The organism is Tsukamurella pseudospumae, from assembly GCF_001575205.1.
Lineage (GTDB): Bacteria > Actinomycetota > Actinomycetes > Mycobacteriales > Mycobacteriaceae > Tsukamurella > Tsukamurella pseudospumae.
In genome coordinates this window covers 222,709-278,299 of record NZ_LSRE01000044.1, presented here as the reverse complement: position 1 = coordinate 278,299, position 55,591 = coordinate 222,709, and the positions used below count along the sequence as shown (strand labels likewise).

The 55,591-nt window shown below is 70.1% G+C and carries 58 protein-coding genes and 1 riboswitch (1 of these 59 cut by a window edge); of the genes, 24 read left to right on the top strand and 34 right to left on the bottom strand.

The window, feature by feature from the left end:
• Window position 1 precedes the first annotated feature (1 nt).
• Window positions 2-1,435, bottom strand: coding sequence for a mannitol dehydrogenase family protein (locus AXK61_RS19045; protein ID WP_068746666.1), 1,434 nt, complete (start codon window positions 1,433-1,435; stop codon window positions 2-4).
• Entirely contained in the window at window positions 1,435-2,469 is a 1,035-nt protein-coding gene (locus AXK61_RS19040; protein WP_068746665.1) for an NAD(P)-dependent alcohol dehydrogenase, read from the bottom strand. The genes AXK61_RS19045 and AXK61_RS19040 overlap by 1 nt, the downstream gene beginning before the upstream one ends.
• A 107-nt stretch (window positions 2,470-2,576) precedes the next feature.
• On the opposite strand from AXK61_RS19040, the gene AXK61_RS19035 reads away from it, so the two are divergent.
• On the top strand, window positions 2,577-3,569 hold the full coding sequence (locus AXK61_RS19035; protein WP_068746664.1) for a sugar-binding transcriptional regulator: 993 nt from the start codon (window positions 2,577-2,579) through the stop codon (window positions 3,567-3,569).
• 75 nt (window positions 3,570-3,644) lie between these two features.
• Here the strand turns inward: AXK61_RS19035 and rpsA are convergent, their stop codons facing one another.
• Window positions 3,645-5,129, bottom strand: coding sequence for a 30S ribosomal protein S1 (gene rpsA / locus AXK61_RS19030; RefSeq protein ID WP_068568982.1), 1,485 nt, complete (start codon window positions 5,127-5,129; stop codon window positions 3,645-3,647).
• Between the two features lie 174 nt (window positions 5,130-5,303).
• Between rpsA and AXK61_RS19025 the strand changes: the two genes are divergently transcribed.
• The 4 genes from AXK61_RS19025 to AXK61_RS19010 all read left to right on the top strand — a co-directional run bounded on the left by AXK61_RS19025 (window position 5,304) and on the right by AXK61_RS19010 (window position 7,572).
• Window positions 5,304-6,089 (top strand): class I SAM-dependent methyltransferase, encoded by a 786-nt coding sequence (locus AXK61_RS19025; protein ID WP_068746696.1) that lies wholly within the window; start codon window positions 5,304-5,306, stop codon window positions 6,087-6,089.
• Between the two features lie 135 nt (window positions 6,090-6,224).
• A complete protein-coding gene (locus AXK61_RS19020; protein WP_068746663.1) occupies window positions 6,225-6,674 on the top strand; it encodes a hypothetical protein in 450 nt (149 codons plus the stop codon).
• A 117-nt stretch (window positions 6,675-6,791) separates the two neighbouring features.
• Window positions 6,792-7,145 (top strand): hemophore-related protein, encoded by a 354-nt coding sequence (locus AXK61_RS19015; protein ID WP_068568985.1) that lies wholly within the window; start codon window positions 6,792-6,794, stop codon window positions 7,143-7,145.
• A gap of 31 nt (window positions 7,146-7,176) precedes the next feature.
• Entirely contained in the window at window positions 7,177-7,572 is a 396-nt protein-coding gene (locus AXK61_RS19010; protein ID WP_068568986.1) for a hemophore-related protein, read from the top strand.
• 84 nt (window positions 7,573-7,656) lie between these two features.
• Here the strand turns inward: AXK61_RS19010 and AXK61_RS19005 are convergent, their stop codons facing one another.
• The 5 genes from AXK61_RS19005 to AXK61_RS18985 all read right to left on the bottom strand — a co-directional run bounded on the left by AXK61_RS19005 (window position 7,657) and on the right by AXK61_RS18985 (window position 11,603).
• Window positions 7,657-8,004: a helix-turn-helix domain-containing protein gene (locus tag AXK61_RS19005; RefSeq protein ID WP_068568987.1), complete on the bottom strand. Its 348-nt coding sequence runs from the start codon at window positions 8,002-8,004 to the stop codon at window positions 7,657-7,659.
• A 79-nt stretch (window positions 8,005-8,083) separates the two neighbouring features.
• Complete coding sequence (locus AXK61_RS25505) at window positions 8,084-8,695, bottom strand: HAD family hydrolase (protein WP_197466868.1); 612 nt, start codon at window positions 8,693-8,695, stop codon at window positions 8,084-8,086.
• An 11-nt stretch (window positions 8,696-8,706) separates the two neighbouring features.
• On the bottom strand, window positions 8,707-9,111 hold the full coding sequence (locus AXK61_RS25500; protein ID WP_068746661.1) for a hypothetical protein: 405 nt from the start codon (window positions 9,109-9,111) through the stop codon (window positions 8,707-8,709).
• Between the two features lie 42 nt (window positions 9,112-9,153).
• Window positions 9,154-10,431, bottom strand: a complete 1,278-nt coding sequence (locus AXK61_RS18990; protein ID WP_068746660.1) for a reverse transcriptase family protein — start codon at window positions 10,429-10,431, stop codon at window positions 9,154-9,156.
• 227 nt (window positions 10,432-10,658) lie between these two features.
• The gene (locus tag AXK61_RS18985) at window positions 10,659-11,603 is read right to left on the bottom strand and encodes a GlxA family transcriptional regulator (protein WP_068568991.1); all 945 of its coding nucleotides are present in this window, start codon (window positions 11,601-11,603) and stop codon (window positions 10,659-10,661) included.
• Between the two features lie 136 nt (window positions 11,604-11,739).
• On the opposite strand from AXK61_RS18985, the gene AXK61_RS18980 reads away from it, so the two are divergent.
• Window positions 11,740-12,375 carry an isochorismatase family protein gene (locus tag AXK61_RS18980; protein ID WP_068568992.1) on the top strand — a complete coding sequence of 212 codons (636 nt, stop codon included), beginning with the start codon at window positions 11,740-11,742 and terminating at the stop codon, window positions 12,373-12,375.
• A gap of 49 nt (window positions 12,376-12,424) precedes the next feature.
• Here AXK61_RS18980 and polA read toward each other — a convergent pair whose 3' ends face one another.
• Genes polA through AXK61_RS18955 form a run of 5 tightly spaced genes read right to left on the bottom strand, consistent with a single transcriptional unit; the run spans window position 12,425 to window position 20,071 of the window.
• Window positions 12,425-15,199: a DNA polymerase I gene (gene polA, locus AXK61_RS18975; protein ID WP_197466867.1), complete on the bottom strand. Its 2,775-nt coding sequence runs from the start codon at window positions 15,197-15,199 to the stop codon at window positions 12,425-12,427.
• Between the two features lie 9 nt (window positions 15,200-15,208).
• A complete protein-coding gene (locus AXK61_RS18970; RefSeq protein ID WP_068746659.1) occupies window positions 15,209-17,191 on the bottom strand; it encodes an ArnT family glycosyltransferase in 1,983 nt (660 codons plus the stop codon).
• Between the two features lie 40 nt (window positions 17,192-17,231).
• Window positions 17,232-17,660 carry a hypothetical protein gene (locus tag AXK61_RS18965; protein WP_068568994.1) on the bottom strand — a complete coding sequence of 143 codons (429 nt, stop codon included), beginning with the start codon at window positions 17,658-17,660 and terminating at the stop codon, window positions 17,232-17,234.
• Between the two features lie 27 nt (window positions 17,661-17,687).
• Window positions 17,688-18,914: a TFIIB-type zinc ribbon-containing protein gene (locus AXK61_RS18960; RefSeq protein ID WP_068568995.1), complete on the bottom strand. Its 1,227-nt coding sequence runs from the start codon at window positions 18,912-18,914 to the stop codon at window positions 17,688-17,690.
• 2 nt (window positions 18,915-18,916) lie between these two features.
• Entirely contained in the window at window positions 18,917-20,071 is a 1,155-nt protein-coding gene (locus AXK61_RS18955) for an SPFH domain-containing protein (protein WP_068568996.1), read from the bottom strand.
• A 207-nt stretch (window positions 20,072-20,278) separates the two neighbouring features.
• Here AXK61_RS18955 and AXK61_RS18950 point away from each other — a divergent pair, with 207 nt between their 5' ends.
• From AXK61_RS18950 to AXK61_RS18940, 3 genes are all read left to right on the top strand, one after another.
• On the top strand, window positions 20,279-20,464 hold the full coding sequence (locus AXK61_RS18950) for a YegP family protein (RefSeq protein WP_068568997.1): 186 nt from the start codon (window positions 20,279-20,281) through the stop codon (window positions 20,462-20,464).
• Window positions 20,465-20,579: 115 nt separating this feature from the next.
• The gene (locus AXK61_RS18945) at window positions 20,580-21,212 is read left to right on the top strand and encodes a HEAT repeat domain-containing protein (protein WP_068568998.1); all 633 of its coding nucleotides are present in this window, start codon (window positions 20,580-20,582) and stop codon (window positions 21,210-21,212) included.
• Window positions 21,213-21,232: 20 nt separating this feature from the next.
• On the top strand, window positions 21,233-22,234 hold the full coding sequence (locus AXK61_RS18940) for a HEAT repeat domain-containing protein (protein ID WP_068568999.1): 1,002 nt from the start codon (window positions 21,233-21,235) through the stop codon (window positions 22,232-22,234).
• On the opposite strand, the gene AXK61_RS18935 is transcribed toward AXK61_RS18940, so the two are convergent.
• Window positions 22,194-23,999: a phosphocholine-specific phospholipase C gene (locus AXK61_RS18935; protein WP_231855599.1), complete on the bottom strand. Its 1,806-nt coding sequence runs from the start codon at window positions 23,997-23,999 to the stop codon at window positions 22,194-22,196. The genes AXK61_RS18940 and AXK61_RS18935 overlap by 41 nt on opposite strands.
• A gap of 90 nt (window positions 24,000-24,089) precedes the next feature.
• Window positions 24,090-24,752 (bottom strand): TetR/AcrR family transcriptional regulator, encoded by a 663-nt coding sequence (locus tag AXK61_RS18930; RefSeq protein WP_068746695.1) that lies wholly within the window; start codon window positions 24,750-24,752, stop codon window positions 24,090-24,092.
• Window positions 24,753-24,856: 104 nt separating this feature from the next.
• On the opposite strand from AXK61_RS18930, the gene AXK61_RS18925 reads away from it, so the two are divergent.
• On the top strand, window positions 24,857-26,335 hold the full coding sequence (locus AXK61_RS18925; protein WP_068569000.1) for an MFS transporter: 1,479 nt from the start codon (window positions 24,857-24,859) through the stop codon (window positions 26,333-26,335).
• A 21-nt stretch (window positions 26,336-26,356) separates the two neighbouring features.
• Here AXK61_RS18925 and AXK61_RS18920 read toward each other — a convergent pair whose 3' ends face one another.
• Entirely contained in the window at window positions 26,357-26,779 is a 423-nt protein-coding gene (locus tag AXK61_RS18920) for a nitroreductase/quinone reductase family protein (RefSeq protein WP_068569861.1), read from the bottom strand.
• Window positions 26,780-26,876: 97 nt separating this feature from the next.
• On the opposite strand from AXK61_RS18920, the gene AXK61_RS18915 reads away from it, so the two are divergent.
• Window positions 26,877-27,701 (top strand): aminoglycoside phosphotransferase family protein, encoded by an 825-nt coding sequence (locus AXK61_RS18915; RefSeq protein ID WP_082777708.1) that lies wholly within the window; start codon window positions 26,877-26,879, stop codon window positions 27,699-27,701.
• Complete coding sequence (locus AXK61_RS18910) at window positions 27,698-28,480, top strand: alpha/beta fold hydrolase (protein WP_068569002.1); 783 nt, start codon at window positions 27,698-27,700, stop codon at window positions 28,478-28,480. Before AXK61_RS18915 ends, AXK61_RS18910 begins: the two co-directional genes overlap by 4 nt.
• Window positions 28,481-28,486: 6 nt before the next feature.
• Here the strand turns inward: AXK61_RS18910 and AXK61_RS18905 are convergent, their stop codons facing one another.
• Window positions 28,487-28,867: a MerR family transcriptional regulator gene (locus AXK61_RS18905; RefSeq protein ID WP_068569003.1), complete on the bottom strand. Its 381-nt coding sequence runs from the start codon at window positions 28,865-28,867 to the stop codon at window positions 28,487-28,489.
• 41 nt (window positions 28,868-28,908) lie between these two features.
• Here AXK61_RS18905 and AXK61_RS18900 point away from each other — a divergent pair, with 41 nt between their 5' ends.
• Window positions 28,909-29,994 (top strand): alkene reductase, encoded by a 1,086-nt coding sequence (locus AXK61_RS18900; RefSeq protein ID WP_068569004.1) that lies wholly within the window; start codon window positions 28,909-28,911, stop codon window positions 29,992-29,994.
• A gap of 72 nt (window positions 29,995-30,066) precedes the next feature.
• Window positions 30,067-31,299, top strand: a complete 1,233-nt coding sequence (locus AXK61_RS18895; protein WP_082789436.1) for an HNH endonuclease — start codon at window positions 30,067-30,069, stop codon at window positions 31,297-31,299.
• 12 nt (window positions 31,300-31,311) lie between these two features.
• Here AXK61_RS18895 and AXK61_RS18890 read toward each other — a convergent pair whose 3' ends face one another.
• Together AXK61_RS18890 and AXK61_RS18885 are read right to left on the bottom strand one after the other, a co-directional pair.
• Window positions 31,312-32,334: a LolA family protein gene (locus AXK61_RS18890; protein ID WP_068746658.1), complete on the bottom strand. Its 1,023-nt coding sequence runs from the start codon at window positions 32,332-32,334 to the stop codon at window positions 31,312-31,314.
• A gap of 4 nt (window positions 32,335-32,338) precedes the next feature.
• Window positions 32,339-33,334, bottom strand: coding sequence for a glutathione S-transferase family protein (locus AXK61_RS18885; RefSeq protein WP_156485750.1), 996 nt, complete (start codon window positions 33,332-33,334; stop codon window positions 32,339-32,341).
• A 128-nt stretch (window positions 33,335-33,462) separates the two neighbouring features.
• Between AXK61_RS18885 and AXK61_RS18880 the strand changes: the two genes are divergently transcribed.
• A complete protein-coding gene (locus tag AXK61_RS18880) occupies window positions 33,463-33,963 on the top strand; it encodes an LppP/LprE family lipoprotein (RefSeq protein WP_068746657.1) in 501 nt (166 codons plus the stop codon).
• 3 nt (window positions 33,964-33,966) lie between these two features.
• Here AXK61_RS18880 and AXK61_RS18875 read toward each other — a convergent pair whose 3' ends face one another.
• The 5 genes from AXK61_RS18875 to AXK61_RS18855 form a co-directional block, all read right to left on the bottom strand.
• Window positions 33,967-34,743 carry a ferric iron reductase gene (locus AXK61_RS18875; RefSeq protein ID WP_068569009.1) on the bottom strand — a complete coding sequence of 259 codons (777 nt, stop codon included), beginning with the start codon at window positions 34,741-34,743 and terminating at the stop codon, window positions 33,967-33,969.
• Window positions 34,740-35,522 (bottom strand): ABC transporter ATP-binding protein, encoded by a 783-nt coding sequence (locus AXK61_RS18870; protein WP_197466866.1) that lies wholly within the window; start codon window positions 35,520-35,522, stop codon window positions 34,740-34,742. The genes AXK61_RS18875 and AXK61_RS18870 overlap by 4 nt, the downstream gene beginning before the upstream one ends.
• Window positions 35,519-36,586 (bottom strand): FecCD family ABC transporter permease, encoded by a 1,068-nt coding sequence (locus tag AXK61_RS18865; protein ID WP_068746656.1) that lies wholly within the window; start codon window positions 36,584-36,586, stop codon window positions 35,519-35,521. The genes AXK61_RS18870 and AXK61_RS18865 overlap by 4 nt, the downstream gene beginning before the upstream one ends.
• On the bottom strand, window positions 36,583-37,695 hold the full coding sequence (locus tag AXK61_RS18860; RefSeq protein ID WP_068746655.1) for an ABC transporter substrate-binding protein: 1,113 nt from the start codon (window positions 37,693-37,695) through the stop codon (window positions 36,583-36,585). Before AXK61_RS18860 ends, AXK61_RS18865 begins: the two co-directional genes overlap by 4 nt.
• 18 nt (window positions 37,696-37,713) lie before the next feature.
• Window positions 37,714-37,854, bottom strand: a riboswitch (cobalamin riboswitch).
• 32 nt (window positions 37,855-37,886) lie between these two features.
• Window positions 37,887-38,384: a VOC family protein gene (locus tag AXK61_RS18855; protein ID WP_068746654.1), complete on the bottom strand. Its 498-nt coding sequence runs from the start codon at window positions 38,382-38,384 to the stop codon at window positions 37,887-37,889.
• Window positions 38,385-38,461: 77 nt separating this feature from the next.
• Between AXK61_RS18855 and AXK61_RS18850 the strand changes: the two genes are divergently transcribed.
• Window positions 38,462-39,226, top strand: a complete 765-nt coding sequence (locus AXK61_RS18850) for a helix-turn-helix transcriptional regulator (RefSeq protein WP_068746653.1) — start codon at window positions 38,462-38,464, stop codon at window positions 39,224-39,226.
• Here the strand turns inward: AXK61_RS18850 and AXK61_RS18845 are convergent.
• The 6 genes from AXK61_RS18845 to eat all read right to left on the bottom strand — a co-directional run bounded on the left by AXK61_RS18845 (window position 39,223) and on the right by eat (window position 45,328).
• Entirely contained in the window at window positions 39,223-39,489 is a 267-nt protein-coding gene (locus AXK61_RS18845; RefSeq protein ID WP_068569013.1) for an Rv1893 family protein, read from the bottom strand. The genes AXK61_RS18850 and AXK61_RS18845 overlap by 4 nt on opposite strands.
• A gap of 61 nt (window positions 39,490-39,550) precedes the next feature.
• On the bottom strand, window positions 39,551-40,309 hold the full coding sequence (locus AXK61_RS18840) for a hypothetical protein (RefSeq protein ID WP_156485749.1): 759 nt from the start codon (window positions 40,307-40,309) through the stop codon (window positions 39,551-39,553).
• A gap of 62 nt (window positions 40,310-40,371) precedes the next feature.
• Window positions 40,372-41,187 (bottom strand): ethanolamine ammonia-lyase subunit EutC, encoded by an 816-nt coding sequence (eutC, locus tag AXK61_RS18835; protein WP_068746651.1) that lies wholly within the window; start codon window positions 41,185-41,187, stop codon window positions 40,372-40,374.
• On the bottom strand, window positions 41,184-42,599 hold the full coding sequence (locus tag AXK61_RS18830; protein ID WP_068746650.1) for an ethanolamine ammonia-lyase subunit EutB: 1,416 nt from the start codon (window positions 42,597-42,599) through the stop codon (window positions 41,184-41,186). The genes eutC and AXK61_RS18830 overlap by 4 nt, the downstream gene beginning before the upstream one ends.
• A 27-nt stretch (window positions 42,600-42,626) precedes the next feature.
• Entirely contained in the window at window positions 42,627-43,883 is a 1,257-nt protein-coding gene (locus tag AXK61_RS18825) for an HAD family hydrolase (protein WP_068746649.1), read from the bottom strand.
• Window positions 43,883-45,328 (bottom strand): ethanolamine permease, encoded by a 1,446-nt coding sequence (gene eat / locus AXK61_RS18820; RefSeq protein ID WP_068746648.1) that lies wholly within the window; start codon window positions 45,326-45,328, stop codon window positions 43,883-43,885. Before eat ends, AXK61_RS18825 begins: the two co-directional genes overlap by 1 nt.
• Before the next feature lie 186 nt (window positions 45,329-45,514).
• Between eat and AXK61_RS18815 the strand changes: the two genes are divergently transcribed.
• Window positions 45,515-47,002 carry a hypothetical protein gene (locus AXK61_RS18815; RefSeq protein WP_156485748.1) on the top strand — a complete coding sequence of 496 codons (1,488 nt, stop codon included), beginning with the start codon at window positions 45,515-45,517 and terminating at the stop codon, window positions 47,000-47,002.
• On the opposite strand, the gene AXK61_RS18810 is transcribed toward AXK61_RS18815, so the two are convergent.
• Window positions 46,992-47,591, bottom strand: a complete 600-nt coding sequence (locus tag AXK61_RS18810) for a TetR/AcrR family transcriptional regulator (protein ID WP_068746646.1) — start codon at window positions 47,589-47,591, stop codon at window positions 46,992-46,994. The two genes, AXK61_RS18815 and AXK61_RS18810, sit on opposite strands and share 11 nt — an antisense overlap.
• A gap of 65 nt (window positions 47,592-47,656) precedes the next feature.
• Here AXK61_RS18810 and AXK61_RS18805 point away from each other — a divergent pair, with 65 nt between their 5' ends.
• The 4 genes from AXK61_RS18805 to AXK61_RS18790 all read left to right on the top strand — a co-directional run bounded on the left by AXK61_RS18805 (window position 47,657) and on the right by AXK61_RS18790 (window position 51,848).
• Entirely contained in the window at window positions 47,657-48,580 is a 924-nt protein-coding gene (locus AXK61_RS18805; protein ID WP_068569019.1) for a metal-dependent hydrolase, read from the top strand.
• 4 nt (window positions 48,581-48,584) lie between these two features.
• On the top strand, window positions 48,585-49,721 hold the full coding sequence (locus AXK61_RS18800; protein WP_068746645.1) for a hypothetical protein: 1,137 nt from the start codon (window positions 48,585-48,587) through the stop codon (window positions 49,719-49,721).
• Window positions 49,718-50,440: an MgtC/SapB family protein gene (locus AXK61_RS18795; protein WP_068746644.1), complete on the top strand. Its 723-nt coding sequence runs from the start codon at window positions 49,718-49,720 to the stop codon at window positions 50,438-50,440. The genes AXK61_RS18800 and AXK61_RS18795 overlap by 4 nt, the downstream gene beginning before the upstream one ends.
• Window positions 50,441-50,540: 100 nt before the next feature.
• On the top strand, window positions 50,541-51,848 hold the full coding sequence (locus AXK61_RS18790; protein ID WP_068746643.1) for a KasA/KasB family beta-ketoacyl-ACP synthase: 1,308 nt from the start codon (window positions 50,541-50,543) through the stop codon (window positions 51,846-51,848).
• A gap of 36 nt (window positions 51,849-51,884) precedes the next feature.
• Here the strand turns inward: AXK61_RS18790 and AXK61_RS18785 are convergent, their stop codons facing one another.
• Entirely contained in the window at window positions 51,885-52,427 is a 543-nt protein-coding gene (locus AXK61_RS18785; protein ID WP_156485747.1) for a TetR/AcrR family transcriptional regulator, read from the bottom strand.
• Between the two features lie 84 nt (window positions 52,428-52,511).
• Here AXK61_RS18785 and AXK61_RS18780 point away from each other — a divergent pair, with 84 nt between their 5' ends.
• A complete protein-coding gene (locus AXK61_RS18780) occupies window positions 52,512-53,186 on the top strand; it encodes a lysophospholipid acyltransferase family protein (RefSeq protein WP_068746641.1) in 675 nt (224 codons plus the stop codon).
• Here the strand turns inward: AXK61_RS18780 and AXK61_RS18775 are convergent.
• Window positions 53,167-53,700 (bottom strand): TetR/AcrR family transcriptional regulator, encoded by a 534-nt coding sequence (locus AXK61_RS18775; RefSeq protein ID WP_068746640.1) that lies wholly within the window; start codon window positions 53,698-53,700, stop codon window positions 53,167-53,169. The genes AXK61_RS18780 and AXK61_RS18775 overlap by 20 nt on opposite strands.
• Entirely contained in the window at window positions 53,684-54,277 is a 594-nt protein-coding gene (locus AXK61_RS18770; RefSeq protein WP_068746639.1) for a hypothetical protein, read from the bottom strand. Before AXK61_RS18770 ends, AXK61_RS18775 begins: the two co-directional genes overlap by 17 nt.
• A 158-nt stretch (window positions 54,278-54,435) precedes the next feature.
• Here AXK61_RS18770 and AXK61_RS24530 point away from each other — a divergent pair, with 158 nt between their 5' ends.
• Window positions 54,436-54,804: a DUF4189 domain-containing protein gene (locus AXK61_RS24530; protein ID WP_082789433.1), complete on the top strand. Its 369-nt coding sequence runs from the start codon at window positions 54,436-54,438 to the stop codon at window positions 54,802-54,804.
• 495 nt (window positions 54,805-55,299) lie between these two features.
• Window positions 55,300-55,591, top strand: partial view of a hypothetical protein gene (locus AXK61_RS18765; RefSeq protein WP_068746638.1) — the beginning only. 869 nt of this gene lie beyond the right edge of the window; 292 of the gene's 1,161 nt are visible here — the first part of the coding sequence; its start codon is at window positions 55,300-55,302; its stop codon lies off the right edge, out of view.

The following is a 55,591-nucleotide window of genomic DNA, read 5'->3' as shown; positions in this document are numbered from 1 at the left end:
GTCACCGGATCAGTTCGGCCAGAACCGCGCGCGTGCCGCGCTCCCGCAGCCCGTCGAGTGCCGCGAGATAGGGCTCGGTGAACTCCGGATGCTCCGCGAGATCACCGAACAGGTCCGGATCCGCCACGAACGCGAGCCGATCGGCACGCGAACGCCTCGCCCGGTCGATCAACTCGGGTGCCCTGCGGTCGGACAGTTCGAGCGGCACACCGTCGTCGGCGACGCCCTCGGCGCACCGGGTCCAGGCCGCCACCACGGCCGCGGCGAGCGGCGCGGCGGCGCCCTCGTCCGCCCGCGACGCGATCACGGGCAGGAGGAACTTCGGAATCCGATCGGAGGCGTCCAGGCACAGGCGGGCGACGGTGTCGGCGATCGCCGGGTTCGAGAAACGCTCGAGCAGGGTCGCGACGTAGTCGTCCACGTCGACGCCCGGCAGGGAATCCAGAGTGGGCCCGGCCTCGTCGAGCATGTACCGCCGCAGCAGTTCTCGGATGTCCGGGTCGGCCGCGGCATCGTGGACGTAGGTGTAACCGAGCAGTCGCGCGAAGTGCCCCAGCGCCTGGTGCCCGGCGTTGAGCAGCCGCAGCTTCATCAGCTCGTAGGGCCGTACATCGGGAACCACCTGCACACCCACAGTCTCCAACGCCGGGCGACCGTGGGAGAAGGAATCCTCCAGAACCCATTGGGTGAACGGCTCCGCGACCACCGGCCAGCGGTCGTCGATACCGGTCCTCGCGAGAACCTCGCTTCGCAGTTCGGGCGGGGTCGCGGGGGTGATCCGATCGATCATCGAGTTCGGGAACCGCACGTTCGTCTCGATCCAGTCCGCGAGCTCGGGGTCGACGAGGCGGGCGAAGGCGCCGACCGTACGCCGGGCCACGTCGCCGTTGCCCTCGATGTTGTCGCAGGACATCACGGTGAACGCCGGCAGGCCACGGTCGCGGCGTCGGCGCAGGGCCTCCGTCAAGTAGCCGAAGACGGTGCGTGGCACAGCCCCCGGGACCAGGTCGGACACCACGTCCGGGTCCCCGGCGTCGAACTCACCGGTGGCCGCGACGATGTTGTAGCCGCCCTCGGTGATGGTGAGGGAGACGATCCGGGTGCGTGGATCCGCGAGCCGCTCGATCACCGCCTCGGGGTCGTCGGGTGCGTACAGGTATCCGAATATCGCCCCCAGCACACCGGTGGCGACGGCACCGTCGGGATGCTTGAGGGTGAGCGTGTAGAGGCAGTCCTGCGGCAGCAGCGCGTCGCGCATCGCGGCGTCGGCGGGGCGCAGCCCCACGCCGACGATGCCCCAGTCACCCGCCGCCGGATCGACCGAGAGCAACGTGTCGAGGTAGGTCGCCTGGTGCGCACGGTGGAAGCCTCCGACGCCGAAGTGCACGATCGCGGCGGTCGCGGCATCGCGCTGATACGTGGGCCGAGGGATCATCAGTGCCGCCGATCGTGCGTGTCGGACTCGATCCGGGCCACACCCGGATGCACGACGGCCTTGATCGCACCCTGGGCCCCGTCGGCATTGAGCGCATCCTCGGCCTGCTCCAAGCCGAATCGGGATGTCACCATCGCGTCGAGCTCGACCCGGCCCGCGGCCGCCAGCGCGATCGCGTTCGGCCACGTGTTGGCGTACCTGAACACGCCGGTCACCCAGAGCTCGCGATTCTGGATCAGCGAAACGGGCAGTGCGAGTTCGTCGGCACCCATTCCGACCAGCACCACTCGACCGCCGGGGCGCACGGCGCGGAGCCCCGCCCGGACCGCGGACGCGGCACCCGACGCATCGATGTACGCGTCGAAACCCTCACCCGGGTCGGTACCGGCTTCGACGGCCTCCGTCGCGCCGAACCGATCCGCCACAGCGCGCCGACCCGCATCGAGATCGGTCACGACGATGCGCGTGGCACCGGCCGCGTCGGCCACCTGCGCGCACATCAGGCCGATCGGACCGGCGCCGCTGATCAGGACCGAGCCACCCGGCTCGATCCCTGCCTTGCGGACCGCGGCGATTCCCACCGACAGCGGCTCCAGGAGCGCAGCGGCCTCGTCGGACACCTCGTCGGGGATCGGGTGGGCGAACGCCGCACCGATGGTCACGTACTCCGCCAACGCCCCGTCGACGGGCGGCGTGGCGTAGAACTGCATGTGAGGACACAGGTTGTACTCGCCGCGCAGGGTCTCGGCACTCGACGGCGAGGGCCGCTGGGGCTCGATCGACACCCGCTCACCGATCCGTGACGCCGGCACCCCGTCGCCCACGGCGACGATCCGGCCGGCCGCCTCGTGGCCGAGGATCATCGGGGCCTCGACGACGAAGTCGCCGATCCGGCCGTGCCGCAGATAATGCACGTCCGAACCGCAGACCCCGACCGCGGTCACCGCGATCAGGACATCACCCGGGGCCGGATCCGGCACCGGGCGATCCTCCACCGTCAACGTCAGATCGGTATGCAGAACCGCGGCCCGCATCGAATCGGGGCGCTCGAAGACTGTTGCTTGGGTCACATTGCAATAGTATTCTTGGTGATCAGATTCGCAATCAGTGAGCATTTGCTCAACCGTCGCTCAGGAGCCTGATGACCCCCCGCCCGGATTCCGGCGTCGAGAGCCGCCACGATCACCGACTACTCGTCCGCGCAGCCACGATGTACCACCTGGACGGCATGACGCAGGCGCAGGTCGCGGAGCGGCTCGGCGTGTCCCGGCCCACCGCCGGCCGCCTGGTGGCCCGAGCCCGAGCACTCGGGCTCGTCCAGGTCACCGTGACGGTCCCGGAGGACCTCGCCGAGTCCTTCCACCCCGGCGAGGAACGCGCGCTGGAGGAGGCGTTCGGGTTGGTCGAGGTCATGATCATCGACGAGAGCGATACCAGTTCGTCGCCCGGCCACGCCGCAGTCGGCCGGGCCGCGCTCGGCCGCGCCGGCGCCACCCAACTGCGACGCCGGCTCCAGCCGGGCGACACTCTCGGCTTCACCTGGGGGCCGGAGCAACTGGCCGTGGCCGACGCACTGACGGGCGCTGCGCGTTGCAGCCGGGTGGTCCAGATGGACGGCGCGATGTCGACGGTGCCGTACTACTCCGGGGCCGATCACGCCCTGACCCGGTTCGCCGAGCATCTGGACGCCCGGGCCATCCGGCTCACGGCGCCGCTGTACGCCGATCCGGCGACGGTTCGGGCCCTCAAGCGCGACTCGGTCGTCTCCCCCGCACTCACCGCGGGGATCCACGCCGACGTCATGCTGTTCGGGGTGGGTTCGGTCTCCACGTCGACCACGCTGTTCGAGGGTGCCTACATCGACGCCGCCGTACTGGACGAGCTCCGCTCCCTGGCCGCGGTCGGGGAGATCGGCGGCCGCTTCTACGACGCCGACGGTGCCGAGCTCCCGTCCAGCCTGGTCGCCCGGACGCTGTCCGTACCGCTGGAGGCGATCCGCGCCTGCCGCACGTCGATCCTGATCGCGAACGACGCCGACCGCCACGAGTCCGTCCGCGCCGCCCTGCGCGGCGGCTACGCCACGGTCCTGGTGACCGATCTCGCCACCGCTCGCTGGCTGATCGAGCATCGCTGACGCGCCCACTGAACGGGGAACGCCCCGCATCCGTGAAAGGATGCGGGGCGTTCGGTACAGCTGTGAAGCCGTGAATCAGGCGTTGCCGGACAGCTTCTCGCGGAGAGCAGCGAGCTGCGCATCGCTGGCCAGCGAACCGCCGGTGCTCTGCGGGGCCTCGTTGCCACCACGGTCGTTCGAGGACGACTCGCTCGAGTAGTTCGCGCCACCCGCGGCCGGACCACCGGCAGCGGCCTCGGCGGCCTCGTCGGCCGCGAACTTCTCCATCTGCGCGGTGTGCATCTTGTGGCGACGCTCCGCCTCGGCGTAGCGACCCTCCCACTCCTCGCGCTGCTTCTCGAAGCCCTCGAGCCACTCGTTGGTCTCGGGATCGAAGCCCTCGGGGAAGATGTACTCGCCGTTCTCGTCGTAGCTGTCGGCCATGCCGTACTTCGACGGGTCGAACTCCTCGGTGTAGTCCTCGTTGGCCTGCTTGAGGCTCAGCGAGATACGACGACGCTCGAGGTCGATGTCGATGACGCGCACCATGGCGTCGTCGCCGACCGAGACGACCTGGTCCGGGACCTCGACGTGGCGCTCGGCCAGCTCCGAGATGTGGACGAGGCCCTCGATGCCCTCCTCGACGCGGACGAACGCGCCGAACGGGACGAGCTTGGTGACCTTGCCGGGCACGATCTGGCCGATGGCGTGGGTCCGGGCGAACTGACGCCACGGATCCTCCTGGGTCGCCTTGAGCGACAGCGAGACGCGCTCGCGGTCCAGGTCGACGTCGAGGACCTCGACGGTGACCTCGTCGCCCACGGTGACCACCTCGGACGGGTGATCGATGTGCTTCCAGGACAGCTCCGAGACGTGCACGAGGCCGTCGACGCCGCCCAGGTCCACGAAGGCACCGAAGTTGACGATCGAGGACACGACGCCCTTGCGGACCTGGCCCTTCTGCAGCTGGTGCAGGAACTCGCTGCGGACCTCGGACTGGGTCTGCTCGAGCCACGCACGGCGCGACAGGACCACGTTGTTGCGGTTCTTGTCGAGCTCGATGATCTTCGCCTCGATCTCCTTGCCGATGTACGGCTGGAGGTCGCGCACACGACGCATCTCGACCAGCGAGGCCGGGAGGAAGCCGCGGAGGCCGATGTCCAGGATGAGACCACCCTTGACCACCTCGATGACGGTGCCCTTGACGGCCTCGTCCTTCTCCTTGAGCTCCTCGATCGTGCCCCAGGCGCGCTCGTACTGCGCACGCTTCTTGGACAGGATCAGGCGGCCTTCCTTGTCCTCCTTGGTGAGGACGAGAGCCTCGACGGCATCGCCGACGTTGACGACCTCGGACGGGTCGACGTCGTGCTTGATGCTCAGCTCGCGGGAGGGGATGACACCCTCGGTCTTGTAACCGATGTCGAGCAGGACCTCGTCACGGTCGACCTTGACGATGGTGCCCTCGACGATGTCGCCATCGTTGAAGTACTTGATCGTGGCGTCGATCGCTGCGAGGAAATCCTCCGCGGTGCCGATGTCGTTGACGGCGACCTGCGGGGACGTAACGGTGGTGGTGGGCATTGGGTAAGTTGCTCCGGACAGGGTGCTAGTAGTGTGGTCGAGATCGCGCACGCATGGGCACACGCGAGGTCAAGGCTACTCCACCGCGTGCAACCTGGGCAAACCGCCCTCCCCGCGCCCTCTCACCGCCCGCCATCGAGAGGCTTCCCCGTGACCTACCGCCCCAAACCCGACATGCGTCGGGACAGCGCCGGCTCGGAGGCCGCCAACCGGTCCTGGTGGGACGCCGACGCGGACGCCTATCACGCCGAGCACGCCGCCTTCCTCGGCGTCGACAGCGCCGACGGCGACTTCGTCTGGTGCCCCGAGGGGCTGCGCGAGGCCGAGGCCGGGCTGCTCGGCACCGTCGGACCCGGGACCGTGGCGGTGGAGATCGGCTGCGGCAGCGCCCCCTGCTCCCGGTGGCTCGCCGCGCAGGGCGCCGCGGTGGTAGGCATCGACATCTCGGCCGGCATGCTGCGCCGCGGACTCCCCCAGGTGCGGGGCGGCAATCCGCTCCTGGTCCAGGCCGGAGCCGAGAGGCTGCCCGTCGCCGACGGTGCCGCCGACGTCGTCTGCTCGGCCTTCGGCGGCATCCCCTTCGTCGCCGACTCGGCGCAGGTCATGGCCGAGGCCTACCGCGTGCTGCGCCCGGGCGGGCGCTTCGTGTTCTCCGTGAACCACCCGATGCGCTGGACGTTCCTCGACGATCCCGGCCCCGAGGGCCTCGTCGCGACCCTGTCCTACTTCGATCGGTCCCCGTACGTCGAGACGGACGACGACGGGGCCCCCACGTACGTCGAGCACCACCGGACCATGGGCGACCGTATCCGCGAGATCGTGGGCGCGGGCCTGCGCGTGGTCGACGTCCTCGAGCCCGAGTGGCCCGAGGGATTCACCCAGGAGTGGGGCCAGTGGAGTCCGTTGCGCGGCGCGATCTTCCCCGGCACGGCGATCTTCTGCTGCGAAAAGCCCGGATAGCCGGGTCCCTGTCGCGATGTCCGGTCTCCAGCTGATTCACAGCTGATCGTGGCCCCGCGTTCATGGAAATCGGGTCCACTCGGGTGCGGGCGGTCCGAATCGCGATCGCACAGCTGCACGAGGAGAACCATTTCTATGAGCCGATTCACCCGCACCCGGCTGGCGGCCGCGACCGCGGCCGTCGCTGCCCTGTCCGGCGCGGCGCTGCTCGCCCCCGCCGCCGCGAACGCCGCGCCCGTCTCCCCGACGGCGCCCGTTCCCGGCACCCAGTGCAACGTCGGCCAGGTCGAGCGCGCCACCGCGAAGGTGGCGCCGGAGTTCTGGCAGCACATCAGCACCAACGCGAAGGCGAAGGACCGGTTCGAGCAGATGCTCGTCAAGACCCAGGCGCAACGCACGGCGGATCGCGCAGCCGCCAAGAAGGCCCGCGAGGCGCGCAAGGCCGAATGGCAGAAGGCACATCCCGGACAGACCCCGCCCGCGCACCCGCACGGCAAGGACCACGACAAGGGCAAGCCGAAGCTGACGAAGGCCCAGGTCGAGCAGAAGATCGCGACGATCAAGGCGACCTGCACCACGAGCTAGTACACGGGTATCGATCGGACGGCACCGGGTTGTTCTTGCCCGGCGCCGTCCTTTCGCCGTTCATGCCGAACCGGTAGTCTCGCTGAGCAGTCGTCACCGCCCCGAACAGGAGAAGTCATGAATCGGATCCGCTTCGCCGCCGCGGTCGCCGCCCTCGCGGGCGCTCTCGCCCTCGTCCCCGCCGTCGCCTCGGCCGCGCCGAACGACAAGGTCCCCGGCACCAAGTGCACCGTCGCGCAGGTCGAGCGCGCGACCCAGGTGATCGCGCCCGAGGCCATCGCCGTCATGGACGCCACGCCCGGCGGCCGCGACCAGGCCACGGAGCTGCTCACCGCCAAGCCCGAGGACCGTCAGGCGATCATCGACCGACTGACGAAGAACAACCCGGCGGCCGCTTCGTACTACAAGGCGAACCGCGCCGACATCGACGCGAAGATCGCCAAGGTCATCGCCACCTGCGATCAGTACTGACCCACACACCATTCGCCACGAAAGGCCCTGCATGACCTACCGTCGTACCGCTGCCACCGCCGCCCTTCTCGGCGCGATCGCCCTGGCCGGCGCACCTCTCGCGACCGCCGCGCCCACCCCGGCGCCGAAGCCCGGAGACCCGAACCTGTCGCGCTCCATCCCGGGCACCTCGTGCACCGTCGGACAGCTGAAGGTGGCCCTCGACAAGCAGTCGCCCGGCCTCAGCGCGAAGCTCGAGCAGGCGGCCGGTGGCCCGAAGCAGTTCGCCGACATCGCCACGTCCGACCCGGCGACCCGCCAGTTCAAGCTGGCCAGCGCCGCATTCGTTGGTTCGGCGGCCGGTTTCGGCATCTTCTCGGAGCAGCAGAACATCCAGAACGCGCTCTCGAGCGCCTACAAGTCCTGCTCGGCTCCGGCCAAGAAGTAGCGACGAACGCAGACGGCGCCGGTCCCCGAGGGGAACGGCGCCGTCTGCGTGTTCATCGGCCCCCGGCCACGTGAAGGATGGGGTTCAGGAGGCGTTCTCGATCGCCGCGAGCAGCGCAGTCTCGACCGCTGACACCGCGTCGGCGTTCGCCTGCTCCGCGGAACGGGGCAGCACGCGGACGCCGAGGTCGGGCAGCAGCCAGCCCGGCGGCACGTCCAGGGCCGCCGCGAGCCGGTAGACAGTGGACATGTGCGGATCCGAGAACCGCTCGTTGGAGCTGACGTTCCGCTCGATGTTGGAGATCTGGTTGCGATGCAGCCCCGCGAGCTCTCCGAGCTTCTCCTGAGACAGTCCGCGCGCCCTGCGAAGCGTGCTCAGCCGACGGCCGAGCGAGTCACCATAGGTGTCCCACTCGATGTCCGGCCCGCTCACCCGATCCACCGTGGTGGACGCACAAGGCGTTGTCTGCCCTACCTGTTGTGCATCAGGTCAGTTCGTGCATACACGCAGGTCAAGAGGCGCCACGAAGTTCGGGCAGCAGCGCGATCACCTCACCCAGGTGCTCGACGGTGCGCCACGCCCCCGCTCCGGCGAGGGCGGCACCGTCGAACTCCCCGGTGGTGACGCCGATGAACACGCACCCCGCGCCGCGGGCCGCCGCGGCGTCCTCGACGTGATCGCCGAGGTACCCGCGGACATTCGGGTACCGGCGCAGCGCGTCGCCTTTGGCGGCACCGAAGTGCCCGCCCACCACCTCGTCGACCTCCAGCCCGGAGTCGGCGACGGCGCGCTCGGCGGCGGCGTGCTGCTTGGCGGACACCACGATCGAGCGCCCGCCGGCTGCCCGGATCGCCGCCAGCAGCTCGCGCGCACCGGACAGGACCGGCACCGGCGTCGTGGCGTCGGTGTCGTAGTGGTCCCGGTAGCGACGCAGGAACAACTCCGCGTCGATCCCGGGGACCACCTCGCGCGCGACGTCGTCGATCGGCACGCCCATGTGGGGCAGCAGCGCAGCGTCGTCCACGGTGTGCCCGAGATCCGTGAACGCGCGCTGCGCGGCCGTCAGAATCCGCTGCCGGGAGTCGATCAGCGTGAGGTCCAGGTCGAAACCGATGGTGAACACGCCCTCTGACGCTACCTGCGCCACGTGTTCAGGGTGACGGCGCTGTTGATCACCAGCATCACGCCCAACACACCCCACAGGATCCGGGTGTCCAGTGAGGGACCACCGTCGCGCAAGGCCATCGAACTGAGCACCCAACCGTTCAGCACCGCCTGAACGAACGTGCCGACAGCAGCGCGCACAGCGAGTCCGGAGATCTGCCTGAGGCGCCACGCGACGATCACGGCGCCCGCCCCCAGAACGCAGGCGGCCACACCGACGCCGAGAACAAGGGACGGCAAGCGCACCGGCGAGAGCGCTCCCGCCAGCAGCACCGCGGCCACCGGAACCTGCGCGTACCAGGCGACGCGCATCGGGTCCGGCCTCGGGAGCCGCGGTACCCGTACGCCGAGGAAGGTGATCGCTCCGCTGTTCATGTCGGACAATCTCGCACAGGGCACTGACGATTTCCGCGCCGCTCACCACCGCACGGCCGCAGCCATGGCGAGAAGACGTTCGCGGCGCCGCTCGCTCCCCTGCCCGACCCACGCGATGCGGCCGTACACGTAGGCCCGGAAGTCCGCGCGCCCCTCACGATTCTGGCTCTCGGCGCCGAACCGCGCGGCATTGTGCAGTAGTGCGCGAAGGTCGTCGTACTCGTCGCGCGGCACCTGCGCGCGGGTGTTGACCACCACCCCCGCGAGCTCCTGCCGCGTCCCGGCCCGCATCACCCGCGTCTTCGCCGGATTCACCGAGAACCCCTCGGCCACCACGATCTTCGGCACGATCCCGGCAATCAGCATCGAATCCGGGGCGCCTGAGAAGGCGAGATCGTCGCCGTACCGCGTGTACACGGCGCCGTGCGCGCGGGCCAGTCCGGTCAGGCGTGCGTCCAACCGATGCAGGACCAGATTCATCAGTGCGGGCGAGGTCGGTGCCCCCTGCGGCAGGTGCCGCGCACGCAGGACCGCCGCCTGCCACGGGTCCAGATCACGGAGCTCGTCCCCCGGCGTCGCCGTCGTACAGACGTCAGCGAGTACGCGGGCAACGGGAGCCGGGTACCCGAGCCGGCGGAAGACGGCCCGTACGCGGGGCGCCGTCACCGTCGAGAAGCAGTCCCGCAGGTCCAGGCGGACCACCGACCGAGCGCCGACGTGCGGCGTCGCGTACGCCAGGACGGATCCGCCGGGCCGGAAGCCCCGCGCCGCCGGATGCGCGCCCGCCGGGTCCAGGACGTGGCGCAGGATCCGGCGCTGCGCCTCGGCCAGCCGGGGCTTCGGCGCCTCGATCACGCGGACTCCCCCGGCGGGCTTGTCCATCCGACGGACTCGGTAGTGACGCAACGGCGCGGCCGAGTGGCGCAGCCACTGTCCGTGGTCGGCGAACCATTCCAGTTCCGGCGCAGTGAGATCCAGCATCCTGGCGACGGCGGCGGAATCGGGCAGGGCGCGCCCGGGAACGTCCAGCACGCCCGGCGCGTCGAGCAGGTCGACGGTGCGGAAGCCGTCGAGCGCTGCGCGGAGCGCGCCCAGGTCCGCACGGACGGGACGGTCGTCGACGATCCGGAGCGGGGCGTCGGGGTGTGCGGCGATCAGGAACCGAGCGACGGGGCCGGCGAGATCGGTGGACACGAGGTCGCCGATCGCAGCGGCGACGAACTCCCCGGTCCACTGCGACGCCGTGAACCACTCCAGACGCGCCGCGATCGCGTACAGCGTTCCGCGCGGCAGGCGCCGGGAGACCTCGACGGCCGTCATGACGGGGATGCGAACGCCGCTCGGGTGACCTGAAACACTCGCCCGGAGCGCCGCCCGGTGCGCGGAGCGCACGGACCGGCGTGGGACGCGGGGTGTAACTGTGCAGAGCCCCCAGCGGTTGCCGCTGGGACGGATCGCAAGGATCCCACCTCACCCGAGCGACGTCGCATGAATCCAGACTGCCACATCCGGTCGTCGCGATGCGTAGCTCCGGACGTTCGTAGGCTTCAGGTCGCCTCGGTGAACCGGTGACGGTAGGACGTCGGCGTGGTCGAGTAGCGCCGAACGAAGTTCTGCCGAAAGGTCACCGTGCTGGCGAAGCCGCTGGACCGGGCGATCCGGTCGATACTCCAGGCAGTGTTCTCGAGCAGGCGCCGGGACTCGTCCAGGCGGCGGCTGAGGACCCACTTGGCGGGGCTCACGCCCACGGTCTCCTGGAACCTGCGCGCGAAGTTCCGCGGGCTCATGTTCACCCGCGCCGCGAGGTCGTCGACCGTGAGCTGGGCATCGAGGTTCGCCAGCGCCCAGGTCGTCGCGATCCCGATGGGCCCCTCGCCCGTAGCGGGTACCGGGCGGTCGATGTACTGCGCCTGGTCGCCGTCGCGGTGAGGCGCGATCACCAGATATCGGGCCAGTGCAGTCGCCGCCGTCGATCCGAGCCTCGTCCGCACCACGTGCAGGCAGGCGTCCAGCGCCGAGGCGGTGCCGGCCGAGGTGAGGACGTCGCCGTGATCCACGTAGAGGCCCTCTGCCCGCACGGTGACCGCCGGGTACCGCTGCGCGAGCTGGGTCTCCGAGGCCCAGTGGGTGGTCGCGGTGCGGCCGTCGAGGACGCCCGAGGCGACGACCGGGAATGCGCCGAGGCAGAGTCCTGCGATCATCGCTCCGCGGGCGTGCGCGGCGCGGATCTCCTCGACGAGGTCCGCGCCGGGCTCGGGGAGATCGTTCGGCCAGGAGGGGAAGACGAGGAGGTCGGCTGCGCGTGCCGCCGCCCGGTCCGCGGTGGCGATGGTGACGCCGTCGAGCCCGCGGACGGGGCCTCCTCCGGTGCTCCAGATGCCGGTGTTCCAATCGGAGGCGAGCCCGAGGCGGCCGACTTCTCCGAAGGAGATCAAGGGCGTGGAGAGGTGGAACATCGAAATGCCGTCGAAGGCGTGAATTGCGATCTGCACAGCGGTTGTCCTGAATCCATCGAAGATGAGTAATTCTGCCACTCACGCTACCCCGAGGCGCGGCGCGAATATGAATCTCGAGCAGAGCAGCACCACCCGCTCACGCATCCGATCCCTATGCACAGGAGCAGATCCCATGACCACACCCCGCCGCGCCCTCATCGTCGTCGACGTCCAGAACGAGTACTTCGACGCGGACCGCCCGCTGGCCGTGGCCTACCCACCCCGCGACGAATCGCTCAAGCGGGTCCTCGCCGCGATGGACGCCGCGCAGGAGTCCGGTGTTCCGATCGTGACCGTCGCGCACGTCTGGCCCGAGGAAGCGCCCGTTTTCGCCGAGGGCTCCGAGGGTGCACGCCTGCACCCGGACGTCGCCGCGCGCAGCGAGGCGGTCGCGACGCACGTCGTGAAGCAGCGCTCGAGTGTGCTCACCTCGGAGGGCCTGCCTGAGTGGCTGCGCGAGAACGCCATCGACACGCTGACACTCGTCGGCTACATGACCAACAACTGCGTGCTCGCCAGCGCGGCCGCGGCCGAACCCGAGGGCCTCGCCGTCGAGGTGCTTTCGGACGCCACCGGTGCGATCCACCTGTCGAACGCCGCCGGCAGCGTCTCCGCACAGCAGGTCCACGAGACCCTCATGGTGCTGCTCCACTCGAACTGGGCGGCGGTCGCGGGCACCGACACGTGGATCGACGCTGTCGCCGACGGTCGTCCGCTGGAGAAGAGCGACCTCGGTTCCTCCGCCGTACAGGGCCGCGCGGAGCACTGATCGCCGGGCGCCGTCACGGGCGGCGCCGGCCTCCCGCGAGGCGCCGCGCCTAGTGCGCCGCCTCGTCCCAGGTACGGCCGTAGCCCACGGACACCTCCAGCGGCACGGACATCTCCGCGGCGCTGCCCATCGTGTCGCGGACCAGCGCCTCGAGCTGCTCACTCTCGCCCGCAGCCACTTCGAGCACGAGCTCGTCGTGGACCTGCAGCAGCATCCTGGACTTGAGGCCCGCATCGGCGATCGAGGCCTGCAGCCGGATCATGGCGACCTTGATGATGTCGGCAGCGCTGCCTTGGATCGGCGCGTTCAGCGCCATCCGCTCGGCCGCCTCGCGCCGCATGCGGTTGGTCGAGGTCAGGTCCGGCAGATACCGGCGGCGGCCGTAGATGGTCTCGGTGAACTCGTTGCGCCCCGCCTCGACGACCACGTCCTGCAGGTAGTCGCGCACGCCGCCGAAGCGGGAGAAGTACGCCTCCATCTGATCCTTGGCCTCGTCGCGCGAGATCTTCAGCTGCGCGGCGAGCCCGAACGCGGAGAGACCGTAGGCGAGACCGTAGGACATCGCCTTGACCCGGCGCCGCATATCGGGCGTGACCTCGTCGATCGGGACGCCGAACGCCCGCGAACCGACGAAGTTGTGCAGGTCCTCACCGGTGTTGAACGCCTCGATGAGCCCCTCGTCGCGCGAGAGGTGCGCCATGATGCGCATCTCGATCTGGCTGTAGTCGGCCGTCATGAGGCGCTCGTAGCCCTCGCCGGCGACGAACGCGTGCCGGATCTGCCGGCCCGCCTCGGTACGCACGGGGATGTTCTGCAGGTTCGGGTCCGTCGACGACAGCCGGCCGGTGGCCGCCACCGTCTGGTTGAACGTGGAGTGGATCCGTCCGTCGGAGGCGACCGTCTTGAGCAACCCCTCGACGGTGACCTTGAGCCGGGTGGCGTCGCGGTGCTCGAGCAGGTACTGCAGGAACGGGTGCGGCTCCTTCTCGTACAGCGCCTCGAGCGCCGCCGCGTCGGTGGTGTACCCGGTCTTCGTCTTCTTCGTCTTCGGCAGGCCCAGCTTCTCGAACAGGATCACCTGCAGCTGCTTCGGGGAGCCGAGGTTGATCTGCTCCCCGATCTCCTCGAACGCAGCCGCCTCGGCGGCGCGGATCCGCTCGCTGAACTCGCCGTGCAGCGATTCGAGGTGGTCGGTGTCGACCGCGATGCCCGTGGACTCCATGACGTCGAGCACCCGGAGCAGCGGCAGCTCCATCTCCGCGAGCAGCGGCCGCGACTCGATATTCTCGAGCTCGGCGTCCAACGCCTCCGCGAGGTCCACGACGGCACGGGCCCGCAGGATCGCCTGCTGCGCCTTCTCCCCCGCGGAATCGTCGGGATCGTCCAGCAGGGACAGCTGCGCATCGTCGCCGGCGGCCTCGACCCGCAGCTCCCGGTGCAGGTAGCGCACTGAGAGGTCGTCGAGGTTGAAGCTGCGCTGACCGGGCCGGACCAGGTACGCGGCGATCGCGGTGTCCGAGGTGAGGCCGCCCAGCGACCACCCGCGGCTGGAGAGCGCATGCATCGCCCACTTCGCCTCGTGCACGGCCTTGGGCTGCCCGTCGTCGGCGAGCCACGCCCCGAGCGCGGCCTCGTCGTGCGGGGTCAGCGAGGCGAGCTCGATGTACCCGCCCTCGTCGTCGGGAGCCGCGATCACGACGGCCTCCGCGTCACCGTCGACCACGACCTCCGGGCCGATCACGCCGAGGCCGGACCGCGCGCCCGAGGCGCCGTGCTCGGCCAGCCACTCGGCGACGGTGCCGGGCGCGACGATGCCGCCCGAGATCTCGAAGCCCTCCTCCGCCTCGGGTTCCGACGACGACAACTCGGTGAAGATCCGTTCACGCAGCACCCGGAACTCGAGATCGTCGAACAGCTGGTGGATCGCCTCGCGGTTCCACGGCTGCAGCGCCAGGTCCTGCGGCTCGTAGGGCAGCGTCATGTCTCGGACCATCTCGGTGATCTGTCTATTGAGCTGCACGGTCGCGAGGTTCTCGCGCAGCGAGTCGCCCACCTTGCCCTTGACCTTGTCGACGTTGGTGACCAGGCCCTCGAGACTCTCGTACTCGCGGATCCACTTGGCGGCCGTCTTCTCGCCGACGCCGGGGATGCCGGGCAGGTTGTCCGACGGGTCGCCGCGCAGGGCCGCGTAGTCCGGGTACTGCGCCGGTGTCAGGCCGTACTTGGCCTCCACCTCCTCCGGCGTGAAGCGGGTGAGGTCGGAGACGCCCTTACGCGGGTAGAGCACCGTCACGTCGTCGTTGACCAACTGCAGCGCGTCCCGGTCACCCGTGACGATGAGCACCTTGAAGCCCTGTTCCTGGGCCCGGGTGGTCATCGTGGCGATGATGTCGTCCGCCTCGTACCCCTCCTGCGCCATGGTGGGGATGCCCATCGCGGCGAGCACGTCCTTGACCACGTCGACCTGGCCGCGGAAATCGTCCGGCGCGGAGCTGCGCTGCGCCTTGTACTCGGGATACATCTCCGCGCGGAAGGTCTGCCGCGAGACGTCGAACGCCGTGGCCACGTACCCCGGCGCCTCCTCCTTGAGCAGCTTGATCAGCATGGAGGTGAAGCCGTACACCGCGTTGGTGGGCTGGCCGGACTTGGTGCGGAAGCGGCCACCGTCGAGCGGGAGCGCGAAGAAGGCGCGGAAGGCCATCGAATGCCCGTCGATCAACAGCATCGTGGGCTTCTCGCCGCCCCCGCCCGCACCACCTCCCGACGAGCCGTCGGCCGATCCGGAGGTGGGCGCGACGGTGGTCGAGGAGTTCGCAGAAGTCACACCGGCAGTCTAGTGATGCGTGCTGACAGGTTTCGTCAGGTCGTACACCGTCGCGCTCCCGACCTTCTTCGCCGCGTAGTTCTGCTGCACCCACGACGCGATGCTCCCGGTCGTCCCGCCCTTGCCGCCGAGATCCAGGTCGCGGCACTGCTCCGGCAGGTCCGCGAGGATCGCGCCCGGCCCGCCGCGCCCCTGCGACGAGGCGATGTAGTAGCGGATCCGGCCCTGCTGCACGTCCGACTGGAACTGGGCGAGCGTCGGCGACGGATCGGAGCCGGTGAAGCCGCCGACGGCCATGACCGGCCGGCGCGATGCCAGCTCCATCGACGCCGCCGACGAGGACCCGTTGGTCGCGGCCGCCCAGGTCGTGTCGGTGTCCCGCAGCAGGGTCGTGAGCTGCGACGACGACCCGCCGCCACGACCCCCGCCCCAGCGCTCACCCGAGGTCGAGACCATCGGGCTACCGCCGGTCTGCGGGTGCGCGATGCCGGACCACACGTAAACGGACGGGCCGAGCAGCATCGACACCGCGATCAGGCACCAGGTGATCACCTCTCGCCACCGCGGCCCGTCGGCCCGCCCGTCAGCCCGTCCGTCAGCCCGTCCGTCAGCTCGCCCGTGGGCCCGTCGCGTGGCGAGAACCGCACCGAGCGCCGGCACCGTCGCGCCGAGCACGACCCACCGGGCCCAGAGCGCGGCACCGTCGTTCTGACACAGCAAGGCGAAGGCCCACCCGCCCCCGGCGATGATCTGCAGCAGGAGCGCGACCAGTCCGGACCGGTCGCCGCGGCGCCGCCAGGCCGTCCACAGCCCGATCCCGACGAGGCCGGCGATGCCGGGAGCGACGGACAGGCTGTAGTAGGGGTGCGTGGCCTGCTTCATCTCGGCCAGCAGGAGCCCGTCGACCACGGTCCACGCACCGAACAGGATCGCGCCGGCCCGGACCAGGTCGGTGCGGGGCTCACGCCGGCGCAACCACAGGACCGCGACCAGCGCGACGAGGGCCGCGGGCAGGAGGAAGCTGATCTCCAGGCCCCATTCGCCGCTGAACAGCCGCGTCAGGCCCGGCTGCTGCCCGAACGCGCCATGCCCGCCGCCGTGACCACCCGGGCCGCCGTGCGCACCACCGAAACGATCCTGCAGCGCGGTGAGGCAGTCCTGCGGGATTCCCGCGAAACCGCCTCCGCCGCCGCCCTTGTGGTTCTGGCCCAGCACGCGACCGAAGCCGTTGTAGCCGAGTACGAGGTCCATGAACGAGTTGTCGGTCGAGCCCGCGAGGTAGGGCCGCGCGTCCGCCGGCCACAGGATCGTCAGGACCACGAACCACCCGGCGCTCACCACGAGCGCGGCCGCGGCGCCGAGCAGGTGCAGCGCGCGCTTGCGCCAGTCCACCGGCGCGGCGATCAGGTACACCAACCCGAGCGCGGGCAGCACCAACAGCCCCTCGAGCATCTTCGCGAGGAAGGCGAACCCCAGTGCGACGCCGGCGAGCGCCAGCCAGCGCCCGCCCCTCCCCTGCAGCGCCCGCACCGTGCAGTAGGCACCGGCGACCATGAGCAGGACCATCGCCGCGTCGGGGTTGTTGAAGCGGAACATCAGCGCGGCCGCCGGGGTCAGGGCGAGGACGGTGCCCGCGATGAGCCCGGCGGGTTCGCCGGCGAGTCGCCGGACCGCGCCGTACAGCAGGCCGACGGAAGCGACGGCCATGAGCGCCTGCGGGATCAGCATCGACGCGCTCGAGAACCCGAAGACGCGGGCCGAGAGCCCCATCACCCAGATCGACAGCGGCGGCTTGTCCACCGTGATCGAGTTCGACGGGTCGAGCGACCCGAACAGGAGCGCCTTCCAGTCCTCACTTCCGGCCCACACGGACGCGGCGTAGAAGTCGTTGGCCATCCCGTTGCGGGTGATCCCGACCAGGTAGATCACGGCGGTGGCCAGCAGCAGGACGAGCAGGGGCAGGCGACGGCGCAGGGCCGCGTTCACAGTCACCCGCTCAGCGTGGGGCGCCGGTCTGGGCGATCGCTGCGTCCTACCCGGGAGGTAGCTGTGGGCGCACGACGACGGTGTCCGCTATGCGTCGTTCCAGGTCGGAGACGTCCGCAGTGACCGTTTCCAGCGCCGAGGCCTTCTCCGCCTCGGGCAGCGCCGCGATCGTCACGAGCCGGTCGTCGATCTCCTGCGCGCTGACGGTCAGCGTCACCTGCGCGTCCAGCTGCGCCGCCGACAGCACACCCGCCGGCTGTTCGAAGGCGCGCAGCGCCCTGCGGATGCGCCGGTGCAGCCGCGCCTCGGGCACGTGGGAACCGGACCAGGACAGCGGGGCACGCGACGGGAAGGGCATCGCCGCCTCCGCCTGCTGCTGATGCCGACTGTTGCGGACCAGCGCGATCGCGAATCCGGTCGCCACGAGCACGGCCAGCACGACGAGCGCCAGCAGCACAACGATGATCCACGACATGTGAGTTCCTCCTCGCCGCCGCGGCGGCTACCCGCCGCGGACCTGCATGTACAGGTACACCGCGATCCCGATCAACAGCAAGCCCGCGATGATCGCGGAGGCGATCTTGATCGCGCTCCACGGGCGCTGACCTTGCACTTCGCCGGTGACACCGTTGACGAACACCTGGAAGGGCTTTCCGGCGAAGGTGACGGTCAGCAGCCACACCGGCATCAGCAGGTAGAGGAAGTCGATCGACTGGTACACCGGGTTCATCCGACTGACCCGCTGCTCGTCGCCGCCGATGTCGCGGCGCACGGTGTTCTCGATGATGCCCTCGATCCGGGGCCGCGCCTGGGCCTCGAAGACCTGGGCCGCGTCACCGTCGTAGGTCCGGGCGAGGTGCCCGGCGACGAACTCGGGGGTGTACGTCACGGCCTGCTCGGCGGGCCAGGGCTCGAGCTCGCGGACCCGCTCGGAGTCGAGTCCCGTGTTGGCTGACTCGGCGAGTTGGCGGATGCTGTCGTGCACCCGGCCGCTGACGGGCCACCAGTCGGTGTAGGTCTCGATGTTGCCGTCGCTGTCACGCCGCGTGCGGTGCGTGCCGCGCGCGCCGGAATAGTCGGTGGTGACCTCGGCGTCGTAGCTGTAGTACGAGAGGTAGACGCTGCTGAACGACCCGAGGACGCGGTACTTCTTGAACTCGCGCGGCGCGAACCAGCGGCTGTTCACCCACGCCTCGATGTTGTGCCGCGCCTGCTCGTCGCCGACGCGGAGCGGCAGGATGCCGTCGATCGGCAGCCGGGCGGGCGCGACCTGCACGTCCGTCCGCTGGATCGGGGTGTTGCAGTACGGGCACCGGGTGGCCGTGAGGGTGCCGCTGAACAGCGTGTGACCGCCGCAGTTCTGGCACACCACCTCATGGTCGACAACCTGCACCTGCGCCGCGGACCGGGCCTGTGCGTACAGGGCGTTCATCGTCGGACCCAGCGGGTGCAGCTGCAGCGCCTTGCTGGTGTCGAGCAGCACGGGGTAGGTGCTGCCGCAGCTGGGCGAGCGCAGCTTGCCGATCGCCGGGTCGTAGACCAGGGCGTCGCCGCAGTTCGCGCACGGGTAGGTGCGGGTCTGCTCGGTGACCTGCAGCATCTCCCGGTCGTTGGCCGACGGCACGCCTGGCACCAGTTGCCGGGGTCGCGCCTGATCCGGCCCGACGGTGCGCGGCGGCTCGGGCGGGCGCGGGGGCTGCCGGCCGGGCAGCGGGGGCGGCACCGTCATCGCTACGCCCGGGGAGGCAGCGGCGGCGGGGTCTGCCCGAACAGCGACGCGAGCGCCGGGACCTGTCCCGCCGGCGTCCACTCGGACAGCGACGGCGCCCAGACGAGCGTGTCCGGCGTGAGATTCATCCCACGGAGCTGCTCCACCCGGAACGGACCGGCGGACTGGCCGTCCTTCTCGATGTGGAACGCCGGCACGTTCGGCAGCGGCGGCGGGCCGGGCTGCCCCGCACCCTGCTGTCCGGCACCCTGCTGCTGGGCGCCCTGCCCCTGCTGGTTCTGGAAGTTCTGCGCGAACTGCTGGCCCATCGCCATGCCCATGCCAGCGCCCATGAACTGGCCGGCTCCCCCGCCGCCCTCGTTGGTGGCGGCGCCGAGCATCGAGTCCGCGGCCCTGCCCTGTTGGAATCGGTTCATGTCGCCGACGTTGCCGTAGTAGCCCTTCTCCTCGACGCCGCGCGCGACGCCGCGGGTCATGGCCTGGGTGATCTCGTCCGGCAGCGAGATGTTCATCTCGATCGCCTCGCAGGCGAGGCCGTACTGCTGGGCGATCTTCGACTGCACGTACTCCTGCAGCTTCGCGGCGAGCTCGCGCTGGCGGGCCTGCAGGTCGATCGCGCCGACGCCGGTCTCGATGAGCATCTCCGAGAAGGCGGTGGAGATGGTGCGGCGCAGTAGCTCGGCGATCTCGTCGGAGTCGACGTTGGAGTCGGTGCCGATCACTTGGCGCAGGAAGGTGGGCGCGTCGACGACGCGCACCACGCACAGCCCGTTCGCCCGCACCTGGACCATGCCGAAGTCGTTGTCCCGGATCGTGATCGGATTGGGCGTTCCCCACCGCAGGTCGGTGATGGGGCGGCTGTTGATGAAGTAGACCTCGCTGCGGAACGGGCTCTTGAAGCCGTGCGGCCAGCCCTGCAGCGTGGACATGATCGGCATGTTCTCGGAGACCAGCTGGTAGTTGCCGGGTCCGTACCGGTCGGCGAGCTGACCGCGGTAGACGAACAGCGCCTCCTGGCCCTCGCGCACGATGAGCTGCGCGCCGTTCTTGATCTCGTTGTTGTAGCGCGGGAAGCGCCACGCCATCGTCGACCTGCTGTCGTCGAGCCATTCGATGATGTCGACGAGCTCGCCGCGGACCCTGTCCATGATCCCCATGTGCGCTTCTCACCCTCCGTCGCGGTTGTCGGAATCCACGATAGCCATGCGCCTTGGCGGCGGCTGGGCGCTCACTGATCCCGGGCGTTGCGATCTCGCAGATTGGTGGTTCGGCGTGTCGAACATTTCACCGCGCACGGACGTCGCTCGCGTCTTAGGCTGCATCCGGCCCCACCACGGGGATCTCCGCAGAGAAAGGTGCATTCCATGGCAGGCAAGTTCGAGGTGTACGAGGACAACGCGGGCAAGTTCCGGTTCCGGCTCAAGGCCGGCAACGGCGAGGTCGTGGCGTCGGGCCAGGCCTACGCCTCGCGCAAGGGCGCCCACGACGGTGCCGCCGCCGTGCAGCGCGCCGCCGAGGGCGCGAAGGTGGTCGACGCCGACAAGGAGTGATCGCGTCGGGGAGGGCGTCGGCGCCCTCCCCGCCCCGTCTCACCTGCAGGGCTTGACCTTGACACTGTGACAAGGTCTGCAATCGAGCCACCGACGCACGAAGGAGGTGGCCCCGATGGCCCAGAACCTGCTCGACCACACGAACCCCTCGATCCGCCTGCGCGCGGCGCTCGACGCGGGCTCGGCCGCGGATCCCGCGATCGCCCCGGCGCTGGTGGCGCGGTGCGCCGTCGAGCCGGATTTCTTCGTCCGCGACATGCTCACCTGGGCGCTGACCCGGATGCCCGCCGCGACGACCGCACCGCTGCTCCGCGCGGAGCTGACCTCGCCGATCGCGCAGGCCCGCAGCCAGGCCCTGCACTCGCTGTCGAAGATCGGCGGCGCCGAGGCCGCGACCGCACGGCCCGCGGTGCTCGGGCTGATCGCCGACGCCGACGACGAGGTCGCGAGGGCCGCGTGGCGCACCGTCGTCGCCCTGGCCGGCGGGACGGAGGACCGACGGTCCGCCGCTCTCGCCCTGGCCCGGCAGCTCGGGCGCGGCGACGCGGAGACCCGGCGCAGCCTGAGCCGCGCGATCCTCGGGCTCGGCGACGAGGGCGTGGCGGCGCTGGAGTCCCCGCCCGCGGCGACGGACGCCGTCCGCGAGCACATCGCGGATACGATCCGATTGCTCGAGGACCCGGACTCCGGGTTCGCGGGATCGGTGCACGAGGCGCAGCGCGTGGCGGCGCTCGGCCGGACGGAGTGAGCGGCGGGCGGAGGCGGGCGATGCAGATCGGCGACGTGGCACGACGATCCGGCGTGAGCGCACGGATGCTGCGGCACTACGACGCGTTGGGCCTGGTCCGCCCGTCTGCGCGGTCCTCCTCGGGGTACCGGATGTACGCCGAGGAGGACATCCGCCGGATCTTCCACGTGGAGAGCCTGCGCTCGCTGGGCCTCTCGCTCGCGGAGATCGGCCGGGCCCTGGACGATCCGTCGTTCGCGCCGGACCGCCTCGTCGCCGACATGATCGCCCGGAGCCGGGAGCGGATCCGGCTCGAGACGGAGTTGCTGGAGCGGCTGCAGCACGTCGCGGCGGCGGGCGCGGCCGACTGGGACCGGGTCCTGTCCGTCGTCGCCCTGCTCACCGAGCTCGACACCGGTTCCCCCGGCGCGCGACAGCGCGCGGCGCTCACGGCCGACGGTCGGGCCCCCGTCGACGCGCTCGCCGAGGCCCTGCTGCGGGAGGAGAGCACGAATGTGGCGGGTGCCCTGCGCTGGGCCCTCGCGCAGGCGGACGATCCCGACGCGGCACCGCTGGTCGACGCCCTCGCCTCCCCTGATCCGACGGTGCGCCGCCGCGCCGCCGAGGCCCTGGCCGAGGTGCCCGGCCAGGAGGACGCCCTCCGCGCGGCGCTCGACCATGAGGACGCCGCGGTCCGGGTGATCGCCGCGGTCGCGCTGGGCACGCGCGGCGATCGCGCGGCGGCGCCCCAGCTGCTGAGCATGGTGCGCGACGGCGAGAAGGACGTCGACGCCGCGGAGGCGCTCGGCGCGATCGCGGCGGCCGGTTCGGACGACGAGCCGATCAGCGCGGAGCTCGCCGCGATCGCCGACGGGACCGAGGACTACGCGGTGCGCCAGCGCGCGGTGCAGGCGCTCGCGGAGATCCCCTCTGCGGGCGCGGAGGCGGCGCTGCGCCGGCTCACGGGCGACGACGATCCGCGGATCGCCGGCACCGCGTCGTTCATCCTGCAGCGGCGTTCGGACCCGCGCCGGCGTCGCTGACGAAGGTCCAGTGCTCCCCCGCCGGACCGAGGACCAGCAGGTCGTAGCGCCCGGCGGGCCCGGGAACGGTCAGCTCGACGGACCCCAGCACATCCGCGTGCAGCGGCTCGGAATCCGGTGCGTGGTAAGGGAACACCGTGAAGTGCGCGCTGCGCGACCCCGTGTTGGTCAGGCGCAGGCGGACACCGTCGGGCCCGGGAACGACGGTGGCCCCGGGGACGTAGGGCACGAGCCGTGCGGGCCGGACCCCGGGCTCCTGCGCGGGCCGGACACCGACGGCGGGTGCGTGCGGCTTCCACCGCGGGGCCGGCGCACGCTGCGGCTGCGGCCGCCCCGCGGCCGGAAGTGGTTGTGGGGCACGGAAGTCGAAAGCGCTGGTGAGGTCACCGCAGACGGTGCGTCGCCACGGCGAGATCGACGGGACCTCGATGCCCAGCCAGCGTTCCAGGAAGCGCAGCGTGGAGGTGTGGTCGAAGGTCTCCGACGCGACGTACCCGCCGACGGTCCACGGCGAAACCACGGTCATCGGGACCCGGTTCCCGAGTCCGAGCGGCAGGTCGCCGACCCACTCGTCCGCGCTGTCGCGCGGCGGGCGGGGCGGCGGGACGTGGTCGAAGTAGCCGTCGTTCTCGTCGTAGAGCAGGAACAGCGCCGTCTTCCGCCAGGTCTCGGGGTGGCGGCCGAGGGCGTCGAGGATGCGGTGGACGAGGTTCGCGGAGGCGCGCGGCGAGGAGCCGCTGGGGTGCTCCGACTCGCGTTCGGAGGCGACGACGTAGCTGACCGTGGGAAGGGTCCCGGCAGCGATGTCGGCGGCGATCCGGTCGGTGAGGGTGCCTGTGGCGGTGCGGCGCAGCCCGCGGAAGAACAGGTCCCGGTCCGGTTGCGGTAGCGTCCGGGCGCGCGCGTCCACCTCGCCGGAACGACGGTGCGCCTCGTCCGCCGGCAGGCGCCGCAGGCCCTGGTAGAAGTCGTCGATCTCGGTCCCGAAGTCGCGGAACACCTCCTGCGAGACCGTCTTGAAGCGACGGAAGAACTCGATGTTGTTGTCGGTGAAGTTGTCCCACTCCTGGTAGACCTGCCAGTCCACGCCCGCGCGCTGCAGGATCTCGCCGATGCACGGCCAGTCGTAGCCGGGGTGGCCGCGGTCGTAGGCGGTGTTCTCGACGGCGCGCTCACCGGTACGCGGCTCGAATCCGGTGGTGCCGGAGAAGAAGAAGTTCCGGTTCGGCGAAGTCGACGTGGGCGAGCTGCAGTAGTAGTGGTCGCAGATCGTGAACGCATCGGCCAGCGCGTAGTGGAACGGGATGTCCGCGCGGTCGTAGTAGGCCATCGTCGAGTCGGTCTTCGCCGCGATCCAGCCGTCGTGCCAACCGCCGGCGAGCGCGGCCTGGCCGCCCTTCCAGGTGTGGTCCAGGGCGTCGATGTTCTCCGCGTCCATGCCCTGACGGTGCGCCGCGCTGCGGACCGGGAAGGGCGGCACCGTCAGGCCCGAGCGGGTGGGTTGCTCGAAGACGGAGTGGCCCGAGCGCAGGCGGATCGCGGCCGGGTCGCCGAAGCCGCGCACGCCGCTCAGGGTGCCGTAGTAGTGGTCGAACGAGCGGTTCTCCTGCATCAGGAGGATCACGTGCTCGAGCCCGTCGAGGCCGCCGGACGGCGCGGGCCGGGCCAGCGCCTCGGTCAAGGACGACGGGAGCAGGCCCATGCCCGCGACGATACCGCCGGCCCCGGCCCCGCGGAGGAAGGCGCGACGAGTAGCTGTGCTCACGATCCACACGCTCGGCCACCGGGTTGAATCCGCGGTGGCGTCGTCCTGAACGGCGGCAGAAGGTTGGGCGGCAGAGGGTTGCGCGCCGGGTCAGCGGGCGTAGCGAGCGGCGAAGCCCTCGCACAGGGCGTCGATGCCGGAATGCAGCATCGGCATGGCCGCGCACAGCTCAGGCCGATCGGCGGCGACGAGCTCGCGCAGCCGCGGCAGGTCGTCGGCCAGCGGGTTGTCGGCGAGGCCGGCGACGAAACCGCCACCGTCGAGCGAGGATCCGGGCGCGACGAGCACCCGGCCGACGGCACCGAGCCCCGCCCCCTGGACGTGGTTCCAGACGAGCAGCGCGAGGCCCGCCGACTCGTCCACCGCGCCCGCGAGGTGCGTGAAGGCCTCGACCAGCCAGTCGAAGCAGGCCACCGAGGAGCGGGAGAGGGCAGCGCGGGGCACCGCGTGCGCGAGCAGCACCCACGGGTGACGGAGGTAGAGCTGCATGTCCGTCTCCGCGGCTATGTGCACGCGGCGGCGCCAATCCGGGTCACCGAGGAGCTCCTCGGGGTACGGGTACGCGGAACCCACTTCGGCGGCCATCTCCCGGACCAGTGATTCCTTGTCGGGCACGTGGCGGTACAGCGACATCGCGCCCGTGCCGAGGGCGTCGGCGATCCGGCGCATGGAGACCTTCTCGAGGCCGCCCTCGTCCGCGAGGCGGATCGCCTCGGCGACGATGGATTCCCGGGTGAGGGTGGTCTCGGACACGTGCACGCCTTTCTCCGTTGACCGGCCAGGACGGGGATGCGTACAGTGTACCCAGTCATGGTGCGTACACCGTACGCGCTTGCTGCTGCTTCAAGGAGTCACCCGTGTCCACCACCCCGCGCCGCGCCTGGGCCGGCCTCGCCGCCCTCCTCCTGCCGGTGTTCCTGGTGTCGATGGACGCTTCGGTGCTCTATCTGGCGATGCCCCACCTGACATCGGCGTTGCACCCGAGCTCGGAGCAGCAGCTCTGGATCCTCGACATCTACCCGTTCATGCTGGCCGGCCTGCTCATCACCATGGGCAACCTCGGCGACCGTTGGGGGCGGCGGCGCCTGATGACCTGGGGCGCCGGACTGTTCGGCGTCGCCTCGGTCATCGCCGCGTTCGCACCCACGCCCGGCCTGCTCATCGCGGCGCGCGCCCTCATGGGCGTCGGCGGCGCGACGCTGCTGCCCGCCAGTCTGGCGCTCATCGCGAACATCTTCCGCGATCCCAAGGCCCGCGGTATCGCCATCGGCGTCTGGACCGCGGCGTTCTCGTTCGGCATGGCCGTGGGCCCGGTGATCGGCGGGGTTCTGCTGCATCACTTCTGGTGGGGATCGGTGTTCCTCATCAACGCGCCGGTGTTCCTCGCCTTCCTCGTGGCGGGGCCGCTGCTGATCCCCGAATTCCGCAGCGGCACCTCGACGCCCTTCGACCTGGCCGGCGTCGCGCTGTCGATGGCCGCGATCTTCCCGCTGGTGTACGCGGTGAAGGCCGCCGCGGGCCATGGCGTGCACGCCTCCACCCTGGTCGCCGGCGCGGTGGGCGCGGCGATGCTCGTCGCGTTCATCACGCAGCAGCGGCGCACCGCGCACCCGCTCATCCCGTTCGACCTGTTCCGCAACCGGACCTTCGCCATGGCCATCGCCGGCACGATCCTGGCGATGTCCACCCTGGGCTCGATGAGCTACCTCACCGGCATCTACCTGCAGTCCGTCGTCGGGTTCGACGTACTCGCAGCCGCCCTGCTGGGCCTGCCCGCGGCCGCGGTCGTGGCGTACTTCTCGATGCGCGCGCCGTGGATCGAGCAGTACCTGGGCCGCCGCGCCACGTTCGTCGCGTCGCTGCTGTTCGCCGCCGCGGGCCAGCTCCTGCTGGTCGGACTGGGGACGGGCGGACCGTCGTGGCTGTACGTGCTGGGCACCGTCGTGGCGGGAGTGGGCTACGGCACGCTGTTCACGTTCGTCTCGGCCGTGGCGCTCGACGCAGCGCCGCCGGAGCGGGCGGGCCAGGCATCGTCGATGTCCGAGATGAGTTTCGAGCTCGGCACCGCCCTGGGGCTCGCGGTGCTCGGCTCGGTCGCGACGGCCGTGTTCACCCGGCACGACGGGATGTCCCGCACGCTCGGCGACACGCTCGCCCGCGCGGAGACCCTCTCGGTGTCCGACGGTACCGCGCTGGCCGACACCGCGCGGTCCGCTTGGGTCGAGGCGGTCAGCACGACCGTGGGCGTCTCGAGCGTGCTGCTCGTCGCCACCGCTGTCGCGGCGTTCGTCGTGATGCGTGATCGGACGACCGCACCGGAGCCCGTGAGCTGTTGATCGGCGCGGGCGCCCGAAGGGTCAGCGCGGGGTCAGGCGGAACACGGGGATCACGCGGCCCTGCGCGGTCTTCTCGTACTCGGCGAAGCCGCTCGAGCGGGCCTTGAACCGGTCCCACGCCTCGTCGCGCACCGCGCCGGTCAGCTCGTGCGCCGTGACCTTCGCGGTGGAGATGCCACCCTGCTCGTCCGGGTACTCGAGCTCGATCTCCGGGTGCGCCTTGAGGTTGTGGTACCAGGCCGGGTTCTTCGGCGAACCGCCCGCGGAGGCCGGCAGCAGCCATCCCTCGTCGTCCCGGATGGCGGCGAGCGGGTTCACCCGCGGCTCGCCGGATTTGGCGCCGACGCTGTGCACGAGCGCCAGCGCCCGGCCGAAGCCCATGGCGGTCACGGTGCCGTTGTTGGCACGGAATTCGTCGATGATGCCCTGATTGAAGTCGCTCACGGCTTCATCATGCGCCCGTACCCGCGCCATCGCCACCGATGGCCGGTTCCCGTCGTCGCTCATCCCTCCATCGTGCACCCGGATAAGCTCGGATACCGTGGATCCCCTCGATTCCTGGCGTGATGTGGTCGCCCGCTGGGACCTCTCCCCCGACGGTGCGCCCTTCGCCACGCCCGGCAGCGATCTGCTGCCCGTGCGGTGGCGGGGCCGCGCCGCCATGCTCAAGCGCGCGAACACGCCCGAGGAGCGGGCCGGGGCGGCCGTGCTGCGGTGGTGGGGCGGCGACGGTGCCGCGGAGGTCTTCGCACACGACGGCGACGTCCTGCTCATGGAGCGTGCCACCGGTGCGGGCGACCTCATGGCGATGGCGCTCTCCGGACGCGACGACCGGGCCACCCGAATCCTGTGCGGCACCGTCGAACACCTGCACCGGCACCGTCCCGGCTCCCCCGACACCGAGCTCGTCCCCCTGCGGGACTGGTTCCGCTCCCTGGAGGCGGTGCGCGGCGGGGATCCGAGGTACGGGCGTTCCTGGGCGGCAGCGGAATCGCTGCTCGCGGACCCGCGGGATCAGGTCGTGCTGCACGGCGATGTGCACCACGACAACGTCCTCGACTTCGGCGAGCGGGGGTGGCTGGCCATCGATCCCAAGTGCGTCGTGGGCGAGCGCGGCTACGACTACGCGAACCTGCTCACCAATCCCGACCTGCCCACCGCCGCCGATCCCGTGCGCTTCGTCCGCCAGCTGGAGGTGATCGTCGCGGAGTCCGGCCTGCCGCGCGAGCGGCTGTTGCGGTGGGTGCTCGCGTTCGCCGGGCTGTCCGCGGCGTGGTTCGACGAGGACGGTGACATCGACGAGCGGGAACGGGATTTCGCCGTCGCGGACCTCGCTGCGCGGCATCTGGAAGGGGCCGTTGCGTGACCGCTGTGGTCCTGTTGCACGGGTGGCCGGTGACGGACCTGCACTGGCGCTTCCTCGTTCCCCGTCTCCGCGACGCGGGTTTCGATCCGGTCCCGGTCACGCTGCCCGGCCTCGGCGCCGGTCCCGACGGTGCCACCTCCTTCCGCAAGCGCGACCTCGCGGAGCGGCTGCGTGAACACCTTGCGGCGCAGGGACTCACACGGTTCGCGGTGATCGGGCACGACTGGGGCGGCACGGTCGCGACGTTCCTGGCCGCGGCAGCGCCCGAGGCGGTCGGCGCGCTGGTGCTCGAGGAGGAGATCCTGCCCGGGATCGACGTGGACATCCCGGAGGACGGAGCCGCCCACTACCCGGACTGGCACGGGCCGTTCAACCGCGCCCCGGGTCTCGCGGAGGCCGTGATCCCGGGCCGGGAGGATGCCTATTACGGAGCATTCCTGCGGCAGAGCGCGGGGCCCACGGGTCTCGATCCCGTGGTGCTGCGCTCCTACATCGACGCCTATCGTTCCCCCGGCGTTCTCGAGGCCGGACTGGCGCACTACCGGACCCGAGCCGACGACCTCGCCGATGTCGCGCAGCTCCGAGCCGCGCCGATCGGCGCACCCGTACTGGCCATCGGCGGACGGTACGCCATGGGCGCCGCCGTCGCGGAGGGCCTGCGCCCCCTGGCGGCCGACGTGAGCGGCATCGTCCTGGACGAGTCCGGGCACTACCCGGCCGAGCAGGAACCGGAGCCGACCGCCCGAGCGATCATCGATTTCCTGCAGGGATTCCACTGACGAGGTTCAGGACTCCGCGGTGATCGGTTCGCCGGGGCGCGCCGTCTCGATCACTCCGTCGAGCACCTCCCGTGCGCGGACGAGGTCGCGGATGCCCTCGTCGATACGGGCGCGCTCCGCGCACAGCGTGTCGGTGAGCCAGGGCGTGGCGCTCGCGTTCGGCGAGCCGTCCTCGTCGTGGATGCAGGGCAGCAGCTGTTCGATGACGCCGCTCGCCAGACCTGCGGCGAACAGTTCCTGGATCCGCACCACCCGGTCGACAGCCTGCTCGGTGTAGACCCGCTGGCCCGCCGCGGTCCGCGCGGACGCCAGGAGACCCTTCTCCTCGTAGTACCGGAGCGATCGCACGCTCACCCCGGTCCGCTCCGCGAGTTCGCCGATCCGCATCGCTTGCCCCTCACATCAATGTCAGGTTCTAGCGTACGGACATGTCACTCCTCACGCCGTACCGCAGTCGCACCCTCGACCTTCCGAACCGCATCGCCATGGCGCCGATGACCCGTCTGCGGTCCGAGCCCGACGGCTCTCCGACCGCCGACGTGGTCGAGTACTACCGGCAGCGCTCGGGCGCGGGACTCATCGTCACCGAAGGGATGTGGCCGCACTCGTCGGGACAGAGCGAGGCCCGCGTGCCGGGCTTGGCGACGGATCGCCACGAGCGCGCATGGGCCCGGGTCGTCGACGCCGTACACGCCGAGGGCGGGCGGATCATCGCCCAGCTCATGCACGGCGGTCGCAAGGGCCATCCCGCGGCGCGGATCGACGGGTCGGTGCCCGCGGGACCGTCGGCGATACCCGACGGCGACGTGCTGCACCTTCTCGACGGCTCGAAGGCCGCGTGGCCGCGTCCGGCGGCGATGTCGATCGGTGACATCACGGCGGCGGTCGACCAGTACGCGGCGGCGGCCCGGCGGGCGAGGGCGGCCGGCTTCGACGGAGTGGAACTGCACGGCGCCAACAGCTATCTGATTCACCAATTCCTCGCGGACAACACCAATCTGCGCGACGACCGGTACGGCGGGTCCTCGGCGAACCGCATGCGGTTCGCCCTCGAGGTCGTCGACGCGGTCACCGACGCCATCGGCGCCGAGCGCACGGCGATCCGGCTCTCGCCGGGCAATCCGCAGTTCTCCATGGTCGAGCGCGACCCCGCTGCGCTCTACCGCGGCCTCGTCGACGAGCTGAGTCGACGTGGCCTGATGTACCTGCACCTCACCGACAACGACGACTACGCGGCTCTCACCGACCTCCGCCCCAGGTACGCGGGTTCGGTCATCGCCAATGTGGGCGAGAACCGCGCTCCCACGTCGGTGACCGCGGCGGAGCGGGCGCTGAGGGACGGCGCCGACCTCGTCTCCTTCGGGCGCGCCTTCATCGCGAACCCGGATCTGGTGGAACGGATCCGGCGGTCGCTGCCGTTGTCTGCGATCCGCGAGGACGTCCTGTACGGCCCCACCGCCGAGGGGTACACCGACTACCCGTGCGCTGCAAGCGTCGTCCGCAGCAGCCGGTGATGTTGAGAACGTACATGTGAGTCACGGTTGTGTTCTCGAAAATGTGTCAGTGGGTCCGGGTAACGTCCTGGTATGGACAAAAACATTGCAGTAGAGGAAGACCCACCTCTCGACGGTGCCGTGGGTGCGGATGTGGTGGACCGGTTGCGTTCGAGTGAAATCGCGCGGTGCCGGTTGGCGGTCGAACAGTACGCGCTCGCCGCGGACCTGCTCCGGCAACGGGTCTGTGAGCGGGTCGCGGCCGGGGTGCCGCAGGATCGGTGGCAGCAGGGCGTCGCCGGTGAGGTCGCGTTGGCCTTGCACATCTCACCGAACACCGCGGGTCGGGTGTTGGCGCGGGCGGTGGAGTTGGAGAAGTACATGCCGCACACCCGCGCCCGCCTCTACAACGGGGACCTCTCCCCGGAAGCGATACCCGCACTCCTGGCCGGCCTCTCGCATTTGGACATCGCCGAGCGCCAGCAGGCTGACGAAGAGCTCTGCGCCGACCCGGTGACCCTGACGGGGTTGGGGCTCAAACAGCTGGCGGCGAAGGTCGAACAGGTCGCCTACCGGCTCGATGCGCAGGCCACCGTCGACCGCAATGCAGCGGCGGAGAAGGACCGCACCGTCACCCTCCGCCCACAACCCGAAGGCATGGCCCGCCTGTCCCTGCTGCTGCCGATGGCGCAGGCCGTCGGCGCCTACGCCGCACTCCGCAACCACGCCGACACCCACGTCGGCCACGATCAGGAACTACGGACCCGGCCGCAGCTCATGGCCGACACCGCGTTCGCCCGGTTGACCGGTCGGGATGCTGCGGAGGGGCAGCCGGTCACCGTGAACCTCACTGTCTCGGCGGAGGTGCTGCTGGGCGATGAGCCGGGCACCGCGCACCTCGACGGCGGAGGGAACATGCCGGCAGAGATCGCCCGCAACCTCATCGGGAAGGCCACCGCCAACGGCGTCGCCTGGGTGCGCCGCTTGTTCATAGCGCCGGAGACCGGGGCGGTGGTGGCGATGGATTCGCGGCAACGGTTGTTCCCCGACGGCCTCGCGGACTTGATCCGGGCGCGCGATCGGTACTGCCGCACCCCGTACTGCGACGCACCGATCGCACACACCGACCACATCACCCCGCACGCGAAAGGCGGAGCAACCAGCTTCGACAACGGGCAGGGCCTGTGCGCGGCATGCAACTACACCAAGGAAGCCCCCGGCTGGCGCAGCGCAACCGTTGACGATCCGTCGGGGCGGCACACCGTCGAAACCCGAACCCCCACCGGACACATCCACCGATCCACCGCCCCGAACCAGGCTGCCTGAGCGGGCACGAAGTCACCGGGTCTCGATGAAGGAGTCCGTCGCGGTCTGTCCCGGATGGAGATGCTGCTGAACCTGGTCGAGGACCTCCGGGGCGATGGCGAAGCCGTAGAACCACAGCGCCCAGTCGAAACCGGCCGCCGTCCAGTGATGGACGGGTCGGCCAGTGCTGTCTACGTGCCATCGCCCAGGTTGGTGGGCGCGTCGACGCAGATACCCGTCCACGTGGGGAGCCGCATCAGATCGAACCCTCGCGGCGAAGCTGCCGTCCTCACCGAGCTCGTCAACGTCTGCGATCACGAAGTCGACCGGAACCTGCACAGTGAACGATCGTGCGCCCAGGTCGGACTCGAGTCGGGACAGGCGCGCGGCTTGGGCCTCCTCGTACTCCGCGCGCGCCGCACGCGAATCGGCTGCCCGGCGCTCATCCATGGAGACCGCGTCGGCGCTCCAGGTGAACAGGGCATCGTCGACATCCCCGCCGACCTCGATCGAGATGAACTCGACCGACACGTCGAACTCCTCGTTCCCCTGATGCAGGACCGCGCCGGACTCGCGATCCACCACGATCTGGATCGGCGCCGGCTTGTGCGACGGCGGAGCCAGCTCTACAGACCAGCACTCCCGCCCGAGGAATTCGCCATCGGTGACGGGTCCCGTCGGCTGCGTGAAGTCGTCACCGTGCAACCAGTCCTGGGCGCTGCGCGAGATCAGCAGCTCCGAGCCCGGGCCGCTGTAGTAGACGCGGCCCGCGGGGGCGTACTCCGGCGGCGCCCCGGCACCGTCGAAGTGCCAGGCCGTGGTTCCGTCGCAGAGGTGCAGCGGGGAACCATCGGGCTTCTCCACTCGCACCCGCCGGCCGTCGCGCCACACGCGGACATCGTCGCCACCGGTCCCGACCCACATCGGAGGCGCGCCGATGAACCCGACCGTCTCGGTCCTGCCGAGCGCCTCGGCGTTCCGGGTACGCACGATCCCGTGCACCGGGAGTCTCGGACCGTCGACCAGGACCTTGAGGACCTCGATCCATTCAGTCATGGGCTCACCCGGCGGGGACGGGGAGCGGCGTGGGCGCGGTGCCCGAGCCGAAGGGGCTGCCGCCCAGCTTCTCCCGGCCGTGCGGGGTGAACCAGTTCTTCAGGTCCGGGCCCTTCGGGACGATGCCGGACGGGTTGATGTCGCGGTGGACCTCGTAGTAGTGCCGCTTGATGTGGTCGAAATGCGTGGAATCGCCGAAGCCGGGCGTCTGGAACAGGTCCCGCGCGTACGCCCAGAGGACGGGCATCTCGTCGAGCTTCTCCCGATTGCACTTGAAGTGGCCGTGGTAGACCGGGTCGAACCGCGCGAGGGTGGTGAAGAGCCGGACGTCGGCCTCGGTGATGGTGTCGCCCACCAGGTACCGCTGAGTGGCGAGGCGCTCGGTGAGCCAGTCGAGCCGCCCGAAGAGCTGGTCGTAGGCGGCGTCGTACGACTCCTGCGAGCCGGCGAAACCGCAGCGGTAGACGCCGTTGTTCACGTCCCGGTAGACGAGCTTGTTGACCTCATCGATGTCGGCGCGCAGGTCCGCTGGGTAGAGCTGCGGCGCGCCCGGTCGATGGAAGTCCGTCCACTCGAGCGAGAAATCGAGGGTGATCTGCGGGAAGTCGTTGGTCACGACGGCGCCGGTGGGCACGTCGACGATCGCGGGCACGGTGATGCCCTTCGGATAGTCGGGAACGCGCTTGAAGTAGGCGTCCTGCAGACGCGGGATCTTCAGGACCGGGTCGAGCCCGCCCTCGTCGAGGTCGAAGGTCCACGACCGCTTGTCGTGCGTGGGGCCGCAGATCCCCAGCGAGATCGCGTCCTCGAGGCCGAGCAGCCGGCGCACGATGATGGTGCGGGTGGCCCACGGGCAGGCGTACGACACCACGAGCCGGTAGCGGCCGGCCTCGACGGGATAGCCGTCGCGGCCGTCACGCGTGATACGGGTTTCGATGTACCGGGTGTCGCGCTCGTACGGCCGGTCCGCGGTGACGTAACTGCCCTGATCCTCGCTCATGCCGACCAGCCTATGCGCGACGCCCCGTCAGCGCCGGAGGTCGTAACGTGCCGAGGTTATTACTCGATACAACGATTACCGAGTCGATGGAGCCAGAGTCGACCTCCCGTGAAGGAAGGAACGCATCCATGCGCAAGCCCGCGATCGCACTCGCCCTCTCCGCCGCGGCCGTCACCGCCGGCATCGGGTCCGCAGCTGTCGGGACCGGAGCGGCCGGGGCCGCCCCCGTCTCCTGTCCCGAGCTCCCCCAGGACCGCATCGACAGCGCGATCCGCACGATCGCGCCGCCGATGCCCGGAGTCCCGTGGCGCGTCACCGCGATGGGCGGCTCCGTCGACTGCACCCTCAACTGGGTGCGCCTCGACACCGACCGCGGGACCGGCAGCTCCCCCGTCCAGATCCTGCTGTTCGACCACCAGAAGTTCGCCGGCACGGCCACCGAGAAGCCGAATGCCTTCACGTCGGTGGTCGGCAGCTCCGCGCCCGGCCAGATCACCGTCCGGTTCAGGTGGTTGAACTCGGGTGACGCGAACGCCGACCCGACGGGGCACGCCGACGTCCGGTACCAGGTGCTGCCGCAGGACACTCCGCAGCCCTTGGACCCGATCCCTCCGCAGGTCGCCCGCTGACGACTACTGTCCGCGGGATTCCTCGTCCATCGCGGCGCGGAACCTTGCGGTGCGCTCGTCGAACGAGAGCCGCGAGCACCACGAGCAGAACTTCCCGTCGGGCGCCGCGTACCAGTGGCAACAGCTGACGCGGTCGTACTGCAGGCGGTCGCCCGCGGGACCGGAAAGGGTCCGGTAGGTCCCGCCCCGTCGGAGCCGGGGGTCAGCCGCAGCCACCTGTTCCGCCGCCGCGGCGACCTCGGCCGCGGGATGCGACCGCCCGAGGTGCCGAAAGGCACCGGCGAAACCGGCTGCGATGTTCCCCAGCAGATTCGGCATCCGCGGACCGTACGCAGCGGCCAGGGCCTGCGCCACCGGGACCAGGTGCTCGTCGAGCACGATCCGCACGAGGTCGTTCGCGCTGCCCGGGAACTGCGCCGCCGGGCGAGCGAGTTCGACGAGGTCCGGGCTGCCGTCGACGAACCGCACGTGCACGTTCGTCGCGCTCAGATCCAGGACCGCGCCGTGGCGCAACCACGCGGCGACCCCGACCCCGCAGACGCGATGGCTGTACCGCTGGAACACCAGGGATCCGGCGTGGCGTGCCCGGGGCATCCCACGGAACCGGGCGTGCAGATCGACCATCCGCTGCGCCTCGCCCGTGCCGGGGACGGCGAGCGACGCGGAGGCGAACCCGTCCACCGAACCCGTCACCGGTGGCCCCTCGATACCGCGCACGGTGACCCGGAACGGCTGGCCCAACGAGTCCACGTCGGCGAGCACCTCCGCGAGGTCCTTCATGTCCGGACTCCTCTGCGGGCGCTCGGCAGCACGTACCGGACACCGTCGACCTCACGTACGACGGACGCGTCGCCGTAGAGGCCCGACACCAGCTCCTCGGTCACCACGTCGCGGGCCGGTCCCGAGGGACCGATCCGTCCGTCCGATACGACCACCAACCGATCGCAGTACGCCGCCGCCAGATTGAGATCGTGCAGTACCACCAGCACGCCGGTGCCGTCGTCGGCCAGTTCGCGGAGCAGGCCCATGATCTCGCCCTGATAACGCAGATCGAGACTGCTGACCGGTTCGTCGAGCAGCAAGTAGGGCGCGGACCGCACGAGGGCGCGACCGATCGTCACCCGCTGCCGCTGACCACCGCTCAATTCGTCCGTCCGCCGCAGCACTCGTCCCCCGAGCCCCAACCGGTGCGCGACGCCGACCGCACGCTCCTGGCCGTCCGCGCGTCCGACGCCCGCGGGGACGCCGAGCGCGATCGACTCGACGACGGTGAGCGCGGGCCCGTGCACCAGGTCCTGCTGCGGAACGTAGCCGAGCAGCGCCGCCCGCTGCACGCCGCGCATCGTCGCAGCATCGACACCGTCGACGACGATCCTCCCGGAGCGGAGGCTCGCGATCCCGACGAGTGCCTTCAGCAGCGTCGACTTCCCACTCCCGTTCGGTCCGATCACGCCGACGAGTTCGCCGCGTCGCACTGTCAGACTCGCGCCACTGACCGCGGCCGCACCGCGACGCCGATAGGCGACGTCCACGTCCTCGACGTCGATGGCCCCGGTCACGTCCGCGACCTCTTTCCCTCGCGGATGATCAGCCACAGGAACATGGGCACGCCGACGAGCGACACGACGATACCCACCGGGACGATCACCGGACTGAAGACGAGCCTGCCCACGAGATCGGCCGCGAGGACCACCGCAGCGCCGATGATCCCGGCTACCGGGATGCGGAACCGCTCGTCAGCACCGACCAGCATCGATGCGATGTGAGGTGCCACCAGTCCGACGAACCCGATGACCCCCGTGACACTGACGATCGTCGCCGACACGAGTGTGATCATCAGTCCGGTCTCGAGTCTGAGCCGTCCCACGGCGACGCCGAGCGACCGCGCCACATCGTCGCCCGCCGCAAGCCGCTGGTAGCGCCCGGCGTTCCCTGTGACGTACACGCCGGCGCCTGCGACGACGACCGCGATGACCGCGATCTGTGGCCAGGTGGCGCGGCCGAGGTCGCCGAAGGTCCACCGCACGATCGCGGACAACTGCTGCTCGTCGGCGGCGTACTGCAGCCCCGCCGCGAGCGCGGCGAACAGGTAGCTGATGGCTACGCCGGTGAGGACCAGAGCGGTCGGCCCCACCCGGGACACGCCGGCGATCGCGACGACGAGCACTGAGCACAGGCATGCCATGACGAAGGCGCAGACGATCGTGCCGGCGGTCGCCGAGCCGGCGATCGCGACGGACCCGAGCATGGACAGTGCCGCCCCGAAGGCCGCGGCGTGGGAGATCCCGGTGGTGAACGGACTCGCCATCGGGTTGCCGGTGATGATCTGCATCGCGCAGCCGCACCACGCGAGCCCCGCGCCGGCGACCACCGCCACCGCGATACGCGGCAGTCGGAGGTCGATGAGCGCGGTCCATTCCATCCAGTCGAAGGGCTGCGCGATCCGGTCACCCCAGGGCAACAGGGTCGCGAGCAGCCGTGCCGAGCTGATGTCGGTGACCCCGTGCACGACTCCGACCCAGCCCAGCACGATCGTCGTCGCGACCGCCGCGACGACGATCCAGATCCGCCGATGGCGTACCCGCCGAAGCGCTGCCAGATCAACGGCGACCGCGGACGTCACCGCACAGCGGGCACGTCGTACGTGTGGCCCGCCACCGGCTTCACACCCTGCAGGTCGAGCCACTGGTCGAAGACGGCGTTCGGGTCGACGTCCTTCATCTGCTCCGGGTAGAGCCACTTCGCGACGTAGACAGTCCCGACGGCCTTCCCGAGGCCACCACCGAGGAAGCCGGTCATGAGGTGAACGTTCCCGGCACGCACGGCGTTCAACTGAGCCCAGCCGGGCCGTGCGATCATCTCCGCACCGATGCGAGCGAACTCACCGTCCACCGGCGGGGTGTACCGGCCGGTGTTCTTGAGCGCGCCGCCGGAGGTCGTCTTGACGATGAGATCCGGGTTGGCGCGCAGAACAGCCTCGGGGTCGATGGTGTCGCCCTTGATGTTCGGATCTCCGAAGATGTTGACGCCGCCCGCGGACACGATCATGTTGTGCCAACCGTCGTTCGAGGTCCCGGGGATCGCCGTGGTGTTCGGGTCGCCGTACTCCCAGTACACGGTCTTCTTCGGACTCTGCGACGAGACGCGGTCGGACACCTTCTTGATCGTGCCGGTGAACAGGTCGGTGACCTTCTGCGCCCCTTCGGGACGGCCGAAGGCCTTCCCGAGCACCGTCATCTGCTTGGGCAGCGACGCGTTGTCCCAGCCGGTGACGACGATCGTCTTGATCCCGGCACCGTGGAGCTTGCGCGCGTACTCGTCGACCGGCGAGTTCTTCGGGATGATCAGGGCTTCCGGCTTGAGCTCGATGACCTTCTCCAGGTTGATCTCGCTCTGGCTCTTGCCGATCACATTCGCCGGATCGAACTGCGGCCAGTAGGCGCGGTCCTGCGCCGTGTTGAGATCGACCGACTTCACCGCGCCGATCGAGCCCATCGCGCGGATGAGCTCGACGTTGTAGCGGTTGGCGACCACCGCCGAGCGGAGCGGGTGCGCGAGTTCGACGGTGCGCCCGGCATCGTCGACGACGGTGACGGGGGTGTCGGACGACGACGGTGCCGCCGCGTCGCGGGAGGGGGCGGAGCACGCCGACGCCGCGATGACGGCGACGAGCGTGAGAAGTGCGACGAGCGGACGCCGGGCTCTACTCGCCGGGTTCGTTTCGGTATTCACGTGTTTCGGGCTCCTCGGCCGGTGTGACGAACGCCGGGAGGTATCGGACTCGTGGAGCGCGGGCTCCACTCACCGTTGCGGGACAGTCCCGGAATCGCACCGGGTTCCCTCAGTAACGACGTCCAGGCTGGTCGCCGTACCGGCGGCCGTAGCTTAGCCGATGTCCGGGATGCCCTGATCGAATCGGCGGATCAGCCCTGCGCGGCCGCCCACTCCTCGACGCGGGCCGCGCTCTCTTCGTCGCTGAGGTCCTCGACGCGCGTCATGATCGACCAGCGCACGCCGAACGGATCGCGGATGCTCGCGAACCGGTCGCCGGAGACGAAGTTCACGGCCGGTTCGCGCACCGTCGCGCCCGCGGCCTCCGCCTTCGCGACCACGTCGTCGACGTCGGCGCAGTACAGGCCCAGCGAGTAGCAGTCGGCCTCCCCTTCGGGCATGGGGATGAGGCCGAACTGCGGATTGGGCTCGCCCAACTGGAGCCAGCCGTTCCCGAAGTCGAGCTCGGCGTGGGCGACCACTCCGCCCATCTCGGTGACGCCGAGGGAGCGCGCACCGAACACGGAGATGTAGAAATCGATGGCTCCCTTCGCATTCGGGATCGAGAGGAAGGGCGTCAGCGAGGAGAATGAGTGCGGGACGCCGTTCGTGGTGTGTGCGCCGTTCGCGGCGGTGGTGTTCTCTGTCATGCCGATAACGCTACGAGTCGCGGCCCGGCGGGGAATTGAAGATTCGCGACAGATCCCGCGGCGCCTACGATCGATCCGTGAACCCCCGCGGCATCCTCTACCCTGCGCAGCTGCCGACCTTCGAACGACGTGTGCCCTCCCCCGCCGCGGATCCGCTGGTGCGGTGGTTCTGGATCTCGCGATGGACCGTCGCTCCCGGCCGCACGTCGCGGCAGGACGTACTCGCCTTCCCCGCGCTGAATCTCGTGGTCGAGACCGACCTCGTCGGGCTCGCCGGCGCGACGACGGTGCGCAGCCATCGCGACCTCGTCGGCACCGGATGGGCGGTGGGGGCACTGCTGCGCCCCGCGGCGACCCCGGCGGTGACCGACGACGCGCGAGCGGTGCTGGACGCGTACCCGGCGCTGGACGCGCCGGACCTGCATGCTCCCGTCGCCGAAGCCATGGGTCGCGACGACGTGGCAGGAGCCTGCCTCGCCGTCGAATCCTGGCTCGCCGCACGGGTTCCGACGGTGACCGACGAGGCCGATCTGGCCAACCGCCTGGTCGCCCGGATCGAGGACGACGAGGCGATCCTCACGGTGGAGGACGCGGCCGCGGCGGTCGGCGTCTCGGTGCGGACGGCGCAGCGGCTCACCCGGCGGTTCGTGGGCCTGACTCCCCTGGCGCTGGTCCATCGCCGACGGCTCCAGCACGCCGCCCAGTTGCTGAGCACCGAGCCGGAAACCTCGGTCTCGCGGATCGCCGCCGACCTCGGCTACGCCGACCAGCCGCACCTGGTCCGGGACTTCCGGAAGGTGCTCGGCTTCACGCCCGGCGGGTACCGCCGGGGCGAGGTCTAGTCGCGGGGCTTGTTGACCTCGTCGGCGACGGAGTCGGCCGCCTCACGGACGCCGTCGAGGTTCTGGCTCGCGATCTTCACGCCCTCCGACGCAGCCGTCGTCGCGATGTTCGCCGCGCTCGCGGCGATCTTCCCCGCGCCGGCCCGCACGTCGCCCTTGAGCACCTGCGCCGCGCCCTCGACGATGTCGCCCGCCTTGTGCACGGAGTTCGTGGCGATCTTCGCCGCGGCGTCGATGTTGTCCTGGATCCGCTTCGCGACCATGGTTCCTCCTCGGGCTTCGGTGCCGTCAGCGTAGCCAGCCGCGCGCCGAGCGGCGGGCGATCTAGGAACCCGACGGACGGATCGACGGCCGTGTGCCGTCGTGACGCGGCACGACGGCGTCGGACCCGGCGAGCGAGGCGAGGAGGTCGCTCGCGGTCGACGACGGGCTGCTGCGATCCATGTCGGTGCTGATCATGCGCGCGCAGTCCTTGCCGTCGACGAGCCACAGGGCGCGGCGTTGCAGGGATCTGGCCCGCCCCTCCTCGTCCTCGTCGACGGCGCCGACCTGCCAGGAGCGCGGGGAGTTCCGGGCACAGGACGAGGCGTTGACGACGATCACATGGATCGCCGTCCCGGACTCGCCCCTCCTCAGTTTCTTCCAGTCGTCGTTGATGCCCGCGAACGAACGGTTGTCGCCCGCCGGGGCGATCAGCACGCCGGTCTCCCCTTCCTCGAGCACCTCGCGTGCGACCCATCCGCTCGGCACCCGGATCTCGACGGTGATCGCCCGGTCGAGCTCGAAGGTCTGCACGCCGCCACTCGACTTCTTCCACGGCTGCACCGCCAGCACGATGATCACCGCGACGACGAGCACCGCGGCAACGGCGCCGAGCGACCAGTACAGCGCCTGCCTGTTGCGCTTCGGCGGCTGCTGCGGTCCCCCGTACTGGGGGCCGCCGTACTGAGGGCCGCCGTACTGGGGCCCGCCGTACTGGGGCGACTGCCACCCCGGCTGCGGCTGGTTCGGCCATCCGGGTTGCTGCGGCTGACCGGGCTGCTGCGGCTGACCGGGGAACGGGGGCTGCTGGGGCGGCTGCACCAGCGCATTCTCACCCCGCAACACACGCCGCCGCAATACTCCGAACGGACGACAGCCGCGCCTCAGCCCAGGCCCGGCCGCTCCGCGTCGCCACCCAGCTCGGCGCGGGAGGTGTCCTTGAGGTCCACGCCGGAACGCCCCAGGCGGCGGGCCCCGACGACCAGGCCGGCGGCGATCCGCGCCGCATCGGCGTAGCCGAGCCCCTCGGGCGGGTGGATGTTGGAGATGCAGTTGCGGTGCGCATCGGTGACGCCCACCGCGAAGTCCTCGGGATCGGCCCGGTGAGTCAAGTAGATCCCCAGGCTGTCGGCCACCGACAGGCCCGGTCGCTCGCCGATCAGCACGAGCAGGGTGCGCACGCCCAGGGCTCGCGCGACGTGGTCGCCCAGGGCGACTCGGGCCTGCGTCGCGATGACGGGCGGCGCGAGGGTCACGTCGGGCGGCAGGGCATCGAGGATCGCACGGGCCAGCGCCGCACCGTGATCGGTGAGCGCCTTGGGCGAGAGCCCGTCGGCGAGGACGATCGCGACGTCCGCGTCGGGCACCGTCGGGACGGCGGACAGGTCGGCGGGCACCCGGCCGAGGTCCGGTCGGCGCAGGTACTCGCCGCGGTCGGCAGCGCGGCTGGTCACGGCGATCGGGTCGCCGATCCCGAGCTCGCGGACGCGGGCAGCGACATCGTCGACGTCGAGTGGCTGGTGGACGGCGTCGCGGGCCGCGGCGTGCGCGGCGGAGAACTCGAGGACGCGGCGCGTCGGCAGCGCATCGCCGGTGCGGCCCAATCCGATCCGCGACTGCGTGGTGGCGCGCAGGACGTCCCAGAATGCACCGTCGGCAGGCCGACGATCGTCACCGTCGGACCGCTCCGGCGCGCTCACCGCCCGACTCCCGCCGCGAGTTCGCGGAGCGGAGACGCTTCGACGGCCACGTCGCGGAGTCCGCCCGATTCGTCGGTCATGCCCTGGCGGGCGAGCCACGCGTCGAACTCGGGCGCGGGCCGCAGGCCGAGCGCCCGGCGCGCGTAGAGCGCGTCGTGGAAGGCGAGCGACTGGTAGCCGAGCATGACGTCGTCGGCGCCCGGAACGGTGATGACGAAGGACACGCCCGCGACCGCGAGAAGCGTGAGCAGGTCGTCCATGTCGTCCTGATCGGCCTCGGCGTGGTTGGTGTAGCAGACGTCGACGCCCATCGGCAGGCCGAGGAGCTTCCCGCAGAAGTGGTCCTCGAGCCCGGCGCGGGTGATCTGCTTGCCGTCGTAGAGGTACTCGGGCCCGATGAACCCGACCACGGTGTTCACCAGCAGCGGGTCCAGGTGCCGCGCAACGGCGTACGCCCGCGTCTCCAGGGTCTGCTGGTCGACGGGCGCGCCGTCGGTGCCGAGGTGGGTGCCGGACGAGAGTGCCGAGCCCTGCCCGGTCTCCAGGTACATGACGTTGTTCCCGACGGTGCCGCGGCCCAGCTCACGCGCCGCGGCGTTGGCCTCCTCCAGGAGCGGAATCGTCACGCCGAACGCCGAATTGGCCCCCTCCGTACCGGCGATGGACTGGAAGACGAGGTCAACGGGGGCGCCCTGCTCGATGAGGCCGAGCGTCGTGGTGACATGGCTCAGCACGCACGACTGGGTGGGGATGTCGAACCGGGTGCGCACCTCGTCGAGCAGGTGCAGCAGGTCGGACGTGGCGTGCGGCGAGTCGGTGGCGGGGTTGATCCCGATCACCGCGTCGCCGCAGCCGAGCAGCAGGCCGTCGAGGGTGGCGGCGGCGATGCCCCGCGGATCGTCCGTCGGGTGGTTGGGCTGCAGGCGGGTGGCGAGCGTGCCGGGAAGGCCGACCGTCGTGCGGAAACCGGCCGTGACCCGGACTGCGCGCGCGACCGCGATGAGGTCCTGATTGCGCATCAGCTTGCTCACCGCCGCAACCATTTCCGGCGTGAGCGCCGGTCCGAGGGCGGCGAGCCGGGCACCGGCATCGTCGGCGATCGCGATCCGCAGGAGGAGGTCCCTGAGGTCCCCGACGGTGAGGTGTGCGATCGGGGCGAAGGCCGACCGGTCGTGGGTGTCGATGATGAGGCGGGTGACCTCGTCGGACTCGTAGGGGACGACGAGTTCCTCGAGCAACGCCGTCAGCGGGACGTCCGCGAGGGCCCACTTCGCGGCGGCACGCTCGGCGTCGGAGGCCGCGGCGCAGCCGGCGAGTTGGTCGCCGGATCGCAGCGGCGTGGCCTTGGCCAGCAGGTCGGCCATCGACGTGAAGGTGAAGGACTCCCCGCGGACGGATTGGCTGCGGATCATGATTGCTCCGATTTCAGAGGGTGACTTCTAGTAGACGGTATCCGCGACGGAGCCCAGCGGGGCGCCATCTGCGCCGCGCACCGGCACCTTCGCGCCCGCGGCGTCGGTGCCCGCGGTGGCGCACGCGTAGGGCTTCGCCTGCGGCTTCGGCTCGATGAACATGGGGTTGACGAGCCACGTGCCGTCGGCGTCCGCGTACGCGGTGCACATCAGCTCGGGGACGTTGCGGTTGATCACGAGTCGTAGACCGGTGGCATCGCTGAGGAAGGTGAGGTCGGTGACGGAGTCGCCGGCCGAGAGCACCTGGCGCCGGGCCTCCGGCGCCTGCTGCCAGGCCTGCGCCCCGGAGATGCCGAGCACCTCCTGGTTGACCAGGCACCGCTTGCCGTCGATGTAGTTGATCATCGAGTCGTCACCGTCGGGCACGTCGCCGCATCCCCGCAGGTGTGGAGCGATCTTCCCGTCGGCGACGACGGGGCGGATGCCGATCAGCTTGTCGGGCGCGAGCCCCACCTCGGGCGCCCACGCCCGCACGACGGGCTGTGCCGAGGCGGAGATGATCCGCACGTCGAAGCCGTTGTCCACCAGTGTCCCGATGAGGTCCTTGATCTGGCTGTAGTACCGCACCCACGCGGCCACTTCGGTGGTCCCGACGCGCTGCTTCGCACCCTCCGGCGCGGCGAGCGCCTCCGTGCGGGCGCTCTTCGCGAAGTCCTCGATCTCGGCCTCGGTGTAGCCGGCCATGAGCTGGACGACCCAGGCGTACGCGGGCTCCATCCGCCGGTGGTCGTAGCCGGCGAAGGCGGGCTTGCCGCCGATCTCACCGTCGTCGACGACCGCGACGAGCGCGTCGGCACAGCGCGTGTCCCGGTCGGTGAGGAGCGGCGTGCCGGGCGCGGCGAGCGCGGTGGGGCACGCCTCCGCGAGGGCCTGCGCGGCTTCCGGACCGAGGTACCGGCTGGTGGTCCGCCAGTCGCCGTTCGCGGGCTGCCGGATCTTGCCGGTACGGATCATCCAGTACGCGGTCGCCGAGCCGATGTCGTTGCGCACCACGGTGTTGTCCCAGTCGAACAGGGCGACGGGGGCAGCACCGTCGGGCGTAGTGCCGCAGTGGCCCCGCTCGGTGATGAGCTTCTGGAGGCGATCACGGTTCTCGCCGTACCAGCCCTTGTCCGCGGCGAGGGTGCGGCATTCCGTCGACGTCGTGGAGTTGCTCGACGAGCAGGCGACGGCCGCGGGGGCGAGGGTGAGCAGGGTGGCGGCGAGTAGCGCCGCGCGGCGCATCACTGCAGGTCCCGTTCGGCGTCGGCGAGGGCGGCGAACTCCTCGTCGGGCGAGTTGGCCACCAGGTGGTGGCGGCTGTACACGCCGAAGTACACGAGGAAGGCCGCGAACGCAGCGAGGGTGAGGCCGGCCGCCTTCGGATCGACGAGGAAGGTCGCGACGACCGCGATGCAGGCGATGACCAGGGCGAACGAGGTCGTGACGATACCGCCGGGCGTGCGGTACGGGCGCGGCATGTCGGGTTCGCGGCGGCGCAGCACGATGTGACTGATCATCATGAGCACGTAGCTCAGCGCCGCGCCGAAGACGGCCATGTTCAGGAGCATCGCGCCCTTGCCGGTGAGCGACAGGGCGAAACCGATCACGCCCGGGACGATCAGCGCGAGCACGGGCGCCTTGCGGGCGTTGGTGACGGACAGGCTCTTCGGGAGGTAGCCGGCGCGGGAGAGCGCGAAGGTCTGGCGCGAGTAGGCGTACATGATCGAGAAGAAGCTCGCGACCAGGCCGGCGAGGCCGATGTAGTTGACCACCTTCGACGCGGTGCCGTCGCCGAGTGCCTCGACGAGAGGGTTGCCGGACGTCGACATCGCCTGCGCGCCGACAGCGCCCGGGGCGAGGAAGAACACCGTCGCGCCGGTGACGACGAGCATCAGCATCGCGACGATGATGCCGCGGGGCACGTTCTTCTCGGGCTCGCGCGCCTCCTCCGCGGCCAGCGGCACCCCCTCGATCGCGAGGAAGAACCAGATCGCGAAGGGCACGGCCGCCCATATCCCGAGGTAGCCGTGCGGGAGCCAGCTGGACGCGCCGACCGCGTCGGTGGCGGCGATGTCGGTGAGGTTGTGGACGTCGAACTTCCCGACGGCGAAGATCGCGAAGATCACGAGCCCCACCAGGGCGATCGCGGTGATGACGAACATCGCCTTGAGCGCTTCACCGGCGCCCGTCAGGTGGATGCCGATGAACAGCGCGTAGACGAACAGGTAGACCCACCAGCCGTCGGTGATCCCGAACAGACCCAGCGACTGCACGTAGCCGCCGATGAAGGTCGCGATCGCCGCGGGCGCGATGGAGTACTCGATGAGGATCGCGATGCCGGTGGCGTAGCCGCCCCACGGACCGAGCGCGCGGCGCGCGAAGGTGTAGCCACCGCCGGCCGCGGGCAGCGCCGAGGACATCTCCGCCATGCCCAGCACCATCGCCAGGTACATGCCCGCGATGATCACCGCGGCGATCGCGAGGCCGCCCCAGCCGCCCTGTGCGAGACCGTTGTTCCAGCCCGCGTAGTCGCCGGAGATCACGTAGCTCACGCCGAGGCCCGCCAACAGCACCCATCCCGCCGAACCCGAGCGGAGGGTGCGTTTGGCGAGATAGGCATCGGATTCGATGGTCGCGTCCACCCCGTCGTGATGGAGCGGGTTCGGCGCCGGGCGCTCAGTACTCATGTGGGCCTTCCTGATCACGGTCGATCCTGTTCCCGGCGTGTTGCCGGGTGGTATCGGCGTGTTTCACCGACGGTTCTTGTCGGTGTGATCTGGAACACTACGAGTCAAGCGTTGCAGCGGGGTTGCAGCGCAGGTCGACGACGAGGCGACCGGCTCGGCGAGCGAGCCTTCAGAAGGGTGGGAATCATGCAGTGGTGCAGCGATGCGACGTATCGCGAGGACCTCTATCGACGGCGGTACGACCCTCACGTGCGGCCAGTGAACGAGCTGGTCGACCAGTTGCGGGAGGAGCGCGGAGGGGCGTTCGTTCCGTACGTTGCACCGACTTACGGTGGAGTCAACGCCCGCCTGCTGGCGCTCTTACAGGACCCCGGTCCGAAGACCAACGCCGACAACCACAACGGCTCGGGCATGCTGTGCATCGAGAACGCCGATCCCACCGCTGAGCGTTACAAGGCATTGCTCGCAGGGACCGGCATCGATGTCTGCGACATTCAGGCGTGGAACAGCTTCCCGTGGCAGCCGACGACGACGGTCCGGCGCGGACATCGCACGCTGACCCCGACGAATGAGGACGTACTCCACGCGACCGATGCACTTGCGCGGGTGGTGGAGCTTCTTCCGCGACTACGCGTCGTGCTGCTCCACGGCGTGCAGGCGAAAGCGGCATGGCCGCGGCTCCAGCTGGCGTACCCAGAGCTAGCGGCAGGCGTCCGCGTGATCGACTCCTGGCATCCTCTCGCGGCCAATCCCGCGTACAAGTCACAGGCGCAGGTCGAGAAATACTCTCGAGAAATCGAGGAGTCGTTCACGATGGCGGCCCGCCATCTGCGCGATCCACGACAGATGTTCCACGACACCTCGATCACTCCGGCACCCGCCGACGCCGGCACCGACGAGCCGCCCGCGACGAACGACCAGGCCAGCCGCGCAAGGTGGCGGATCGTCACCCGAAAGCTCGGCGACCTCAGGGATCGCTATGCAGCGCGATCCTCGGACGAGCCCGCCCCCACCGTCCAGCAGCAGTCGGAAGGACCGCCGGCCAACAACCCTCCACCTTCGGTCCGACAGACCGACCACACGGGTGCAGACGGGACCGCAGTCACCGAACAGACGGTTGTCGAAACGCCGCCCGCGGACCATCGACCACCACCCGACGACGTCCCTACGAGCACACCGAATGACGCCGACTTCGACCGAGAGATCGAGCAGTACCGCATCGCCGAGGAGGCGCTCCTCGCGCGGCGTCGCGACCTGGCGGCTCGAATGGACGAATGTCGAGGCAGTCGCGAACGACTCGAGGACTACCAGCAATTGAGCGAGGACGACCGCGGTCTCGCGGCGCGGCTCGCCGACCTCGGACGCGCGAAGAGGACCTACCTGAAGCAGCGCGACCTGGCGGCCGACTGGGCGAAGCGGAACGGCGTGTCGACCGACAGCAGGGCGTTCCGCGGATCAATCGTGACGATCGAGTACTCCGACGGCGAGCTGGACACCTTCGTCCTAACCGAACGCGACACCGATACCGAGTACGAGACGGTGTCACATGAATCCGGGTTCGGACAGAGCCTGAAGCTGGTCCAGGTCGGCGACACAGTGGACCTCGTGAACAGCCAGCAGGCGCGCGTCACCGCGATCCAACCGGGCTTCCGGATATCGACGCCTACTCGCTGAACTCCACGGCCATCACGGCGGGCGCGACCCACCGGAGCAGGTAGGCGCGCAGATCGTCGGGCGAACGGGGCGGATCACCCGGGGAGATGAAGAAGGACTGCATGATCCGCAGTTGGAACTCGACGAGCTCGCGCAGCCGCGCCTCGTCGTAGCCGTGGGCGGGCCAGTCCACGTCGAAGCGCTGGATCATCGTCATGCCGAAGGCCATCGCCTGGCCGGAGGCGATGGCCTCGGTGTGCGAGTGCTCCCCCGCGAGCATCAGGCGCAGATGCGGGGCGCGGGGCACCTGATCCAGGGTGAAGACGATGCCCTCGACCACAGCCTCGGCGGGATCACCGATCCCGTGCACGTGCGCGGCAAGCCGATCGAGGAAGGCGCCCACCGACCGCACGGCGGCGGCCTGCAGCAGCGCGTCGACCGTCGGGAAGTACCGGTAGACGGTCTGCCGGATCACGCCGAGCGCGTCCGCCACCTCCGCGATCGACGTGGTGCCGCGCGCCCCGATCAGGTCCACCGCGGCGGCCACGATGCGTGACGAGGCCTCGTCGTCGTTCGTCGGCGGCGTGCCACCCCATCCCCTACGTGCCATCGCCCCAGGCTACAGCTTCGCGCGTTCTCAACATACAGAACGTGTTCTATGTGTATGTTCACCTCATGACGGACCTGCACCCCCGCAAGATGGACTTCCACTTCGACGAGGCGCCCGTGCCCTTCCTGTGGAACCCCGACAATCCCGCCTTCTCGTCGATGATGAACGCGGTCAGCTTCCTCGCCGTCGGCTTCGAGAAGATGATCGTCAAGCTGATCCTGCAGTTGCGCAAGGAGTTCGCCGACCCGGAGGTCGCGGCCGAGGCGAACGCCTTCATGCAGCAGGAGGGCCACCACTCCACCGCGCACCGTCGGCACGTCCAGGCGCTGATCGCGCAGTACCCGGGCTTGGAGAACACTCTCGACGCGGTGATCGGCGAGTTCGACCTCCTCACCGAGGCCACCTCGACCGACTACCGGCTGGCGTACACGGCCGACCTCGAGGCCACGTTCACACCGGTGTTCAAGCTCATGCTCGACAACGAGGAAGCGCTGTTCCGCCCGGGCGACGACCGCGTGGCGTCGATGTTCCTGTGGCACTTCGTCGAAGAGGTGGAGCACCGCAGCTCGGCGCTCATCATCTACAACGCGATCGTGGGCAGCGAGGTCTACCGGATGCGGATGGCACCGTCGATCTTCGCGCACGTGCTCAAGGTGATCCGGATCGCCTGCGCCGGATTCAACCAGCACGTGCCGCTCAAGGACCGGAAGGTCGACGCGTTGTCGATGTTCGGGCGGTACCGGCTCAAGCAGAAGGTGCTGGTCGCCGTCGCTCCGCACCTGACGAAGGGCGCCATGCCCCGCGCCTTCGACGTGCTCCCCAAGGCCGAGCAGGCCGTCGCGATGAAGGGCATCATCCGCAGCCAGATGCCGCTGCACGATCCGGCGCACGAGAACCTGCCGGTCCTGGCCGGCGAGTGGCTGCGCCGCTACGACAGCGGGGTCGACTGCACCCGCTGGTACACCTCGGACGCGGCGATCGGGGCCTGACGCGATGGACCTGTGCACCCCCACCTTCGACGCCCTCGCGCGTCGCATGGGCTTCACCTGCGACGACACCGGCGGACTGATGTCCGTGCGCAGTCCGTTCCACCTGGAGAACTGGACGCTGCCGGTGCTGGAGCTGACGATCATCATCGGCTCGGTCCTCATGCTCATCCACGCCTTCCGGCGCTGGCGCCAGGGTGACGCGACGAACCTCGCGATCTGGTTCGGCGCCACCGCCTACCTGTTCGTCATCGAACCGCCGCTCTACTTCCCCGGCGCCTTCGGCCTCGCGGGGCACGTGGACACGATGTTCGCGCACAACCTGTTCACCGTCGAGTTCCTCTGGGGGCGGCTGCCGCTCTACATCGTGGCGATCTACCCGCTGATGGCCACGATGTCGTTCGAGATCGTCCGCATGCTGGGCGTCTTCCGGCGATGCGGCACGTTCCTGGGCGCGTGCACCGTCGGACTCGTGCACGGCGCGTTCTACGAGATCTTCGACCACCTCGGGCCGCAACTGCGCTGGTGGGAGTGGGCCCCCGACAATCCGATCAACCTGCCCTTCTTCACCTCCGTTCCGATGGGATCGGTCGTGGTGTTCGCGGCGCTCTGGCCCATGTCGCTGGCGCTGTGTGTGCAGTTCATGGTCGGCCGGCACGTCGACGCGGGCGTCCGGTTCACCGGCCCGCAGCTGGTGTGGCGCAGCGTCGTCATCGGCCTCGCGGCGTCCGTGGGCACGTTCGTCCTGCCCCTGCCCGCCACGATCATCGGCCTGGCCGGCGACACGGTGCGCGGCACCGTCTACGCCCTGGAACTGGCCCTGATGGCCGGGGCCGCCCTGTACGCGGTCCGACGGTGCCTGTCCCCCGGGCCCGGCGCACCGTCGTTCCCGGCCCACCGCAACCGTCTGGTCCAGGCGTACGCCTCGCTCTACCTCGTGGTGTTCGCGGGACTGTGGATCGCGGCGCTCCCCGACTTCCTCGGCGCGAAGGACGGCCTGACGGCGGCCGGGGACCCCGTCGGGAACCTGCCCTTCACGCTGCTCTGCTTCGTGATCGGGATCGCGGCGGTCGCTCTGACCTTCGTCGTCCGCGACCGTGGACCGGTTGCGCCCGAGCCGATCGGGAGCACCATGGAGGTGTGAGCACGCTCGCCACATCGTGGATCGGCGCCGGTCAGGGCTGGCGCCAGATCGAGCAGCTCATCCTCGCCTTCGGCCTCTCCACGGTGGTCGGGCTTGAGCGCGAGTTCCGCGGCAAGAGTGCGGGGCTGCGGACGCAGGCGATCGTCGGCACCACCTCCGCCCTGATCCTGCTGGTCAGCAAGTACGGCTTCAGCAACGTCCTGCAGCCGGGCGCAGTGGTGCTCGACCCGTCGCGTGTCGCGGCGCAGATCGTCTCGGGCATCGGCTTCCTCGGCGCGGGACTGATCATCACCCGGCGCGGCGCGATCCGGGGCCTGACCACCGCCGCGGCCGTCTGGGAGACCGCCGCGATCGGGATGGCGGCCGGGGCGGGGCTGGAGGTCCTCGCCGTCGCCGTCACCGGCCTGCACTTCGTGGCGGTCCTCGGGTTCACGCCGCTCGGGCGGATGGTCGCGGTGCGGGGAACCGCGGAGCGCGGGTTCACCCTGACCTACCGCGACGGGGCCGGGATCCTGCGGGACGTGCTCGCCACGTGCACTCGGCGAGGGTGGACTGTGGCGTCACTCACAGTCGTGGACGGGCCCTCGGACGAGACGATCACGCGCCCGGAGGTCACCGTCGCGTTATCGCTGGTCGGACGGGGTGTCACGGAGGCGGGCGCCGCCCTCGGCGCGGTCGACGGAGTGCTGCGGATCGACCGCGGCGCGGACGAGGACTGACAGTGAACCGAACGGTTCGTGACGATCCCACAAGAGACGGCTGTGAACTTCTCACCTGACAACAGGCGGAAGGGCGGTCCGATCCTGTTTCATGGAAGGCATGGCAGACATCCGTAGTTTCAGCACGCTCGGCGGACAGTTCCCCAACGTCGTCGTCACCGCGATCGAGATGACCACCTCGATCGGCACCGACACCGAGTCCACGTGGGAGGGCCTCCTCGCCGGCAAGAGCGGTATCCGCGAGCTCAAGGGCGACTTCATCGGCGTCGACATCGCCGATCTTCCGGTCCGCTTCGGCGGCCAGCTCCTCGAGGACCCCACTTCGGAGGTTCCCGAGCGTCCCGACCGCAAGTACGCGGGCGACATCAGCAAGCAGCACGTGTCCAAGCGCCGCATGTCCTACGTGGAGCAGGCCGCGCACGTCATCACCAAGCGGCTGTGGGACAAGGCCGGCCGCCCCGACGTCGACCACAACCGCCTCGCGGCGGTCGTCGGCACGGGTCTCGGCGGCGGCGAGTCGATGGTCGAGGCCGTCGACGCGCTGCGCGATCACGGCGTCCGCAAGGTCTCGCCGTTCACCGTGCAGATGGCCATGCCGAACGGTGCCTGCGCCGTCTCGGCGCTGGAGATCGGCGCCCGCGCCGGTGCCATCGCCCCCGTCTCCGCGTGCTCGACCGGCAACGAGGCCATCGCCCACGCGTGGCGCCAGATCGTCATGGGCGACGCCGACATCGCCGTCTGCGGCGGCATCGAGGGACGCATCGACAGCCCCGTCATCGCCCCGTTCGCGATGATGCGCGCCCTGTCGACCCGCAACGACGATCCGCTCGCGGCATCGCGTCCGTTCGACAAGGACCGTGACGGCTTCGTCTTCGGCGAGGCCCAGGCCCTGATGATCATCGAGACCGAGGAGCACGCGCTCGCCCGCGGCGCGAAGCCCATCGCGCGCCTGCTCGGCGCCGGCATCACCTCCGACGGCTACCACATGGTCTCCCCCGACATCGAGGGCGGCGGCGCCGCTCGCGCCATGAAGCGCGCGATGGAGACCGCCGGCCTGACCCGCGCGGACATCGATTACATCAACGCGCACGCCACCGCGACCCCGATCGGCGACCTCGCCGAGGCCAAGGCCATCAACGCGGTCGTCGGCACCGACGCGGCGATCTACGCCCCCAAGGGCGCGCTGGGCCACTCGATCGGCGCCGTCGGCGCCCTCGAGGCCGCCCTGACGGTGCTGTCGCTGCGCGACGGCGTCATCCCGCCGACCCTCAACCTGGAGAACCAGGACCCCGAAATCGAGCTCGACGTGGTGCACGGCGAGGCACGTAAGGGCGACTATAAGTACGCGCTGAACAACTCGTTCGGCTTCGGCGGCCACGACGTGGCGCTCGCCTTCGGCAAGTACTGAGTAGCACCGTTTCTCACGACGCCGCCCGCTCCTGATTCAGGAGCGGGCGGCGTCGTTCGTTCCTGACGTCGATGCCGCGAGGCGCTCGGCGAACGCGTGGACGTACGCCTCGTCCACCGCGACCCCCGCGACGGCGACCGCCTCGGTGCGCGTGAGAACGCACAGGCCGTGCACGGCGGACCACATCTCGATCGCGCGGTCGACGCCCCCGAGGCGATCCGCGAGAGCGTCGATCCATACGCCCGTGATTCCACGCAGGTCACCACCCGCCCCGGCGAGGAGGTCGTGCCTGAAGATCAGATCGAACATGTACGGACGGGTGACGGAGTAGCGCCAATACGCGACGGCCGCGTCGCCGACTCCGCTGTGCAGTGCAGGCCCGAGTTCACGGTCGAGGTCGAGGACCCCCTCCCTCGCGATCGCCGCCAGCAGCGCGGTCAGCGTCGGGAAGTACCGGCGCGGCGCCCCGTGGGACAGGCCCGCGGCGGCGGCGACCGAACGGACGCCGACGGCACCGATCCCGTCGGCGTCCACCATCGCGGTGCCGGCCCGGACCAGTGCATCTCGTGTCGCGTCCACGTTGACAGTGTCTACAGATGTAGGCAGACTGGCAAGACCCACCTGGTAGACACTGTCTACGCCCGCCATGTCAGGAGTCATGCGATGTTCTACGCCCTGTACAAACACGTACTGCTCGAACCCGCTCTGCGGACCGTCGTCCGCGTCGATGTCACAGGCGTGGAGAACATCCCGGACAGCGGGCCGGTGATCCTGGCGGCGAACCACCTCGCGGAGGTCGATTCGCTGATCCTGCCGTTGGCGTCACCGCGGGAGATCGCGTTCCTGACGAAACTCGAGTACTTCACCGGCACAGGGATCCGTGGGCGCCTCTCGCGCTGGTTCTTCCGGTCCGCGGGTCAGATTCCCGTCGACCGTTCGGGCGGCGACTCCGCCGCGCTGGACGCGGCGGTCGATCACCTCCGTCGGGGCGGAGCCTGGGGAATCTACCCCGAGGGCACACGTTCGCCTGACGGGCGCCTCTACCGCGGCCACACCGGGCTCGCCCGGGTCGCCGAGCGCGTCCCAGGAGCACTCGTGATCCCTGTCGGCCTGCGCGGCACGGACATCGTCAATCCTCCCGGCCCCCAGCGCACCCTCAACCGGGGTCGGGTCGGCGTGCGATTCGGCAGGCCGATCGAGATCGGCACCGTCCTCGCCGAATCCGGCGTCCGCGGTGCGACCGACGCGGTGCAGCGCCGGATCCAGGAGCTGACCGGCCAGCAGTACGTCGACCACTACGCACCCGGGGGTCCGAGCGTCAGACCACGCCGACGATGATCGCCCGCGCCTCCTCGACCGGAATCGCGCCCGCGAGGACGTCGACGGTGAGTCCGTCGGCCAGCGCGAGCGCCGCCGTCGCGCGGCGTTGCGCGTCGGTCACCGGAATGCCCGCCTCCGCCATGAGATCCGCTATGGCAGAACGTAACCGCGACCACAGGTCGCGGTACACCTCCCCAATCTCGGGGTCGGTGAGCGCACGGGCGGAGAAGGCCACCCACACCCGGGCGGTGTCGTCACCGACGTCGTCCGGCACGAGCAGAACGAGGAGCGCCACGAGGCGCTGGCGGACATCGTCGACCTCCGCGGCCCCGCGGTAGCGCTCGGCAGCCCGGGCGGCGACGGTGCGGAGCGCGGCCCGGAGCATCGCCGCCTTGGTCGGGAAGTGGTGCTGCACCGCGCCGATCGACACTCCGGCCCGCGTTGCGACGGTACGGACGCTCAGCCCGTCGAGTCCCGCCTCGGAGATCTGCGCGATGACCTGGTCGGTGAGAGCGTCAGCGGCGGCGGGCATGAGCACGATCGTAGAACTGCTTGGCCTGCATGGCCGCTCCGACCACCATCTGCGCAGGCTCACGACGCCCGTCGGAAGTCGAGCGACCGCTGACCACGGCGAGGCAGAGCAGCAGGACACCCAGGCCCAGGAGGGCGAACTGCGCCGTCTCCACGAGGAGACCGACGATCTCCGACGCCCCCTCGCTGTCCGCGCCGAAGTCGACGTGCACGAAGGTCAGCGCGAAACCGACCAGGACCAGTGGGATTCCGCCGGCCAGCCACCCGACGGGAGTGCGGGTGCCGTCGCGCCCGGAGAACGCTCCGATGACCAGCAGGATCACGCTGACCAGGAGCAGCGCCACGCGCAACAGCGCCCACGAGTGCAGGTTGTCGAGCAGCGCGTCGCCGGAGTCGGTTCCTCCGCCCAGCAACGACAGCCGCGGGCCCAGGAACCCGACAACGGAAGCGATCAACGCAACGATCGCACCGGCGACGCCCCACACGACGCCCGCGGTCGCACGTCGCCGGTAGATCACCATGATGACGATCCCCGCGACAGGCGCGAGCATGCCGACGACTTCCAGAATCCGGAACACAGAGCCCTCCTCGATCGACCAATACGTTCGTATTGCCTCAAGCTACCATACGATCGTATTGCCACAACCGGGCTCACAGTCATCCGTTCAGAGGATGGTCGACAGCGACTGTGCGCCCTAGCGTCAATATCGGGAAACCCGACAACAAAGGAGCAATCATGACCGGAATCGCGACGTTCACAAGAAGGTTGAGTGCCGTCGCGGTCTGCGGCGCTGCCGTCGCTGTGGCGGGCCCCGCTCCAGCGGGTGCTGGCGTGTACTGGGGCGCCTTGGCCGTCGACGGAGCGGGCCACTGGGGAGACACGACGATGTCATCAAGTCCGCAGAAGGCATCGGCGAGTGCACTGCGCGGGTGTGGGCGCGCTGCATGCAGGGTCGTCGTCGTCTTCGAGGGTTGCGGCGCTGTCGCGCAAGGACCCAAAGGCATCAAAGGCGCTGTCCACGACAGACTCGCGTTCGCCAAAGACGATGCGCTCGCCCGGGCAGGGGGCGGGAAGATCATCGTCGCCGACTGCAACGGCTACTGACCCAACGAACCAGTCGATCCGTACTGTGCCCCCGGTGAGACTCGAACTCACACTGGACGGGTTTTGAAAACCTGCGGTCCGCCGTGCTCCGAGATACGCCACCAGGCATGATGCGGTTGTCGATTCCGTAGACTCGCAGGTGAGAGCAAGTATTTGAGCACCGGTTGAGCAGTAGCGGCCACCGGTGGCGCAGCGCCTAACTAGCGCCGGTGGGTAGCACGGGGGTGGCACGGCACCGTCCGATCAGCGATTCGCCGGCTCTCCTGCGGACGCTGGCAGCCCCTCGGACGGTGGGCGTACGGTGGCTGTAGCCAGCGCGCCGCAGCAGGGGCAGGACCCCGCGCGGCGAAGGGCGACCAGCGGTCGCAGCAGGCTCACAAGATCCGCAATTCAGTTTCACCCGCGCATCGCGCAATTCATCCGCTTGGTCAGGGACCGGCGTCGTCGAGATAGAGCCCCGACGGATCCAGTCACACCTACCGATTCGGAGAAACCATGAACACCATTAATTCCGCCCGCTTCCGCGATTTGTTCGCGTTCGGCGGCGACCAGGCCACCGGCTACTCGACCAGCGGTGACGTCCTGGTCAATCAGACCGCCGACGGCGTCGACCTCGCTTCCCTCTGGACGCAGGCGCAGACCGCGATGCAGATGTGGAACCAGAAGCGCTCCGCCCTGGCCGCGCTGATCTCGTATCCGACGGTCGCGCCGGGCGACGCCATTCCGCAGTCCCTCGGCGGGGATCACTTCGAGGAAGCGTCGGAATTCGGCGAGCCGACCGGCCTCC

Bases quoted from the DNA above. Each gene is read 5' to 3' on its own strand.
- AXK61_RS18810 (WP_068746646.1), bottom strand. From the start codon at position 47,591: ATGGCACGTAGGGGATGGGGTGGCACGCCGCCGACGAACGACGACGAG.
- eat (WP_068746648.1), bottom strand. From the start codon at position 45,328: ATGAGTACTGAGCGCCCGGCGCCGAACCCGCTCCATCACGACGGGGTG.
- AXK61_RS18940 (WP_068568999.1), top strand. From the start codon at position 21,233: ATGCAGATCGGCGACGTGGCACGACGATCCGGCGTGAGCGCACGGATG.
- AXK61_RS18980 (WP_068568992.1), top strand. From the start codon at position 11,740: ATGACCACACCCCGCCGCGCCCTCATCGTCGTCGACGTCCAGAACGAG.
- AXK61_RS18825 (WP_068746649.1), bottom strand. From the start codon at position 43,883: ATGCGCCGCGCGGCGCTACTCGCCGCCACCCTGCTCACCCTCGCCCCC.
- AXK61_RS19015 (WP_068568985.1), top strand. From the start codon at position 6,792: ATGAATCGGATCCGCTTCGCCGCCGCGGTCGCCGCCCTCGCGGGCGCT.
- AXK61_RS18875 (WP_068569009.1), bottom strand. From the start codon at position 34,743: ATGAAGGACCTCGCGGAGGTGCTCGCCGACGTGGACTCGTTGGGCCAG.
- AXK61_RS18775 (WP_068746640.1), bottom strand. From the start codon at position 53,700: ATGCCCGCCGCCGCTGACGCTCTCACCGACCAGGTCATCGCGCAGATC.
- AXK61_RS19020 (WP_068746663.1), top strand. From the start codon at position 6,225: ATGAGCCGATTCACCCGCACCCGGCTGGCGGCCGCGACCGCGGCCGTC.
- AXK61_RS24530 (WP_082789433.1), top strand. From the start codon at position 54,436: ATGACCGGAATCGCGACGTTCACAAGAAGGTTGAGTGCCGTCGCGGTC.
- AXK61_RS18955 (WP_068568996.1), bottom strand. From the start codon at position 20,071: ATGGGGATCATGGACAGGGTCCGCGGCGAGCTCGTCGACATCATCGAA.
- AXK61_RS18960 (WP_068568995.1), bottom strand. From the start codon at position 18,914: ATGACGGTGCCGCCCCCGCTGCCCGGCCGGCAGCCCCCGCGCCCGCCC.
- AXK61_RS19045 (WP_068746666.1), bottom strand. From the start codon at position 1,435: ATGATCCCTCGGCCCACGTATCAGCGCGATGCCGCGACCGCCGCGATC.
- rpsA (WP_068568982.1), bottom strand. From the start codon at position 5,129: ATGCCCACCACCACCGTTACGTCCCCGCAGGTCGCCGTCAACGACATC.
- AXK61_RS18845 (WP_068569013.1), bottom strand. From the start codon at position 39,489: ATGGTCGCGAAGCGGATCCAGGACAACATCGACGCCGCGGCGAAGATC.
- AXK61_RS19025 (WP_068746696.1), top strand. From the start codon at position 5,304: ATGCGTCGGGACAGCGCCGGCTCGGAGGCCGCCAACCGGTCCTGGTGG.
- AXK61_RS18905 (WP_068569003.1), bottom strand. From the start codon at position 28,867: ATGCGGATCGGCGAACTCGCGGAGCGGACCGGGGTGAGCGTGCGATCG.
- AXK61_RS18965 (WP_068568994.1), bottom strand. From the start codon at position 17,660: ATGTCGTGGATCATCGTTGTGCTGCTGGCGCTCGTCGTGCTGGCCGTG.
- AXK61_RS18780 (WP_068746641.1), top strand. From the start codon at position 52,512: ATGTTCTACGCCCTGTACAAACACGTACTGCTCGAACCCGCTCTGCGG.
- AXK61_RS25500 (WP_068746661.1), bottom strand. From the start codon at position 9,111: ATGAACAGCGGAGCGATCACCTTCCTCGGCGTACGGGTACCGCGGCTC.
- AXK61_RS18895 (WP_082789436.1), top strand. From the start codon at position 30,067: ATGGACAAAAACATTGCAGTAGAGGAAGACCCACCTCTCGACGGTGCC.
- AXK61_RS19010 (WP_068568986.1), top strand. From the start codon at position 7,177: ATGACCTACCGTCGTACCGCTGCCACCGCCGCCCTTCTCGGCGCGATC.
- AXK61_RS18800 (WP_068746645.1), top strand. From the start codon at position 48,585: ATGGACCTGTGCACCCCCACCTTCGACGCCCTCGCGCGTCGCATGGGC.
- AXK61_RS18990 (WP_068746660.1), bottom strand. From the start codon at position 10,431: ATGACGGCCGTCGAGGTCTCCCGGCGCCTGCCGCGCGGAACGCTGTAC.
- AXK61_RS19040 (WP_068746665.1), bottom strand. From the start codon at position 2,469: ATGCGGGCCGCGGTTCTGCATACCGATCTGACGTTGACGGTGGAGGAT.
- AXK61_RS19035 (WP_068746664.1), top strand. From the start codon at position 2,577: ATGACCCCCCGCCCGGATTCCGGCGTCGAGAGCCGCCACGATCACCGA.
- AXK61_RS18900 (WP_068569004.1), top strand. From the start codon at position 28,909: ATGTCACTCCTCACGCCGTACCGCAGTCGCACCCTCGACCTTCCGAAC.
- AXK61_RS18830 (WP_068746650.1), bottom strand. From the start codon at position 42,599: ATGATCCGCAGCCAATCCGTCCGCGGGGAGTCCTTCACCTTCACGTCG.
- AXK61_RS18945 (WP_068568998.1), top strand. From the start codon at position 20,580: ATGGCCCAGAACCTGCTCGACCACACGAACCCCTCGATCCGCCTGCGC.
- AXK61_RS18885 (WP_156485750.1), bottom strand. From the start codon at position 33,334: ATGAGCGAGGATCAGGGCAGTTACGTCACCGCGGACCGGCCGTACGAG.
- AXK61_RS18790 (WP_068746643.1), top strand. From the start codon at position 50,541: ATGGCAGACATCCGTAGTTTCAGCACGCTCGGCGGACAGTTCCCCAAC.
- AXK61_RS18805 (WP_068569019.1), top strand. From the start codon at position 47,657: ATGACGGACCTGCACCCCCGCAAGATGGACTTCCACTTCGACGAGGCG.
- AXK61_RS18880 (WP_068746657.1), top strand. From the start codon at position 33,463: ATGCGCAAGCCCGCGATCGCACTCGCCCTCTCCGCCGCGGCCGTCACC.
- AXK61_RS18855 (WP_068746654.1), bottom strand. From the start codon at position 38,384: ATGACAGAGAACACCACCGCCGCGAACGGCGCACACACCACGAACGGC.
- AXK61_RS18815 (WP_156485748.1), top strand. From the start codon at position 45,515: ATGCAGTGGTGCAGCGATGCGACGTATCGCGAGGACCTCTATCGACGG.
- AXK61_RS18950 (WP_068568997.1), top strand. From the start codon at position 20,279: ATGGCAGGCAAGTTCGAGGTGTACGAGGACAACGCGGGCAAGTTCCGG.
- AXK61_RS18890 (WP_068746658.1), bottom strand. From the start codon at position 32,334: ATGACTGAATGGATCGAGGTCCTCAAGGTCCTGGTCGACGGTCCGAGA.